This window comes from Providencia burhodogranariea DSM 19968, assembly GCF_000314855.2.
Lineage (GTDB): Bacteria > Pseudomonadota > Gammaproteobacteria > Enterobacterales > Enterobacteriaceae > Providencia > Providencia burhodogranariea.
In genome coordinates, this window is the sequence record NZ_KB233226.1 from 132438 (window position 1) to 176233 (window position 43796).

A 43796-nucleotide genomic window follows, 5' to 3' on the forward strand; every position below is an offset into this window, starting at 1 on the left:
AGTGCTGATGATGAAACGGTAAATTATGAAAGTGACGTTAATATCATGGCTAAATTTTGTTTAAGTTTCCGTGGTAAAAAATTATGAGTGATAAAATAAAACCCAATATAGATAATTTCCAAAAGATATTGACCGAGCTCATTGGTTTCGAGTTACACAATATCAGAAAAGAAAAAGGTCTTAGCGGTAGTAAGCTAGCAAAAAAATTAAAATTATCTCAACAACAAATATCTCGCTATGAAAGAGGAGAATGCAGCATTAGTTGTGGAACATTATTTTTAATATTATTTCACTTAGAAACGAATCCAGTGGTATTTCTTAGGAAGATTACCTTGGCACTAAATGAATCTCATCCAAAGGCTATTTCATATCTTTATGATGCCGATATGTCACTGGAAAAAAAGGATGATTTTAATTATTTATTTCATAAAGAAACAGAAATACTCCTAAATTCGTCTTTAAAAAATAATAAGTCGACACTGAATTTTGATAGGTAGTTTATTTAAAAAAACATCCAGAAAAACTGGATAATCATGTAGTCATATACTTAGACGAGGTCCAAATGAAAAAAGTATTTTTAGCAGCATTAATTTCTGCCGCTATTGCATCTCCAGCACTCGCTGATCAAGGGCATGGTAAAGTAACATTTAAAGGTGAAATTATTGACGCGCCATGCTCAATAAGCTCAGATTCAATCGACCAAACAGTATGGCTAGGCCAAATTGCAAACTCCGTTTTAGCTAATGGTGGAACATCGACTGCTAAACAATTTAATATTGAATTAGAAGATTGTGTATTCCCTAAAGATGCAGACGACAAAGTATATAACGATAAAGTTAGTATTACTTTCAGTGGTTCAAGCGCAGGTTTTAACCCTAAACTATTAGGTGTTACTGGCTTAGATGCAACCGACCCTACTATCGCAGGTAACGTCGGTATTCAATTAACTGATACCAATGGTAAAGCTCTAGATATGGGTGTTGCTACATCCCAAGAACACCAATTACAAGCAGGTGATAACACACTACGCTATAGCGCATATGTTCAAGGTGCTAGCGTCGATGTAGATAAAATTCCTTTAGGTAAATTTGAAGGCGTAACTAACTTTACCCTAGCTTATAACTAATTGATTAGTGTAAGAGGAATACATGCTATTCCTCTATTCATTGTCTAATTAAATAAGAGGTTAAAGTGAAAGGATTGACCTATTTGCAACAAAATGCATATTTCCTATTTCTTATCGCATTATTTTTCCCAACTAAGATATTCGCATCAAATCATGGATGGGGAAAAGTCACCATGAATGGGGAAATAGTTGATACTGCTTGTGCAATAGATATTGGCTCAAGGGATCAGACCATTAACCTAGGGGTACTTCCTACTAGTTATATTCGCGAAGTAGGGAAAGGCCCCATAAAAGAATTTGATATTAAACTTATCGATTGTCGCTGGGAAAGATTTTCAAAAGATAATAATGAATGGAATTCACTGGAAGTCACATTTGATGGCCCATCTGAAGGTAATTATTTTTCCCTTTCCGGTGAAGCAAAAGGCGTCCAATTAGCTTTGCATGATAAAGCCGGATATTCCATTATTCCAGGAAAAGCATTAACCGCAGTTGGTATTACACCTGGAACAATGATACTGAGATACCAAATGCAGTTAGTCACCAATTATCACCCTGTTAAACCTGGTAATTACCAAACCTTATTACGTTTCAAGGTTGATTATTATTAGTTCCAAAAACTAGATTGGTATTTTAGGGATGTTTTTTATGTTTTTTAAACAACACAGAGTTAATATAATAACTGCTACCTTAATGATTGTATTTGGTTCATTGCCATCTCAGTTACATGCTGCGGATGTTATGCAATTCAATACAGAATTATTCGATCTAGAAGACAAAAAAAACATCGATATAAAGCAATTTTCTCGTGCAGGTTACATTATGCCGGGAGTTTATCCGCTTAAAGTACAATTAAATAATGATACTCTACCTGAACAACGATTTTCATTTTATGCACCTGATGAAGATCCTGAGGGTAGCCTTGTTTGTATTTCCCCAGAACAAGTTCAACAATTAGGCTTAACCGCTGGCGCACTAAAAGAAATCTCTTGGTGGCATAATGGTGAATGTTTAAATTTATCCAGTTTACCGGGGCTTCAAGCCAGGGGAGATTTATCGGATACCACATTGCATCTAAGTATTCCTCAAGCTTATTTAGAATATCGAACAGAAAATTGGGATCCCCCTTCTCTTTGGGATGAAGGTATTTCCGGTATTATTTTTGATTACAATATTAATGCCAGATCAAACCGCCCTCATGATAATAAAAATAATTACAATGTGACCGCAAATGGTGTCGCTGGGGTAAACCTGGGTGCTTGGCGTATGAGGGGGGACTGGCAAGGTCGGCTACAACATGAAACAGGTTCAGGAAAAGAAACTGAACGCGATTTTCAATGGAGCAGATTATATATTTATAAAGCATTAACCAGCTTGAGTGCAAAGCTAACATTAGGGGAAGATTATTTAAATACAGATTTGTTTGATAGCTTCAGGTTCACTGGGATCAGTTTACGTTCTGATATATTAATGCTTCCCCCAAATTTACGCGGCTATGCGCCAGAAATAACAGGTGTCGCAAGCACAAATGCCACTGTTATTATCAGCCAACAAGGTCGTATTATTTATCAAGAGCAAGTTGCTGCTGGGCCATTTCGTATTCAAAACTTAAGCGATGCAACAAGCGGAAAGCTAGATGTTAAAATTGAAGAGCAGGATGGCTCTGTACAGGAATATCAAGTTGAAACAGCTAGTATCCCTTATTTAACACGCCCAGGGTCGGTACGCTACAAATTAGCAATGGGTCGACCTTCTGATATGGATCATCATGTGCAAGGAGGTACTTTTGCGAGTGGTGAAATGTCTTGGGGAGTTACTAATGGTTGGTCGTTGTTAGGTGGGTCATTAAACAGCCAAGATTATAATGCCTTTAACATCGGTGTTGGCCGTGACCTATTGGTATTTGGTGCACTATCTTTTGATATAACACACTCTATTGCAAATATTGATAATGATAATGATAATGATAAAAGGCTATCAGGTAGCTCATATAGAATAAACTATTCAAAGCGTTTTGATGATTATGATAGCCAAGTGCAATTTGCAGGATATCGATTTTCTGAGCGTAACTTTATGACAGTTACTGATTTTCTTTCTGCAAAAGAATCAGGTGAGCGTCATGGCAGTAATAAAGAAATGTATGTTATTTCTTTAAATAAAAACTTTAAAGATGCAAGGCTAAGTGCTTATTTAAACTATTCTCACCAAACATATTGGGATAAGCCTGAAAGTAACCGATATAACTTAATGCTAACTAAAACGACTGACTTTAGTAACTTTAAAAATATCAATATTTCTTTATCTGCCTATCGTAATGAATATAACGATATCAATGATAATGGCTTTTATATTTCGGCATCAATGCCATGGGGTAACGGTGCAAATATAGGTTATTCATTACAGTCAACTCGTGATGATACAGTTAACCGTGCCACTTATTACGACAAATTTGACGATAGAACTAGTTACCAAGTCAGTGCAGGCTCAACGAATAAAGGTGGCACTGCTAGTACTTATATCACGCACTATGGTGATAATGCCAAATTAACAGCAAATGCGAGTTATATTCATAATAATTACACATCATTTGGTTTAGGCGCGCAAGGCGGTATTACGATGACTTTTAATGGTGCTGATATACATCGTATTTCAACGATTGGTGGAACTCGTTTACTTATTGATACTGATGGTGTTGCAAATATTCCGGTTAAAGATCGTGGAATACCTATTACTTCAAATCAATTTGGTAAGGTTGTCGTTCCTGATATTAATAGCTATTACCGCAGTAAAGTAAAAGTTGATTTGAATAGTTTACCAAATAATGCAGAAGTTACAGATTCAATTGTTCAAGCTACTCTAACCGAGGGTGCTATCGGATATCGTAAATTTAATGTGTTATCAGGTGAAAAGATGATGCTTTCAATAAGAATGTCTGATGGATCATCTCCGCCATTTGGTTCTCAAATTATTAATTCAAAAGGACAAGAAACCGGAATAGTGACAGATGCTGGATATGCTTATATCAGTGGTATCAAACCAGATGAAATCATGGGAATAAAATGGGGTGGAGAATCCCAATGTGAAATTCACTTCCCTGATAACTTAAATGAAATTAATCAAGGCCTCTTTATTCCTTGTAAGCCATTAACAAACACACGTATTGAAACGAATAATAATTCTGTCAAAGAGTAATAGTGATGAGAAAATCAATCAATTTATATATCAGTACAATTTTATTAAGTAGCTTTGTTAGTGGTAGCGCTTTCTCTGCCATTGCCTTGGATAGAACTCGCATCGTATTTAATGGCGATCAAAAATCAGTATCATTAACAATTACCAATAAAAATAATCAGCTTCCTTATCTTGCTCAAGGTTGGGTTGAAAACAGTCAAGGGCAGAAGATCACCTCTCCATTTGCGGTGTTGCCGCCAGTACAACGAGTGGAGCCAGAAAAATCAACCCAAGTACGAATTGAAGCTCTACCTGAAATAGCAACTCTTCCACAAGATAGAGAGAGTATTTATTACTTTAACTTAAGGGAAATTCCACCTAAAAGTGATAAACCTAATGTATTGCAGCTCGCATTACAAAGTAAAATAAAACTATTCTATCGCCCTACAGGCATACTATTAAATGAAACTGAGATGCTTAATAATCCTTGGCAAGAAAAAATGCAATTAATGCGTAAAGGTGATCAGTTTATCGTTAAAAACCCAACACCTTTTTTTATTACTGTTATCGGTGCGGCAGCAACTAAAAACTCTCCTGTTAATAGACAATTTCAAGCAATCATGATCGCACCCTTTGGTGAAGAAAATCTTGGTGTTACAAGTTCAACATTAGGCCAGAGCCCTGTTCTTACCTATATTAATGACTATGGTGGCCGACCAAAATTACAATTTAAATGTCTAGCAGATATTTGCCAAACAATTCCTGATACTAAATAGTGAGGTGAGATATGATTGAAAAAAAAGGTCTTACTTTATTACTAGCTTTAATCCTCTTGCCATCTGCTCATGCTATATCAAGTAGTAACCTATTATACAATGCTGATGGTAATTGGGATGTCGAAGGAGCTAATGGCCGAATTTTCGTTTATGGCTCATTAACAGAAAGCGCTTGCCGTTTATCAATGAATTCAGCTTTCCAAACTGTTGATATTGGAAATATTGAAAGCGCAACATTAAAAAAAGTAGGCGATCATGGACACAAAACTCCAATAAACATAGAGTTGACTGATTGTATTGAAACACCAACGTTGATACGAAATGATAAAACAGGTAATGCCATATGGAGCACTTCACAACCAGGTTTTAAAATACATTTTTTATCGCCAACTGTTCCTTTTAAACCTAATTTAGCTCAAGTTGAAGGTGTAACAGGAATTGGTTTACTAATTACCAATCAACAAGGAAAAGAAATTGAATTTGGCGAAAATAGTGTTCCTGAATTAATTTTTCCTGGAAATAATCTTTTAACATATTACGTTTCTCCAGTCAGAACAGCTGAAGCATTTCAAGCTGGTACGTATCGAAGCATCATTTCTTTTCAAATAACTTATGAGTAAATTTATTAGTGAAGCTGAGATAGTATTGAAAGGAAAATAGACTATGAAAAAATCAAATATTAATAATTACTTTAAAAAAACAATACTAACGATGCTATTTTTTTTATTATTTCCATCTTTTTTAAGTTTTTCAAAAAATGGCCAAATTGGTGAAATAAAAATCCGGGGATTATTAGTTGCTGAAGCATGCACAGTTAGACCCGGAGATGAAAATATTATTGTCGAGTTTGGTAATATTGTAGATAAATACATCTATATTAATCAAAAAACACCATTAGAACAATTCAATATTCATTTAGATGATTGTGATAATAGCATATTCAATACTGTCACTGTTAAATTTGAAGGGACAGAAAACCCTAATTTACCCGGTTTGCTAGCCCTAGATAACGCTAGCATGGCTTCAGGAATTGGAATTGAACTATTTGAAAATAGCGGAAAAAACATTCCTATCAATAGTCTTACATCTACATATAGACTAGAAAATGGGACAAATATATTAAGTTTTAACGCTAATGTTCAAGGAGAACCAAATGCAATTAAAAATAAAAGTATTGGTTTAGGATATTTTACTGCAACAGCGGTATTTAATTTAATTTACGATTAAGGCATAGAAAAAACAATGAGAATATTTACTCTATTTCTAATGATTATGTTATTTTCATCTCCTCTTTATGCCTTTGTATGCAAAACAAATGAAGGACAAGAAGTTGGGGGCGGCACGCAAAGTATTAATGATGTCCCTATAGATAACGATATTTTCGCAGTGCCAAATCGTATTAACGAATTCGCTGATGTTAGTGATTTTATGAGTTGTCGAAATGAGGCACCTAGTTCTTATGTAGACTATTTAAATGTAACAGGTGCAGATTTAGGTCCTACATTTAAAAATAATCCCGAGCTAAAAGCAGGTGTTGTCATTAGAGGAAATTATTATTTAGCCCCTTTTAGTGGTCGGGAAATTTCTGTTTTTAGGCTAACCTCTGCGACTGAGCGCCTACAAATAAAATTATATTTACAAGTTAATACTAAACCAACCCCATCTGTTTTAGTCAGAAAAGGGGATCTATTAATGACATTAAATCTGCATAAATACGCTACCTTTGTCGGAAGTAATAATCAAATTGACCATGCCTATTTCACATGGAATTTTTATGCAGGTAATGATGTTATTGTCGGAACAGGTACATGTGATATAAATAATAATCAAATTATTATAGTCGATTTTGAAACAGTGAATGCATCCGGTATTTCTACGGTCGGTAGTGCTAGCCGCTTTCAGCGTAATGTAGAAATAAGTTATCGCTGTGAAGATAACAACCTAACAACGCCGATAAAAATGACATTAAGTGGTGATACATCAACATTTTCATCAGATGCTTTATTGGTCCGTACAGGAGATATTGGCAGTTCAGGGGCGATCATGCCCGGCTTGGGGGTTGAAATATATCGTCAAGGAGGACGTATATCACCAATGAATGGGAGCTTTAATTCACAAATTACAAATGGACAAGGTAAAGACACATTGATGTTTGCATTAGTCAAAAAACAAAACTTAGCTAAAACTGATCTGATTGAAGGTCAATTTAATTCCGCCGCAACTATTATTATGTCTACACCATAGTACTTAATATCTCTTTAGTTCTGACAATATCTTTTAAGCAATAATCGACGGACTTCAAATATCACTAGCCGGAGAATACCGGCTAGTGATAATAAAACTGACAAACTTAGTCGCTACCAAAAAGATCTCGGGTATAAACTTTATCAGCAACATCCTCAAGCTCTGGCAGCATGCGGTTCGCCAAAATAATATCACTGTCGGCTTTAAACGCATCGAGGTCACGGTAAACTTTCGAGCGAAAGAATTCATCTTCTTTGAGCACAGGCTCATACACAATGACTTCAATCCCTTTCGCTTTAATGCGCTTCATGATCCCTTGAACGGATGACGCTCGGAAATTATCCGACCCCGCTTTCATGACCAAGCGATACACGCCAACTTTGCGCGGCGCTTTAGCAATAATCGAGTCTGAAATAAAGTCTTTACGGGTGCGGTTAGATTCAACAATTGCATTAATCAAGTTATTTGGCACATCGTCATAGTTAGCCAGCAATTGCTTGGTGTCTTTTGGTAGACAGTAGCCGCCATAACCGAATGATGGGTTGTTGTAGTGACTGCCAATACGCGGGTCTAACGAAACCCCCTCAATGATTTGGCGTGCATTCAAGCCACGGCTTTCTGCGTAGGTGTCTAGCTCATTGAAGTACGCGACACGCATGGCTAAATAGGTGTTTGCAAATAATTTAATCGCCTCGGATTCTGTCCCATCGGTAAACAGAACAGGCACATCTTTTTTGATGGCCCCTTCAAGCAATAAGTCCGCAAATATTTGTGCACGTTCAGAACGTTCGCCAACCACAATTCGCGACGGATATAGGTTGTCATACAGAGCACGACCTTCACGTAAAAATTCTGGCGAGAAAATCACATTAGTATAGCCAAATTCTTCACGCAAGCGCTCAGTAAAGCCAACCGGAATCGTCGACTTCACAATGATAGTGGCGCTTGGATTGATTTTTTGTACATCATGAATAACGGATTCAACAGACTGAGTATTGAAGTAGTTGGTTTTCGGGTCATAGTCAGTTGGCGTTGCAACAATGACATAATCGGCGTGGGTATAAGCCTCAACTTTGTCTTCTGTCGCCCGGAAATTGAGTTTTTTTTCAGTTAAAAACTGTTCAATCTCCGTATCAATAATCGGTGATTGTTTGTTATTCAACATCGCTACTTTTTCAGCGATGATATCAACCGCCACAACTTCATGGTGTTGTGACAGTAACATGGCGTTAGATAGGCCAACGTAGCCTGTACCAGCAATTGCTATTTTCAAAACTAACCTCTCAAATCCATTTTCGGATATTACAGGTGGTACTGCATCAATAATAAGTTACAGGTACGAATGTGTTACTGGTGATAGTAAGATTGATACCAGTCAACGAACGCCTGTACCCCCTGTTCAATAGATACCTGTGGGCGATACCCTGTTACGGTAAATAGATCTTCTGTATCTGCCCAAGTGGTATACACATCACCGGCCTGCATAGGTAAAAAGTTTTGAATCGCTTTTTTACCTAACGATTTTTCAAGTGCGACAATAAAGTCAGTCAGCTTCACGGGTTGCCCATTACCTATGTTGTAGATACGGTAAGGTGCGCTGCTTTGTGCGGCTGATAAAGAACGATTTTCGGGATCTGCTTGTGGGATTATATCGGAAATACGGATAATTCCTTCCACAATATCATCAATAAACGTGAAATCGCGGCTGAGATTGCCGTTATTATAAACATCTATCGGCTCCTCAGCTAAAATCGCTTTGGTAAACTTAAACAATGCCATGTCTGGGCGGCCCCACGGACCATAGACAGTAAAGAAGCGCAAGCCCGTGGTCGGCAGCTGATAGAGGTGTGAGTAAGAGTGTGCCATCAGCTCATTAGCTTTTTTGGTTGCTGCATATAATGAGACAGGATGGTCAGTCGACATATCGGTACTAAATGGTGTTTGATCTGTCATGCCATAAACTGAACTCGAAGATGCATAAACTAAATGTTTGATTTTGGCTTGACGACAACCTTCAAGAATAGCTAAGTGCCCATTAAGATTGCTATCTGCATAAGCAAAAGGATTTTGGAGTGAATAACGTACACCGGCTTGAGCGGCAAGATGTATCACACGATCAAAACCTTCTTGAGTACAAAGTACCACGACTTTCTCACGCTCAGTGATATCAAGTGGAATGAAGCGGAAATGGGAATATTGTTCGAGAATATGTAAACGAGACTGTTTTAAGCCTTGATCGTAATAAGCATTCATATTGTCGATCCCAACAACTTCATGCCCATTATCTAATAAACGCTGACATAATCTAAAACCAATAAAACCTGCACTGCCTGTAACTAAGTATTTCATATTAATTGTCTTCTAGGGCTGTTGAACTTTGAAGGTCAATTTTTATTCGAATTAAAAGCGCTTACTTGAGGTAAAAAGAGCAAGGTGAGAGGTTCACCGGCCAGTTAGCTCCGCAAGGGGCGCTCAATATCACGAAAAATCGCTTTTAATCGAACCCAAAGGGCGCTTTTCATTTCCAGCTTGAGTTGGTGTTCATGTTTTTTAACCACTTTAATTAGTGGGCATGATGGATTTGCTGTTATTTTGATCGGTTTCATGCAGTGAAAATAAGTAGCAAAGAACAACATCCCTTGTGTTAATCCATTCTAAAAGCTCAGTATGAGCCGCTCAATATGATTCATTTAGTTTACACTCCAACTACTTAATTTTGCATCTATATTAGCGATCATCCGGTAGCTAAGATTTTCTACTGAAAGTTACTCGCGTTTAGAATACATTCAAACTAAATTACTTAGGTATATGACCCATAAATGAAGTAATGGTTTTACTTTCGAGAAAATAAAAATGGGATTGAAGGAAAAGTGTAAGAGATGTGAGTTGTTTCGTAGCAATGTGGATCAATTAAATCGATTTATACTTAATGCCGTAACACACGGAGTATCTTGGGTTGCTATGGGGATTTATATTATTAGATACATTGATCAGTACAACGATCAATACAACTCATTTCTGAAGAGAAAATTGAATATCCTACAGGCTTTCCGAAATCGCTCCGGCCATAGCACCGATGGTGTCCGTATCTCCCCCTTGGTTGGCACAATACATCGCACACGTGATAGGAGCACCTTTCGTTATGTAATATGGCCAGAGCGCACGGAATGAACTCTATCGTATCCATACTGGCTCCAATAAAATCATAGAACACGCTTAATGTTGTCAGATAAAGGCATTTGGTTACCGCTCTTCAGCTACAAGTATAGAAAGTTTTTTAAATTTAGGGCCATTATGTTTGTTCAATTGCTCAATTTATTGCTAAAAAGAATCGCAGTAGCAATTACAACATCTGACTTATGAATTGAGACTTCAGCTATTTGATTGATTTTTATCAATTTATTATGGCCTGCTGCCTAGGTGATACAACCAATACGCGCTATTCATCTTGCTGGTTCAAGTAAAACGGCCAATACTATCCTTAACAACTTTAATAATATTAGCAGCAATTAGTTCCAATGCCAGTCTAGCGATTGAAATAGGTTATCGTAGAGATCTTTATATGCTAGGGTTTAATTCATCGTCTTGATACTCTCAGAAGCAATAACTTGACGATGATGCTCAGATAATAGATTGATTGATATCCCAACGATACAGTGACTGTATTCCTACCTAAAAAGATGATTTTTAATCATCGTGACATGTCACGTTTTATTATTCAAGATTGGTTAAAAGTAACATAATGTTATTCAGTATCAATCTATTACAAAAAAAATATATCGCTAATATAGAACATGATTAGATAATCAATAATATATGCATGAAATAATTTAAGTTGTTAATAATGCAACAGTTGCAACTCAATTACCCCTCTGACACGGCGATAAAAGTGCCTTTATGTAACATCCATAAGCAGTGTCAATAACCTCATAGCACTATTCCATTATTATGTTAATTAGCGTGATCTTATCCACGAAGCTAACTCATATCATGGATTGACCTAGGATTTGCGTTTATTCTATTTATAGTGGGTTTTATTATTAATCTGAAATGAGGTAAATCATGCAAGTTTCTGCTCGTAACCAATTAACTGGTACTGTTAGCATCGTTAAAGAAGGCGCTGTTAATAATGAAGTCGTTTTATCTTTAGGTAATGGCGAAGAACTGACAACCGTGATTACCCGTGAAAGCTGCAAAGCATTAGGGCTAGTTGTTGGAAAAGAAGCTGTCGCAATCATTAAAGCGCCTTGGGTCGTTTTAGCAAAACCCGACTGTGGCTTACAGTTTTCAGCTCGTAACCAATTTAGTGGCAAAATCAGCAATATCATTGAAGGCGCAGTCAACAGTACAGTACATTTAGTCACTGACAAAGGTGTTGAACTAACAGCGATCATTACCAATGAAAGCCTTGAAGATATGGCGCTAACCAAAGGTGTCGAAATCACTGCACTGATTAAAGCGTCAAGTGTGATCCTTGCAACACGCAAATAATCCACTTTAATTTATAAAAAACAAAAGGCGGGAATACTCCCGCCTTCTTTATCATTTAACACTCAATCATCATTCTTTATTACTACTCAACAATAGCTTTAGTCGCGGCATTGAGTTCTTGATAAATATAGTGTCGATAACTGTCTAATAATTGTTTATCTTCACAATCATCTAATTTCCCATCACATAAATGCCGCATCTTGATATTTGCCTCATAGAAAGGCGAAACTTTTAGATTCGCACGCTCTAATAGAATACCACCAAGAAATGCAATATCAGTCAAATTACCTGTTTTGATACTAGTGCCTAGTTTAAGGTTATCACGCAGTGTAAATTGAGTAATAAACGCAGGAGATGAAAACTCAGATTGGTATTTATTCAAGCTGATCCCCGGCTGATGGTCACCAAAATATAAAAACATCAATGGGCGTTGTCGTTTAGAAATAAACTCAGCAAAATCACGTATCGCATTATCAGATGCAACAATTTTTTCCATATAGTGGCTAAATTTACCAGCTGAATCCGCGTTTTCTAATTTGCCTTTCAAGCCATAATCATCACTGTGTGTTTCTTTATAAGGGCCATGTTCATACATCGTTAGTGAGAAGATAAAGACTGGTTTATCTGTCTCTTTAGCTAAAATCTCTTTAGCATATTTCAGCATGTCATCAGTGCTGATAGTCCATAAGTTATCTTGTAATTTCCCCGGATAACCCAGCTCTTGCGGTTGAATAATTCGATCGACACCCAACATTTCATAGGCATGCCCAGAGTGATAGGCTCCACGATTAAATGGTGTCAAAACAACGGTATAATAACCGTTAGCTTTCATCTCTTTAAACAAGCTGTTATTGAGATGATCGACAATGAAATAGAATACGCCACTTTTCTGTGCACCAAAATCATCGCTATTTAGCCCTGTGAGTGCGGCAAACTCAGATAACCATGTCCCACCACCAAAGGTTTGTACTCGCATTCGACTATGAGCAGTTAAGTCATTATCTTGTTGGAACATAAACAGATTAGGCAGCTTTGTTCCTTCAGGTAATTTGTAGACATCCGGATTAACAGTCGATTCTTGCAATAGCAATAAAATATCAGGTTTCTCTAAAGCTTCTGCTGCGGGTAATGATACCGAAGCCGCTTTATGTACAAAGTAATCTGATGAGCCTTTGAATTGTGGCGACTGATAGGTTGAATTTTGCGCCGACATGACTAAGTTAGTCACAGTACCTCGGCCTTTTGGTAAGGTATTGGTCCACTCGCTGTAGTAATGTGACGCGGCAAAACTCGCGCCAAAATAGCCACCAAGACCTAATATCACACCAATCAACCGCAAAGCAAATGATTTTCTTGGGCGAAGTAAACGCCAACTTAATACACCATTTATCACTAATAAGATCAGTAACCCAATTAATGCAACACCCGCCAGCCAATAATGACTCAAAGTGCCCATGTTTGAGGTATCAGTCATTATATTGATATCTGAATAAAATAACTGCTCTTTGTAATAGTGGACTTTAAGTTGATTGATGAACTTAATAATGATGAACAACGTACTGGTAACAACCGCAGAAAAAAGCCATCTGGCAGTGATAATAGAGAGAAAACCAAAAATTACCGCGTAGACACCAATCGAAACTAAAGCGGGGTAAATCACACTACTTTTTTCAAAAACTAAAAAGAGGGAAGCGATTAAAATCACAACCAGATAAACAGCAGAAAACACACTTTTCTTCATCAGGTTTACCACAAAATAAATAAGTACCGATAGCCTTGATTATATAAAGACCACCACAAAACTTTCTTATCACTATTTATACTTGTCATACTTCTATTTGCATGGTGGTTAGCTATGTTCAGTTGATTGAGTCATTGTGTTTATCTATCCCCCTCACCGAACTGCTCTTATCTCTTACATGCAAATCGAATTATTAAAAGTTAAACTATTCGGCAAAAATGCCTTTATCACGTAAAAAGTGCCCATCACCTTTACGTCTTATAAAACCACTTTTATCGAAAAATTCGAGGATTTGGATAGCCAGTTTACGGCCAATACCCAGTTCATTACGAAAATCAGCTGCGTAAATAACCCCTTTATCTTCGCAATAATGCAAAATAAGTTCAGCAAATTGTTTCATCTGTTCACTGCTATAATAACGGTCACGTACGATGGCTGTGACAAGACCCATTTGAGCCGCTTTTTTCATCATGCGCCGTAATATATCCTCTTCGTAATCCGTTTCGGTTGCAAGGTCGCGAACCCACCAAGCATCTACTCTAGGAAATAGCGCCACGACTTTTTGCCAAATCTGCTGTTGTTCAGCATCAAAAACTAATCCATGTTGTGGCATATGTAGCCAGCCTCGGGTCTGCTTGATACTTCCATCATCAATGAGTTCACTAATCAGTTTAAAGACTAATGGTTCGCTCATTGTGGGTAATGCCATTCGCTTTAATCGAGCCTTACTGACACCAATTTGATCGCTGTGAATTTCATGAAAATTTTCTAATGTTTGTATCAGTCGCCCTTTAGCCATTTGTGCTTTAAAGGCAGATAACACCAAATCGCCCACACGGACTAACTCAACCCGAGTAAGCAATTGTTCAAGAGCCGGTGAGGTTAACTGACGAGACCAACCATAACTGTTTAAATCAAGCTCCCCACGCGGAAGTTGTAATTTCAAAGAGGTTAATTCGTCTGTCGCTTCACAAAGATGGCATAGCCAATCAATAAATTCAGGTAATCTTTTACCTCTACGCGGTGAAGTTAAGCGAATAACTCTTGCTGATGCCAATGTTTCTCGGGCACTGATATCACGAACGATTAGCCGGTCATTATCGACCAACCATAACGGCGTATCTAAGATCAATTCAGCTAACTGTGGAGTTTCACCCGGTTCCGTTAACAATGACACACGGCCTGTAATATGACTAGCACCATGATACAAATGGACAGGCTGCCAATGTTTGATAATCGAGTCACATTGTAACTCCACTATCACCCGAATTGCCGCAGCAAAAGGTTGATGAGATAACAGCCAGTCTCCACGAGAGACATTTTCTTTATCAATATCACCCACAAGATTTAGCGCAACACGATCGCCCGCCTGAGCCATCTCAGCTTGCTGATTCTGGCGATGAATACCCCTGACTCTAACCGATGAATCAGCTCCGGTTAACCATAATGATTCACCCATCGAAACTTGCCCTGCAAGCGCCGTTCCTGTAACAACTATCCCTGCGCCTTTAACATGAAATACGCGGTCAATCGCCAATCGAAAACGTTGCTGTTTATTTTGATGATCGGTGGATTGTTGATGACTTTGTTGCAGATACACACGTAATGGTTCAATACCTTTTCCATCGGTCGCTGAGGTAATAAAAAGTGCAGCATCAGGCCAACCTTGGCGATGAATTTCAGCATTAACTTGTTCAGTCACCTCAGAAATTCGTGCTTCATCAACCCTGTCTGCTTTAGTCAAAACCACAGTAATATTAGGACAGCCCGCAAGGCGTAAAATTGCTAAGTGTTCTAGCGTTTGCGCCATCACACCATCATCACATGCAACCACCAGCAGAGCATGATTAATTCCACCAACTCCTGCCAACATATTACCTAAGAATTTTTCATGTCCCGGAACATCAATAAATCCGATAGCACTACCATCTTGCTGGGGCCAATAGGCATAACCCAAATCGATGGTCATTCCACGTTTTTTTTCTTCAGGTAAATGTGCGGTATTTACCCCCGTAATGGCCTGAATTAAAGATGTTTTGCCATGATCAACATGGCCAGCAGTAGCGAAAATCATGAAAGTAGTACCTGCAATAGCGCATGTTCATCATCTAAACAACGAAGATCTAACCATAACTTGCCCTCTTTGACTCGGCCTATAACGGGTTGTGCGGATTGACGCCAACGAGCAGCCAGTAGAGCAAGTGAGTTTCCTCGTCCATCAAAAGGCATGAAGGTCACGGCATAACTCGGTAGTCGGTCAATAGGCAATGAGCCACTGCCTATTTGAGATAAGCAAGGTTCCATTTCAACCACAAACTTATCGCCGTAGAAGGCTTGCAAAGGCACAATAAGACGTTCTGCTTGCGTTTTTACTTCATCAGCACTGCGAGTTAACCAACGTAATGTTGGTAATTCAGTCACCAATTTTTCTGGTGTCAGATACAGTTTCAATGTGGCTTCAAGCGCTGCTAAGGTCATCTTATCCGCACGTAAGGCGCGTTTAAGTGGATGCTTTTGAATCGCCTCAATCCATTTTTTCTTGCCAAGAATAATCCCAGCCTGCGGTCCACCAAGTAACTTGTCACCCGAAATAGAGACCAAATCAATACCTTGTGATAAATAGGTTTGAGGCATTGGTTCGGCAGGTAATCCATAGACTGTCATATCAATCATTGAGCCGCTGCCTAAATCAATGGCTGTCGGCAACTGGTGCTGGCTGCCCAATTGCGCCAATTCAGTACTTTCAACTTCAGCAGTAAAGCCTTCAATACTATAGTTACTGGTATGTACCTTCATCAATAATGTGGTTTGATCATTGATAGCATTGGCATAATCACGTAAGTGAGTGCGGTTAGTGGTTCCGACCTCAACAAGTTGACAGCCTGCTTGCGCCATTACATCAGGTACCCGAAAAGCGCCGCCAATTTCCACCAGCTCACCACGTGAAACAATAACTTGCCCACCTTGAGCCACTGTAGCTAAAAGCAATAATACGGCAGCTGCATTGTTATTCACTATGCAAGCGTCTTCTGCTCCGGTCAGTTGGCATAATAAGTCTGCTAACGCGCGATCACGATGCCCTCGAGTTGCACCATCAAGTGAATATTCCAATGTAACAGGCGAACTCATTACTTTGTTAACCGCAAGAATGGCCGATTTAGCCATCACTGCACGACCAAGATTGGTATGCAATACTGTCCCCGAGAGATTAAACACGGGTTTTAATGCGCTTTCTTGCAAAGCAGCATGGCGACGAGTTAACTCAGCCAACCAATCATTATGCCAACTCGGTAATTGCTCATGTTGTTGAATAAATTCACGTGCTTGCTGCTGCATATCACGCAACTGTTCAGTCACCCAATGATGCCCTGATTCAACAACAAATATCTGAACTTCATCAAGCTGTAGCAATTTATCGATAGCAGGAAGCTGACGATATAGAGCCGCGTTAGAGTCTGCCATCGTGATTACTCTCTTTTATTAACTATTTTTCGCCGGGAAACAGAAACGGGTTGATGCTGCTGCGCGCAAAACCTTCATCTTCCATACGAGCATCAAGAATGATGGAGGCTAAATCATCAGCGACCGCTTCAACTTGCGCATCTTTTTCTTGATAAAGGATTTTCAGATAACTACCACAATCACCACAACTTTCTGCTTTCACCGCTGCATTTTCATCATCAAGTGACCAATAGTTAAGATCACGAGTCTGCTCACAGTTGCTGCATTTTACACGCACCATATGCCATTCAGTTTCACAGAGGTTACAGTGCAAATAACGTAAGCCTTGTGATGAACCGATCTGGACAACACTGGAAACAGGCATGCTGTTACAAACTGGACAGAAGTGACGATGATCACCGTGTTCTGCACGCGCTTTACCGGGGATTTGTGCCGCCATTTGCGCCCAATAAACAGATAATGCAGCCCAGACAAACATCGATTTATCCGCTGGAACTTTTTCAAATTGCTCGCTAAGTAACGCTGAAGCCATTTCTTCGAGTTCGTTATCAGACGCTTTGTCTAAATTCTCTAATGCTGGGCGTACTGACTCAGGTACTACAGGCAATAGTTCTGCGATAATAGAATGTAGAATTTTGTGCCAATGTGCGGTACGAGGGAACGTTTTCGCATCAAGAGGTGGGTTATTTGTCACCATTGCGCGTTCTAGAACTGCATTCATATCAATTTTTAGTGGGTTATCATGTTGTGCGTTATTCTGTGCAGTGGCGACTTCCGCTGCAAAATTAAGATAATCTGCAAAAGGATGCTCGCCTGCCCCCAGTTTTTTTAATCTTTCAGCACGTCGTTGATACAAGCTTTTCAGATTAGGGAATAAAACTGGAGGAATAAAACCGATACCTTTTTCTTTTAATCTTTCTTGCCCTAGATCTTCTTTAGGGACGATACGAATACCCATCGCATTGCTCTCTTTTATATTTTTTAAACGACTGTTTTTCAGGAAGTGATCATTGCACTTTTCCTAGCATATTTGAGTTCATATTATGCTAATCAGCGAAAATTGCTGTTATCTATCACTCAGGATAAAACAAAAGTGACTGAGTAGCTACCTTGTTCCCCTTGACTCATCATGGGTGCTTAATCACGTACAGCTTTATCAAACGAACATTAGATTTGAGCTTAGTATAAATTGATAAATCAGTCGTCATGATGGACATTATCTAGCCAAATATTACACCAATCGCCGTTAATGTTGTCGCTGATCTATATCAGTACTTCGTTAGGATTCATATCCTTCAGCGTTAAAAAAACAACAGCAATAAGTATTAACACCTAGCACTAACCAAGCATCTGATTGTCTAATAACTAAAAAACAAGCCGAGTAAATATAACTTCAAATAAAATAAATTAAATTTTTTATAAAAATTTTTTATGTCATCGTTACTCCTATTATGACTGTAATGATTTAATTAATATATTTTTTATTTGTTAATGAAAAATATTTATTAGTTACAAACATTTACTCGCATAATGGATAAATTATATTTTATAATGACATGTTTTCCTTATGGAAATAACTATCTTATTGATGTCAATAAAGTCTTGAGCGTTACAAATTTAATTCAAACCGTGAATTAACATGAGTTTAAATTAATAGAAAAATTTTTTAAACAGTAATTAGTCATTAAAAGAACATCATAATAAAACTGACAAGATTAAATAAATTACCCTCTATTTACTTTTCCAAATAAACACATATATACTGAATGAAACCAATATGGAATTTTATATATTCCAATACAAAGATTCTATATATCCTTATTATTTAATCAGGAAGGTATCATGCCAAATAATGAATCGAATACGTACAATCTAAATAAGAACCTTGCTATTGGTATTAATGAAACCGGTTTTCGTGAAGAATTTGATAGCATGGGAAAAATTAATGTTGCTGCCGACCGTTATTGGGGAGCGCAAACTCAACGCTCGTTACAGCACTTTAATATTGGTAATGATTTAATGCCAAAAGAAGTTTACCATGCTTATGGCTATGTTAAAAAAGCCTGTGCTCTGGTTAACTTTGCGGCAAATCGATTACCTGAGTGGAAAAAAGATGCCATTCTAGCTGCTGCTGATGAAACGATCAGTGGTCAATTAGATGACCATTATCCACTTTATGTTTGGCAGACAGGTTCTGGCACACAATCTAATATGAATGTGAATGAGGTTATTTCTAACCGTGCGATTCAATTATTAGGTGGCACGCTAGGAACTCAGACACCGATTGGGCCAAATGATGATGTCAATATGGGGCAATCCTCTAACGATACATTTCCAACAGCCATGCATATTTCAGCTATTTTCGCACTGGATGAACAGCTGATACCGAGCATTGAAGCACTAATTCAAGTTATTGAAAAGAAAGCTGATGCATGGATGTCTGTCGTCAAAATTGGTCGTACTCACTTAGAAGATGCTGTTCCGTTAACAGTGGGACAAGAATGGCACGGGTGGGCTGGGCAACTACGTGATGCGTTAGAGGATATCAAGCGTAGTAAACAAGATCTTTATAAATTAGCCGTCGGTGGGACAGCTGTTGGTACAGGTTTGAATGCACCAAAAGGCTTTTCAAAAGAAGTCGCTGATAAGATAGCCGAGCTTACACAAAAACCATTTATTACTGCACCAAATAAATTTACCGCTCAAGGCTCTCTTGATGCATTAGTGCGTACACATGCCGCTATTCGTGGACTTGCAGTGGCTCTGATCAAAATTGCCAATGATATGCGCTGGTTAGCTTCTGGCCCTCGCTGTGGCTTCAGTGAATTAATACTGCCTTCTAACGAACCAGGCTCATCAATCATGCCGGGTAAGGTAAACCCAACACAATGCGAAGCCATCGTGATGATTGGTATTCAAGTTATGGGTAATGATGCTGCAATTGCGATATCAGGTAGCCAAGGTAATTTTGAATTAAATGCTATGCGCCCTGTTATTATTAATAATTTATTACACTCTATTCGAATTATTGCTGACGGTTGCCATAAATTTAGAGAATACTCAGTTGAAGGCACTGAATTAAATAATACGAAAATAACTGAATATGTTGATAATAGTGTCATGTTAGTTACGGCATTATCACCCATTATTGGTTATCAAAACTCGGCTCATATTGCAGAAAATGCAATAGCTAAAAATATTACGTTAAAAGAGTCTGCAATTGCTTCAGGTAAAATAAGCGAAGAAGACTTTAATAAATATGTCAATCCTATTGATATGACTGGAAATGGTTTATCTGGTGCCTAATTTATATTTATATTTATATTTATATTTATAAATTTCATTATCTTTAATTAAACAGGTGTTAATTATGTATAATCGACAAGCTGAAGTTGTTATCGAAAATAATATTCGTAAAATAAAAACGACTGCTAGAGGATATGAAGTATTACGTGATCCTTCCTTAAATAAAGGGACTGCCTTTACTGAAGAAGAACGAAAAGCACTCGACCTAAATGGTATTCTTCCTCCTGTCGTTACTGAAGATATGGAAACACAATTAAATCGCGCTTATCGTGCTTATCGTGCATGCCGTACCGATCTGGATAAACATATTTATATGTGGCGCTTACATGATAATAACGTGACATTATTTTATGCGCTGTTACAGCGCCATATGTTAGAAATGCTGCCTGTAGTTTATGACCCTGTTGTGGGCGAAGCTATCGAAAACTACAGTGAAATCATTACTCGACCTCGTGGTATTTTCCTCAGCATTAATGAACCTGAGCTAATCGAAGAAAAACTACGTGCTTTTGGTGCTCAAGGCGGTGACATTAGGCTTATCGTTACAACCGATGCGGAAGAAATTTTAGGGATTGGTGACTGGGGTTCTAACGGTATTGATATCTCTGTGGGTAAACTTGCTGTATATACCGCAGCGGCGGGTGTTGACCCACACAGTGTAATCCCTGTAGTACTTGATGTTGGGACTAACAATGAAAAACTCCTGAATGACCCATCTTATGTTGGTAATCGCCATGAGCGTATTCAAGGTAAAGTCTATGATGACTTTGTTGATGCCTATGTGAAAGCAGCCAGAAAACTATTCCCTAATGCTGTTCTACACTGGGAAGATTTCGGGTCTACCAATGCACGTCGTATTCTTGATAAATATCGTGCTAACTTTGCGACATTCAATGATGACGTTCAAGGAACAGGCGCAATCGTACTAGCAGGCTTGCTGAATGCAGTGAAATTGAGTAAAACACCTTGGACTGAGCAACGTGTTGTTGTCTTTGGTTCAGGTACTGCAGGATGCGGTATTGCAGACCAAATCCGTGACCAAATGATCCGTAGTGGCCTCTCTCGTGAAGAAGCTATCTCCCGAATTTGGTTGGTAGACTTACCGGGCTTACTCACTTCAGATATGACTGATAGCCTGCTGTATTTCCAAAAAGATTATGCGAAAAACAGTAAAGATGTTGCCGATTACCCAAGAACTGTTGTTGATGTTTCTGTTGAGGCGCAAACTCGCTGGCCTGATATGGCGAATATCTTAGCTAAAAGCAATAAAGATAAAGGCATTATTGATTTAGCTACCGTTGTTGCTAATGTTAAACCAACCATCTTAATTGGTACATCCACAACTCCGGGTGCTTTCACCGAAGAAATTGTTCGCAACATGGCAAGTCACGTTGAACGTCCAATTATTTTCCCATTATCTAACCCAACGTTATTGCATGAAGCGACACCACAACATCTGATTGAATGGACCGATGGTAAAGTGTTCGTTGCAACAGGTGCACCTTTCGATGATGTTGTCTATAAAGGTGTTTGCTACAAAATTGGTCAAGCGAATAACGCCGCACTATATCCGGGACTCGGTTTTGGTGCGATTGTCTCTAAAGCAGAAAAAATTACCGATGAAATGATTTTTGCTGCCGTACAAGCCGTGGCAAGCCAAGCCATTTTAGGTGCTGAAGGTGCATCTTTATTACCATCGAATGAAGACTTGCGTATTACTTCAAGCATCGTGGCATTAGAAGTACTAAGAATGGCAAAATCTCAAGGTGTTGCTGGCGTTGATCCAAGTGCCTCTGAAGTCGAAACAGTCAGAACTGCCGCTTGGTGGCCTGTGTACGTCCCTGTAGAAGCTATCTAGTTGCCAAATAATAAGAGTATAGATTTGATCCTTCTATACTTACATTAACTCAACCTGACACGACAATATCGTGTCAGGTTTTTTGCTTTAAGATAAAGTAATTCATTTAATACTATCCATAAAAATGCCATGCTGTAATGACTGACAAGCCGCATGTATAAAATATAGGTTATTCATAATGAACGCATTTTCTAATGTCGAACCCAACACTCATCTTCCCTTTTTCCTGTTGCTTGCATTTATAGGCGGATTTGTTGATGCGAGTTCTTTTGTTATTTTTGAAGTGTTTACAGGTCACCTCACGGGGAACAGTGTCTTGAGTATGATTTATCTTGCTCAAATGAATTGGGCCATGTTATTACTTTCTGCCATTTCTATTTTAGGCTTTTTTCTCGGAACACTGACTGGTTCATGGTTCAGAATGAAAAAAACATCACCTTCACAACATTCGTATGTAATAAGCTTGGTATTTATCTTATTTGCCATCGTATTCTCCCTTCATTTCTTTGCGCCATCGGCTTATTCAATCAATTTAGCTATTTTTATGATCAGTTTATCGATGGGTATTCAAAACGGTTACTTTAATAAAGCTGGCTCTATCGGAATTCATACAACCTATGTCACAGGCATGACAACATCGTGCATTGGCGCATTTTTAAAGAATGTGGAAGGCGATAAAAGTAAAAAAGTATTACTTTGCGCCGTGCTATCTTTTATTTTTGGTGCGTTAGCCGGTGGCTATTTGTCCGTCAATTATCACTTAGCGGGGTTTTCTTGCGTATTAATCCTTCTGTTTAGTGCAATTATTTATAGCGTTCAATTCAAACAATAAAAAAAACCCACAAACAATTTTCATTGCTTGTGGGCTCATTAATCAACCTTCAACGGTGAAAAAATTAATTCTTCTTTTCTTGCTGCTGTTGCTGCTGTTTCTCTCTTGCAACAATTTCACGATACCAACGTGGATGGTGCTTCTTAGCCCAACCACGTGTTACCCAACCTTCAACCATCGCGCGTACTGAACCCTTGACCCAAATCGCCGCATAAGCATGCACGACAATCATGATGATCAGTGCAATAGCTGATAGGGAGTGCACAAGGATTGCAGCCCGGTAAATTGGAATTGAGAAAAAGTCTGCAAAGTAAGGACGCCACATAATCACGCCACTCACTGCCAGTAGCAGTAAGCAGACAGTGACGACCCAATATACCCCTTTCTGACCGAGGTTATATTGGCCGACATCTCCAGCTTCTTGGTTTTTCAGTACTTTATCGATATTTTTCGCCCATATAATATCTTCTTTATTGATAAAGTTATGGTGAAAATAACGAACAAACATAAAGATAAACAAAAGGAACATCGCTGAGCCAACAAACGGATGCAAAATCCTAGCAAGCTGTGGTGTGCCTAAAATGTTCATGAACCAGTTCAGTGATGGGAAAAAGAACCCCAATCCACTCACGGCCGTGAACAAAAAGCAGATCACAACAACCCAGTGATTTATCCTTTCAATCGGCTTATGACGAATAATTTTTTCATTATCTTCAGGCATCATTTTTGATCCTCCCCTTCAACTGACTTATCAGTATGAGAAGATGTTGAGTCATGGAGATCTTCCAATGCCTCTTCTTCTTCTTTTTTGGAGACGCGGTTCGGACCAATACCCACATAGTGGAATAAGGCCGCCGCAAAAGTCGCAGCAAAACCAACCGCTGCTAACGGCTTCCAGATACCTTTCCAGAAAGTGACTGTTGGGCTGATTGTTGGGTTTTCCGGCAATCCATGATACAACTGAGGTTTATCAGCATGGTGCAGTACATACATAACGTGTGTTCCACCAACACCTTCAGGGTCATACAGACCTGCGTTATTGTAACCACGCGTTTTCAGTTCGCTAACGCGATCTGTCGCCAGTCCAATCATGTCCTCTTTGCTACCGAAATGGATAGCACCAGTTGGACATGTTTTCACACAGGCAGGTTCTTGACCCACTTCAACCCGGTCGACACAAAGCGTACATTTGTATGCGCGATTATCTTCTTGGTTGATGCGAGGTACGTTGAATGGACAGCCCGCGATACAGTAACCACAACCAATACAGTGCTCAGATTGGAAATCAACAATTCCGTTTTTGTACTGAACAATTGCGCCTTCTGACGGGCAAGCCTTAAGGCAGCCCGGATCATAGCAGTGCATGCAGCCATCTTTACGAATAAGCCACTCAAACTTGCCATTCTCTTCAACCTCAGAGAAACGCATAACGGTCCATGACTTTGCGGTCAAATCCAATGGGTTATCATAAACCCCAATGTTAGTCCCGATTTTGTCACGAATATCGTTCCACTCAGAACACGCTACCTGACAGGCTTTACAGCCTATACAGGTGGTGACATCAATCAGCTTCGCCACTTCTTCCTTAAAGTCCCGCACCTGAGGTGGGGGCGTCAGGGAATTGGTGGCTGAACGACGAATAATGTCCTGTGATTGCATTGACATAATTTATCTCCTTACACCTTTTCCACATTGACAAGGAATGCTTTAAATTCCGGCGTTTGCGTGTTGGCATCACCCACATACGGTGTCAGTGTGTTTGCAATAAAGCCTTTCACAGCCAAACCTTCAAAGCCCCAGTGGATAGGAATACCGATGGTATCAATATCTTTGCCGTCAACTTTCAACGTATGAATACGTTTAGTCACGACTGCTTTTGCTTTGATGTAGCCACGCTTAGAACTGACTTTTACCGTATCGCCTTGCTTAATACCTTTTTCTTTCGCCAAGCGATCACCAATTTCGATAAATTGCTGTGGCTGAATAATGGCATTCAACAATGCGTGTTTTGTCCAATAGTGGAAATGTTCGGTTAAACGATAGGTTGTCCCAACATATGGGAATTCTGTCGCTTTACCCATCTGAGCCCAATCATCTTTAAAGACACGAGCCGCAGGGTTCGAGACCACATTTGGATGCAATGGGTTAGTATCAAGCGGAGTTTCAATCGGCTCATAATGTTCTGGGAAAGGACCTTCGGCCATTTTATCCAATGCAAACAGGCGACCCATACCTTCAGGTTGCATGATAAACGGATGAACTCCACTGCCTGGAGGCGCATTACTGTAGTCTGGTACATCCATACCCGTCCACTTGTTGCCATCCCATTCAAGGATTTGGCGATGCGGATCCCATGGTTTACCCATTGGGTCAGCAGAAGCGCGGTTATAAATAACCCGACGGTTTAACGGCCATGCCCATGCCCAACCTAACGTGTTACCTAGACCTGTTGGGTCAGAGTTGTCACGGCGAGCCATCTGGTTACCTTGTGGCGTCCAGCTACCAGCAAAGATCCAGCATCCGCTTGCAGTTGTCCCATCATCACGTAATTGGGCAAACGAGCTTAGTAGCTCACCTTTCTTCGCAATAATTTTTCCGTCCGCATCTTTCAAATCGACAAGCGCGTAACCATTGTTTTCTTGTGCTACTTCTTCCGGCGTTGGATTATCACGGTCAAAGTAGTTCCAGGTCATATTCAATACTGGCTCTGGTGATGCTCCACCCTCTGTTTCATAGAGTTTACGCATACGGTGATAAATACCGGATAGAATTTCACCATCACTGATGGCTTCACCTGGGGCATCCGCACCTTTCCAGTGCCACTGCAACCAACGCGCAGAGTTAACAATCGAACCATTTTCTTCAGCAAAACAGCAAGATGGTAGACGGAATACGGTAGTTTGAATTGCAGCCGGATCCACATCATTCATTTCGCCGTGATTTTGCCAGAAGTTTGAAGTTTCTGTATTCAGCGGGTCAATTGTCACTAAGAATTTCAGCTTAGAAAGTGACTTAATAACTTTGTTTTTATTCGGGAATGACGCTAATGGATTAAAGCCTTGGCAGATATAGCCATTAACTTCACCTTTGCCCATCATATCGAAATAACGTAACACGTCGTAAATCTGATCCCATTTAGGCAACCAATCGAAGCCCCAGCTATTCTCTTTCTGCGCTTTATCGCCATAGAAAGTTTTCATCATACTGACGAAGAATTTCGGATAATTACTCCAATAGTTCACCTGACCAGGTTGAGTCATTTTTGGTGTATTCGCTTCTAAGTAACTTTCGAGAGTCGTTTGTTTCTCAGAAGGTAACATCATGTAACCTGGCAAGTTTTGAGATAACAGACCTAAGTCAGTCAGCCCTTGAATATTTGAGTGGCCACGTAATGCGTTAACACCACCACCTAACATTCCCATGTTACCGAGCAACAATTGGATCATTGCCATGGTACGAATATTTTGCGCACCAACAGTGTGTTGAGTCCAACCCAGTGCATACAAGAATGATGCTGTTTTATCTTTTGCACTCGTTTCTGCAATGTACTCACAGACTTGAAGGAAGTCTTCGATTGGTGTACCGCAGATGTTGGTTACCACTTCAGGCGTATAGCGGCTAACGTGTTCTTTCAGTAAATTTAAGACACAACGAGGGTGAGTCAGAGTTGGGTCGCGTAATGCGAAGCCATTCTCATCCATCTCATAGTTCCACGTCGTTTTGTCATACTGACGTTTTTCAGCGTCGTAGCCAGTGAATAGGCCATCATCAAATCCGTAATCTTCGCGGATGATCAGACTAGCATTGGTATAAGCTTCGACATATTCCTGCTGAATTTTTTTATTATCCAGTAGGTATTTAATCACACCTGACAAGAAAGCAATGTCAGTACCAGAACGGATAGGCGTGTAAAAGTCCGCCACAGCCGCAGTACGGGTGAAACGTGGATCAATAACAATAAGTTTGGCTTTATTATGGATTTTGGCTTCCATCGCCCAGCGGAAACCGACTGGATGCGCTTCTGCCGCATTACCCCCCATAACAACAAGCAGGTTTGCGTTTTTTATGTCAACCCAGTGGTTGGTCATCGCACCGCGACCAAATGTTGGAGCAAGACTTGCTACCGTTGGTCCGTGTCAGACACGCGCTTGGTTATCTAGGGCAAGCATACCCAGAGAGCGACTAAATTTTTGGGAGACAAAACCTGTTTCGTTACTCGCCGCTGATGCACAGAGCATACCTGTTGTCAGCCAACGGTTTACCGTTACACCATCTTTATTTTCTTTAATAAAGTTGGCATCACGGTCTTCTTTCATCAACTTGGCGATGCGGTCAAAGGCTTCATTCCAAGTGATACGTTTCCATTCATTCGTGCCTGGTTCACGTACTTCAGGGTATTTAAGTCGACTTTCACTGTGAATGAAATCGATAAGTCCTGCACCTTTAGGGCAGAGTGCACCACGGTTTACCGGATGATCCGGGTCTCCTTCAATATGAAAAATGCTCTCTTTCGCATTTTTCGCTCCATCACCTAGGCTGTACATTAACAGACCACAGCCGACAGAGCAGTATGTGCAGGTATTTCGGGTTTCTTTCGCACGCAGTAATTTATACTGGCGTGTCGAAGCTAACGCAGTGGCGGGTGCAAAACCCAGCGCTGCTGCCGTCGTACCCGCCATACCGCCAGCGCAGATCTTAAAGAACTGTCTTCTGCTGACTTGCATGGGGGATCTCCTCATTTACATTGCTCTTGTTTACCAATCTAATAATTAAATGGTGATATATTCACCAAATCTCAAGTTATAATTAGCTACACATACAAAAAAACTGCCACTCGATTCACATCATTTCGTGTATCGAGCTTCCTCTAATGGGGAAATTTAACTAGTAGCCTAAATGCAATTCGAGTTATTTGGGATATATTCAGGTAAACTGTTTTTATTCAACGTCTTCCATATCGTGATCAGGTTCATTGCCTGAAAATGGTGTAAACTCATTTTACCCATATTAATATTATGGATCATTAGCGCTTGGAATTCATCTAATGCATGAAATAAATAACACAAAAGAAACAAATTTAACCCAAATTGTTGGCGCAAACCCTACAAGCGTTCAACAAAAAGGTAACCTAGAATGTGACATCAATGACTGGGTTGCAGAAGAAATACCCGTAGCGCTTGTCTATAACGGAATATCGCATGTTGTAATGATGGCAACGCCAAAAGATTTAGAAGATTTTGCCATTGGGTTCTCACTATCTGAAGGGATCATACAATCAAGCCAAGAAATTCGCGGAATTGATATTATCGAAGGCTGCCATCGAGGTATCGAAGTTCATATTGAGTTATCTAGTCGCCGCTTTATGGGTTTAAAAGAGCGTAGGCGTAATCTTGCAGGCCGAACAGGTTGTGGTATCTGCGGAACAGAGCAGCTCGATGAAATATTTAAACCTATCGCCCCGCTTCCTTTTACTCAAACCTTCTCGCTTTCCAATCTTGACCATGCTTTAACTGAACTCAAAAAAGTTCAAGAAATTGGTGCGTTAACAGGTTGTACTCATGCGGCGGCATGGATCTCCCCTGAAGGCCAATTAGTCGGTGGCTGTGAAGATGTGGGTCGTCATGTGGCTCTTGATAAATTGCTGGGTATGAAGCATCGCAACGATTGGCAACAAGGTGCGGTACTGGTTTCGAGCAGGGCAAGTTATGAGATGGTACAAAAAGCGGCTAGCTGTGGTGCAGAAATTTTATTTGCCGTCTCTGCGGCAACCTCATTAGCAATTGAAGTAGCACAAAAAGCTAACCTGACCTTGGTCGGTTTTTGTCGCCAAGGAAAAGCAACGGTATTTACTCACCCAAGCAGAATTATAGACTGACGAGATTACCCATACTAAAAATATACAATCATAATTTGATATTTATAAAATGATGAAGCGTAATAATTATTACACTTCATCATTGAATATTTAAATTATATTTATAACCGTATTCGACCAACTCGCTTGCAGGTATTACTTACCAATACAAAAACTTGAGAAAATGCGGCCGAGTAAATCATCAGAGCTAAATTCACCCGTAATCTCGCTTAACTCCAGTTGTGCGAGGCGTAGCTCTTCTGCAAGTAGCTCACCTGAACGTGCAACCACTAATTGCTCATGACCTTGAGCTAAGTGAGTCGCAGCGGCGTCTAACGCTTGCAAGTGACGACGACGGGCTAAGAAACCACCTTCCGTATTACCTTTAAAACCCATTGCTTCTTTAAGATGATCGCGTAGCAAATCTATCCCTTTCTCTTCACGCGCAGAAAGGCGAATTAATGGGTAGCGTACATCCTCAACAAATTCGATTTCTTCACCTGTTTTATCCGCTTTATTACGGATGACCGTCACAGGCAATGTATCTGGCAAGCGCGCCATAAATTCAGGCCAAATTGCTTGTGGCTCAGTTGCATTCGTCGTTGTGCTATCAAGCATAAATAACACACGATCTGCTTGTTCTATCTCTTTCCATGCTCGCTCAATACCAATACGCTCGACTTCGTCACTCGCTTCACGCAAACCAGCAGTATCAATAATATGCAGTGGCATACCATCAATGTGAATATGTTCACGTAGCACATCACGCGTTGTTCCCGCAATATCAGTCACAATAGCGGCTTCTCGTCCTGCTAATGCATTAAGTAGACTCGACTTGCCAGCATTTGGACGACCCGCAATCACCACTTTCATCCCTTCACGCAACAAACTCCCTTGGCGCGCTTCCGAGCGAACACGGCCTAAATCAGCAATGACTTCATCAAGTTTAGCTTCGATTTTGCCATCAGAAAGAAAATCAATTTCCTCATCGGGGAAGTCTATCGCAGCTTCAACATAAATACGCAATGTGGTCAGCGTTTCCACCATATGGTGAATTTGTGCAGAAAATGCACCTTGTAATGAGTTCATTGCCGAGCGAGCTGCTTGTTCTGAACTTGCATCAATCAAATCAGCAATCGCTTCTGCTTGCGCTAAATCTAACTTATCGTTCAAAAAAGCACGTTCTGAAAACTCACCAGGATTAGCGATACGAATGCCATCGATAGTAAGAATGCGTCTAAGTAGTAAATCAAGAATGACAGGACCACCATGCCCTTGTAGCTCAAGAACATCTTCACCCGTAAATGAATTCGGACCGGGAAAGAAAAGAGCAATGCCTTGGTCAAGCACAGTATCATTAACGTCGCGAAAGGGTAGGTAATCTGCATAACGAGGTTTTGGCAGCTTACCTAGTATTGTTTGAGCCACTAAAGCCGCTTTTGGGCCTGAAACCCGCAGAATACCGACACCACCACGACCGGGAGGCGTTGCCTGTGCAACAATCGTATCGTTGGTTTGCATGATGTTTCTCTATCATTCCTATAAAAAATTAAGGCGGTCCACATTGGCCGCCTTAATACTATACTGTAGATGAGCACTCAGCCTCACCTACGGTTTTCATTATTTTTTCTCTTTCTTAGTACGACTATGCAGACCACGTTTTTCCAGCCCACGATAAATAATCTGCTGCTGGAGGATAGTCACTAAGTTACTCACGATGTAGTACAGTACCAGACCTGATGGGAACCACAGGAAGAAGATAGTAAATACGACCGGCATGTAGGTCATGATCTTCTGCTGCATTGGATCAGTCACGGCAGTTGGTGACATCTTCTGAATAACAAACATGGTGATACCCATCAGAACTGGCAGGATATAGTACGGATCTTGTGCTGATAAATCCTGTATCCAACCAAAGAATGGTGCATGACGCAACTCAACAGAGCCCATCAACATGTAGTAAAGTGCAAGGAAGATTGGCATTTGGATAACAAGAGGTAAACAGCCACCCAGAGGGTTCACTTTTTCCGCCTTGTACATTGCCATCATTTCTTGGCTCATACGTTGTTTGTCGTCACCAATACGCTCACGCATTGCAGCCAGTTTAGGTTGCAGTAAACGCATTTTCGCCATCGAAGTGTACTGTGCTTTAGTAAGCGGGTACATAATACCACGGACGATAAACGTGATAACAATGATAGCAATACCCCAGTTACCGACAAAACCGTGAATGAATTTCAGCAGTTTGAACAACGGTTGAGAGATAAACCATAACCAACCGTAATCAACGGTTAAATCTAAGTGCGGAGCAACCGCAGCCATTTCTGACTGAATTTCAGGTCCAATCCACAATGTTGATGAGTACGTTCCTGTCCCATTAGCAGCGATAGTCATTGGTTCACTCTTATAACCAATGATAGCGGACGACTTATCAAGATCGATCGTATAGAAAGTACTCTTTTCGGTGCTTGCAGGAACCCATGCTGTTGCAAAGTACTGCTGCAACATCGCAATCCAACCACCTTTAGTCTCAATGCTCAGGCTCTTATCTTCAATATCACTAAAACTATATTTTTTATAGTTAGTTTCATCTGAAGAATATGCCGCACCACGATAAGTGTGTAATGCAAAGTTGCTGCTACCAGTATCACGTTCTTTTGGTAATTGGATAGTTTGTTTTAACTGACCAAAGAAGGCGAGGTTTAAAGATTGTGCTGTTGGGTTTTGAATATTGTATTCAACATCAACAGTATAATGACCGCGTTTCAAGACATAAGTTTTTTGATAAACCACACCGTCTTTATCGGTGAATGTCATTGGAACTCGCAGTTCATTTTGGCCGTCCGCCAGCACGAAGCTTGTTGCATCTGCTGAGTAAATAGGACGTTGTCCATTATTATTCGCTGGATTGTCTGGGCCATGTTGACCAATCAAACCACTTTGGGCCTGATAGATAAAGCCTTGTGTAGTTTCCAGTAAACGGAATGGATCTTCCGAATTAAGGGTCGCAGGATAGGCTAACAAGTCAGCCTCATCGATATCACCACCACGTGTATTAATGCGCAAATCAAGCACATCAGTTTTTACTGTGATTAGGTTACCTTGCCCACTGCTCGTTACGGCTTGGGAATGACTGCTTGGCATATCCGTTTGTTGTGTAGTTTGGACAGTTTTAAAGTCCTGAGCAGCTTTATCGCTTTCCCAGGCTTGCCATACTAAGAACGAAACGAACAGCAAAGCGATGAGTAGAAGATTGCGTTGCGAATCCATCGTTATAATTCTCTATTATCATCGTTTTTTTTAGGCGGAACAGGATCGTCTCCACCAGCGTGTAAAGGGTGGCATTTTAATACGCGTTTCGCCGTTAACCAACTACCTTTTAACATTCCGAACCTGCGCAATGCCTCAATTCCATAATTCGAACAAGTTGGATTGAAACGGCAACGAGGTCCCAATAGCGGACTAATCGCTAATTGGTAACCTCTAATCAGCCCGATCAGGAGTTTTGAGCCAAGCGACTGTGTCGACGCCATAATTTACCCAATGCTTCCATGATTTGTTGATTATCGAGATTTGCTACCCCCTTCCTTACCAATAACACAAAATCCATTGGAGGCAATTCATGTTGATGTAAACGAAAGTATTCACGCGCTAATCGCTTGATACGATTTCGCTCATGGGCTCGTTTAACATTTTTTTTAGCGATGGTAAGACCGATGCGGGGATGCCCCAGCTCGTTTAGGCGACCAAGGATTGTTATCTCTGGGGAACTCGCTCTTTGCGGCTGCTTAAAGACATTATCGAAGTGCCTGGGAGTTAACAAACGTAACTCCCGGGTAAAAGCGAGCGTAACCACGTGAATAGAGGGCTAGCTTTATTACTTAGATGAAACGGTCAGACGAGCGCGGCCTTTAGCACGACGGCGAGCCAGAACCTGACGACCATTTTTATTGGCCATACGAGCACGGAAACCGTGTGAACGGTTGCGCTTCAGTACGGACGGTTGAAAAGTGCGTTTCATAACGATTTCTACCTAACTTTAAAATTTATTACTGATTCAGTAAACGCGTTGGCAACCAGTGGAAACTGATTTACACCAGTGCCTCTATCGCAACAATATAGAAAGAGGCAGGATTGTAATAAAACATAGGGGGTCACGTCAATGAAATGACGCAATCAAACCACTTTTATTTATAGCCTGGCTGACAGGTTTGCTGACATATGCAGTGACGACGACTAATTGCGCGCTTTCTAGGTGGGCCCAAGATGGCTGATTAAAGCTTAATCTTGTTGTGGCTCGCCATGAAAAGTTACATTAGCGTAGTACACAGGGTGGAAGATTATACGGACTCCACCTCAAAGCGCAAGGATCATTGGCCGATCTAAAAATATTTTTTGATCTTAGGGAATATTTTCTATAAATCGTATAAAGTTATCCCCAGCTCTGTGGAAAAAAAGCACGTAATCCTGATCAAACAGTGTGCCTCTCCTCTAACCGCGATGTATTACCACAATTACCTGTGGATAAAAAGCATAAAAACTGTGTAAAAGAATGGAGATCTCTTGCCAATTTTACGGTATGATCTCCGGTCACATTTCTGATCTGAGGATCGGAAAAATACGATAAGTAAAAATGAACCTATACAAAAAATAATTCAAGCTACATATAGGCAACAAGCTAAGCTATTCCGATGAAAAATAGATAGCACTATGATTCACTCGCTTAGCGAAGCCGACTGTAACTTAAAGTATAATGAGTATAATTTACTTCTCAGGCCTCTTTTTTTAATATAGAGGCCCCCAGTAAAAATTCTTTGCTTAATCCGTACTTCTTTGTTTCATTGATCTTGTTTAGGGAGTCCACCGTGTCACTTTCGCTTTGGCAGCAATGTCTTGCCCGATTGCAGGATGAACTACCTGCCACAGAATTTAGTATGTGGATACGCCCTCTTCAAGCTGAATTAAACGATAACACCCTGGCGCTTTATGCCCCGAATCGTTTTGTCCTTGATTGGGTAAGAGATAAATACATCAATAATATAAATGAATTATTGAATGATTTTTGTGGCACCGATGCGCCAGCATTACATTTTGAAGTAGGAAGCAAACCTATTACCGCTTCCCCTACCAGCCAACGATCTCGCTATACTCCAGAAGCACCAGCGATCGCCATCCCATCTGCACCGATGAGACCAAGCTGGGATAACTCAAACAAAGTACAACCTAATGTCGCTTATCGGTCTAATGTTAACCCTAAGCATACATTTGATAACTTTGTTGAAGGTAAATCGAACCAACTCGCTCGCGCAGCTGCGAGACAAGTTGCCGAAAATCCAGGTGGGGCATATAACCCTTTATTCCTTTATGGTGGCACAGGGTTAGGTAAAACGCATTTATTACACGCCGTTGGCAATAGTATTATTCAGCACAAAGCTGATGCTCGTGTGGTATATATGCATTCTGAACGTTTTGTTCAAGATATGGTCAAAGCTTTGCAAAACAATGCGATTGAAGAGTTCAAACGCTATTATCGTTCGGTCGATGCATTGCTTATCGATGACATTCAATTTTTTGCCAACAAAGAGCGTTCTCAGGAAGAATTTTTTCATACCTTCAATGCGTTATTAGAAGGCAATCAACAAATTATTCTAACCTCGGATCGCTATCCCAAAGAGATTAATGGGGTTGAAGATCGTTTAAAATCGCGTTTTGGCTGGGGATTAACCGTGGCGATAGAGCCACCAGAACTTGAAACCCGTGTCGCAATTTTAATGAAAAAAGCAGATGAAAACGAGATACAGCTTCCAGGCGAAGTTGCTTTCTTCATCGCTAAGCGCTTACGCTCCAATGTTCGTGAATTGGAAGGCGCATTAAACCGTGTTATTGCGAATGCAAACTTTACAGGTCGCGCAATTACTATCGACTTTGTTCGGGAAGCGTTGCGAGATTTACTAGCACTACAAGAAAAACTGGTAACTATTGATAATATTCAGAAGACTGTCGCTGAGTACTATAAAATCAAAATTGCAGATTTACTTTCTAAGCGCCGCTCTCGTTCTGTCGCTCGTCCGCGTCAGATGGCAATGGCACTCGCTAAGGAACTGACGAATCATAGTTTACCTGAAATCGGGGATGCCTTTGGTGGTCGTGATCATACGACAGTATTGCATGCTTGCCGTAAAATAGAACAATTACGGGAAGAGAGCCATGACATCAAAGAGGATTTTTCTAACTTAATCAGAACATTATCATCTTAATTGCTATGAAATTTACTATTGAGCGCGAGCAGTTATTAAAACCGTTACAACAGGTTAGTGGCCCATTAGGCGGGCGTCCAACGCTGCCGATTTTGGGTAACCTTCTTTTACAAGTGAAAGAAGGCGCTTTGCTATTGACGGGAACCGACTTAGAAATGGAGATGATGGCCAATGTTCCTTTAACTCAGGAACATGAGGTTGGAGCAACGACGGTTCCAGCACGCAAATTTTTTGATATTTGGCGTGGGCTTCCTGAAGGTTCTGAAATCCGTGTAGAACTCGATGATGATAGATTACTCGTCCGCTCAGGCCGAAGTCGTTTTTCACTATCGACATTACCCGCAACAGATTTTCCTAATTTAGATGATTGGCAGAGCGAAGTAGAGTTTTCTCTTCCTCAGTCTATCCTCAAAAAACTGATTGAAGCCACTCAGTTTTCAATGGCGCACCAAGATGTTCGTTATTACCTCAACGGTATGCTGTTTGAAACCGAAGGTCAGTTATTAAGAACGGTATCAACCGATGGTCACCGTCTGGCGGTTTGTTCGATGGATATCGGGCAAGAGCTACCATCACATTCAGTAATTGTGCCACGCAAAGGTGTGATTGAATTAATGCGCCTATTAGATGGTGGTGATACACCATTGCAGCTACAAATTGGTAGCAATAATATCCGTGCACACGTTGGTGATTTTATTTTCACCTCTAAATTGGTTGATGGGCGGTTCCCTGATTATCGTCGTGTGTTGCCGAAAAACCCAAACAAAACGTTAGAAGCTCGCTGTGATTTATTAAAACAGGCCTTCTCACGTGCGGCAATTTTATCAAATGAAAAATTCCGTGGTGTTCGTTTGTACTTTAGTGAGAACCAGTTGCGCATCACAGCTAATAACCCTGAGCAGGAAGAAGCTGAAGAGATTGTTGATGTTGACTATAAGGGTACCGAAATGGAAATCGGCTTTAACGTCAGCTACATCTTAGATGTGCTTAATGCGTTAAAGAGCGAGAATGTGACACTATTTTTAACTGATGCTGTGTCGAGTGTACAAATTGAAGACTCCGCGAGCAGCGCTGCTGTTTATGTTGTCATGCCAATGCGTTTGTAATCGTTTTTTATGATTCTTTCGCGTTTATTGATCCGCGATTTTCGTAACATTGAAGATGCCGATCTCCCTTTAGCTAATGGTTTCAATTTTTTAATTGGTCCAAATGGGAGCGGCAAAACCAGTGTACTTGAAGCGATATATACCTTAGGCCATGGCCGGGCTTTTCGCAGTATTCAGGCGAATCGGGTGATCCGTCACGAGCAAGACCAATTTATCCTACACGGGAAATTGGGGCACCTTGATGAATCACGTAAACAGCTGTCATTAGGTTTAAGCAAAAATCGTGAAGGTGATAGTAAGGTCAGAATCGACGGCACGGATGGCCATAAAATTGCAGAACTTGCAAAATTATTACCAATGCAATTGATTACCCCTGAGGGGTTCACATTGCTGAATGGTGGCCCTAAGTACCGCCGTGCATTTATCGACTGGGGGTGTTTTCATAGTGAACCCTTGTTTTTTTCCGTTTGGTCTGATTTAAAACGGCTATTAAAACAACGTAATGCTGCGTTACGCCAAGTCAGTCGCTATGACCAAATACGTCATTGGGATAAAGAATTGGCTCCGCTCTCAGAGCAAATAAGCCAATGGCGCAATGAGTATATTTCGGGTATTGCTCAAAATATTGAGCAGACCTGCCAGCAGTTTTTGCCTGAATTTGTTTTATCGGTCTCTTTTCAACGCGGTTGGGATAAAGAAATCGATTATTCAGAGCTATTAGAGCGCCAATTTGAGCGCGATAAAGCGTTAACCTATACCGCCTCCGGGCCACATAAGGCTGATTTGCGTATCAGGGCAAATGGAACCCCTGTTGAAGATATGCTTTCACGCGGTCAGTTAAAACTTTTAATGTGTGCATTAAGGTTAGCGCAGGGTGAATTTTTCACTCAACAGAGCGGGCAACGATGCCTGTATCTACTGGATGATTTTGCCTCGGAACTTGATTCGGGTCGTCGTCAATTATTGGCAGCTCGACTCAAGGCTACGCAAGCTCAAGTGTTTGTTAGTGCGATAACACCTGAGCAAGTTAAAGACATGATTGATGTAAACAGCAAGATGTTTAGCGTAGAACATGGCAAAATAGAAGTTAAACCACAGGAATAAATATAGCGGGAAACGTTGATGTCGAATACATATGACTCCTCAAGTATCAAGGTATTAAAAGGGCTAGATGCCGTGCGTAAACGCCCAGGCATGTATATCGGTGATACCGACGATGGTACAGGTCTTCATCACATGGTCTTCGAGGTTGTCGACAACGCTATCGATGAAGCCCTCGCCGGTCATTGCGACGACATCGTGATTACAATCCATGCTGATAACTCAGTCTCTGTTCAAGATGATGGCCGTGGTATTCCAACGGGTATCCATGAAGAAGAAGGCATATCAGCAGCGGAAGTTATCATGACGGTTCTGCATGCTGGTGGGAAATTTGACGATAACTCCTATAAAGTCTCCGGCGGTCTGCACGGAGTTGGGGTTTCTGTTGTTAACGCCTTATCCGAAAAGTTAGAACTGGTTATCCGTCGTGATGGCAAGGTTCATGAACAAGTATACAGCCACGGTGTGCCTCAAGGGGCATTAACTGTTGTCGGAGAAACTGACCAAACGGGTACATTTGTCCGTTTCTGGCCAAGCTACGATACATTTAAAACGGTCACTGAATTTGAGTATGACATTTTAGCTAAACGTCTTCGTGAGCTGTCATTCTTGAACTCTGGCGTTTCAATCAGATTGATTGATAAGCGTGATGGTAAAGAAGACCACTTCCATTACGAAGGCGGTATTAAAGCTTTTGTTGAATATTTAAGCCGTAATAAAACCCCTATCCACCCATCCGTATTTTATTTCTCAACGGAGAAAGACGGCATTGGTGTCGAAGTTTCGATGCAATGGAATGATGGCTTCCAAGAGAACGTCTATTGCTTCACTAACAACATTCCACAACGTGATGGCGGTACTCACTTAGCGGGTTTTCGTGCTGCAATGACCCGTACACTGAACAACTACATGGATAAAGAAGGCTACCACAAAAAATCCAAAGTCAGTGCGACTGGTGATGATGCCCGTGAAGGGTTAATTGCGGTTATCTCTGTGAAAGTGCCTGATCCTAAGTTCTCATCACAAACCAAAGAAAAATTGGTCTCTTCGGAAGTAAAAACTGCCGTTGAAACGATCATGAATGAAAAATTGGTTGAGTATCTGTTAGAAAACCCAACAGATGCTAAAATTGTTGTTGGTAAAATCATTGACGCGGCTCGTGCCCGTGAAGCTGCACGTAAAGCGCGTGAAATGACTCGCCGTAAAGGTGCATTAGATCTCGCTGGTTTACCGGGTAAACTAGCTGATTGCCAAGAACGTGACCCTGCCCTTTCTGAACTATACCTTGTGGAAGGAGACTCTGCGGGCGGCTCAGCAAAACAAGGCCGTAACCGTAAGAACCAAGCAATTTTACCGTTGAAAGGTAAAATTCTTAACGTTGAAAAAGCGCGTTTCGACAAAATGCTCTCTTCACAAGAAGTTGCAACCCTGATTACGGCATTAGGTTGTGGTATTGGCCGTGATGAGTACAACCCAGATAAATTGCGCTATCACAGCATTATCATCATGACGGATGCTGACGTCGATGGTTCACACATTCGTACGCTGCTACTGACCTTCTTCTATCGCCAAATGCCTGAAATTGTTGAACGTGGGCATGTCTATATTGCTCAGCCACCACTGTATAAAGTGAAAAAAGGCAAACAAGAGCAGTACATTAAAGATGACGATGCAATGGATGAATATCTCATTTCTATTGCGCTTGATGGCGCTGCACTTCACTTAAATGCGAATGCACCTGCAATGAAAGGCGAAGAGTTAGAAAAACTGGTTGTTGAGTATAATGCGGCCCACAAGATCATTCGTCGTCTTGAGCGTTTATATCCACAAGCGCTGCTTCATAGCTTGGTTTACCATTCAACATTGACAGAAGATGCACTGAAAGATAGTACTCAAGTTGAAGAATGGGCGAAAACCTTAGTAGAACGCTTAGCGAATAATGAACAATTTGGCAGTTCATATAGCTATATCATCACTGAAAACCGTGAGCGCCAGCTGTTTGAGCCAACTATTCGTATCCGTACTCATGGTGTTGATACTGACTACAATCTGGACTTTGACTTTGTTCACGGCAGTGAATACCGTCGAATCACACATTTAGGTGACATCATTGCAGATCTTATCGAAGAAGGTGCTTACATCGAACGTGGTGAACGCCGTCAAAATATCGATAACTTCGAAGAAGCACTCGCATGGCTGACTCGTGAATCGCGTAGAGGGCTTAGTGTACAGCGCTATAAAGGTCTTGGTGAGATGAACCCAGAGCAATTGTGGGAAACAACCATGAACCCAGATACGCGTCGTATGTTACGTGTGACGGTGAAAGATGCGATTGCGACAGATTTACTCTTTACGACATTAATGGGTGATGCTGTTGAACCACGTCGTGCTTTTATCGAAGAGAATGCTCTCAAAGCGGCGAATATTGATATCTAATCATTGTTAATCAAATAATGTGATTAAACCTAAAACCTCGTGTGAAAACATGGGGTTTTCTTTTTTTTGATGACTAATCCTCACGCCATTTTACAGTTTTTTACTTTATCCAATTGATTATATTGTCTTTTTTTGTGATATAACCACTACTTAAATATTTCATTAATTAATATCTATCCACTTTCTAAATAATTCGAAATGTTCACACTCGATAAATAAGATGATTCCTCTAAAAAAAACGAATTAGCATAGATAAGCTAAGGCGTTAAATCAGTAAAGCAATACATTTCATTGATAATACACACCATGCAACTTGAAACATAACAGATATTTATCATTACATAAGGCATTTTCATACATCTAAAAAAGCTAATCATCATTATGCGCCTATTCATTATCTTAATTTATTTTTTGCTGATCTCCGTAATACCCGCTTTACTCAGTGGTGACATCAGCTTGTTGTCTAAGTTGGTCATAACACTAACGGGTGTATTGATCATGCTGCTCTGTGCGAGTGGATATAAAAGCCTGACCGGTAAAATTATCACCGTCCTTATCACTATAGTGTGGGCGCTCAATCTTTCAGTTTCTTTTTTCTTCTATCAAAAACACGACATTCGTTTCTCTTCTTCCATTGCTGAAACCTTTATTAATACTAACAGCAACGAAACAGTCGGAATGCTTTCATACAACAAATACTATGTTCTTTTTTATCTTGTTGTTTTTGCAGTTTATTTATTAAGTATTCATCTGTGTGCTAAATACCTAAATAAAAAAGTGACATTAGTTAGTTTTATCTTATTTTGTTGCTACTTAGTGGCTATTCCCGTTTACTATTCTGCTCTGCTTTCAAAGCAAGATAGCGATCTACTTTTAGGGGAAAAATATCTCACACACACGCCGCTTTACAATGCATCTGCATTGGTAAGAAATTTATATGAGAACCGAGGGATCAGAAAAATTTCGAGTCACAAGGTTGAGTATCAGTATGATAAGCAAGAAGCTGATGCCGACATTTATGTTCTGATCATTGGCGAATCCGTCCGTCGAGATCACCTTAGTCTGTATGGCTATGAGCATGACACCACGCCAAATTTGAATCGTCGTAAACAACAAATGCTGGTATTTAATCAAGCTTACTCACCCGCGCCTGTCACCATTTTGTCTGTGCCTGTATCGCTAGCCAATATTAATTTTGCGCAAATGCAGGATAAGGCCCACTATGCCGATAACATTATTGCCTTAGCTAACCATGCCGGGTTTGAAACTTACTGGCTAAGCAACCAAGGCAAAACAAATAAAAGTACCAGTGTTATTTCAACTATTGCCAGCATGGCAAAGCATAAAAAATGGAATGAGTTTGTTGGCTACGACGAAGAGTTGTTAGATTATTTCGATGATGCGATAAACACGAAGACGAAAAAGAAAAAGCTGATTGTACTGCACACTTACGGCAGCCATGAGCCTTCTTGTAATCGTTTTCCTGAAGACCAATACCAGACATTCAGTGAGCAAGAAGATGATGATTGTTATGACAGCTCTATCGCCTATACCGACCAATTTATCGACAATATCCTGCAAAAGTTAGACGGAAAATCCGCCAGCGTCATGTATTTTGCAGATCATGCATTGCAAAGACTAGACAGTGATAACGCTATTCATTACCACCATGGCGTCAATAGCCCAAGAAAAGAAGCTTACGAAATCCCGCTGTTTGTTTGGTATAGCCAAAATACTGCGAAGCCATCACTGAGTGAGCAGGCTCTCAATAGCCCCTATTCAACAGCTAACAATTACTGGTTAATGAGTGATTGGTTGGGGATACAACAACGCGCGACAAAATCGTGTTTGTCGCCATTAAGAAGCTGTTACAAACCACAAAAGGATATCAACATGATTGATGGCAATCGCACATTATTACATTTAAACGAACTACCATCTGAGCAAGCATCGCCGCAATAACCCTTATTTCTGAGGCTACTCACTGAGAGGCTAGGTTTACGGCACATCAACTAAAAGGGTAAAGCTATCCCATCACAGGATACGTTGATGGGATATTCACAATTTCATTCAGCGTTTGCTAAGAGTGGTTTTATGATGGGACGTTCGGCTTGAGAGGCTATCCATAACTCATATTGAGTTTGCACTCCGAACCACATTTCAGCGCTAGTACCGAGTGCTGACTCTAAACGGAGAGCCATATCCGCAGAGATCCCACTATTACCATTAAGAATACGCGATAACGTGGTACGCGTGACACCTAATGCTTTTGCTGCATCAGTAACAGAAATACCGTCTAGATATTCACGAAGAACCAATCCAGGATGTGCTGGGTTATGAATTCTATTCATAATAATTACCTCAGTGATAATCTTGATAATCAACGAGGATGGCGTCTTCATCCTCAAATTTAAATGTTAATCGCCAGTCAAAAAGCAACTTATATTAATGCGCTTTCTATCAAGCTACAGAGATGAGGCAGGTGCAGTTAGAATATAAAAAAAGGAGAAATACTGCACCTTAACTTTTAATATCAATGAATTAAGATGCAGTTACTCTTATTAATTTGGTAGGTTTATAGCAGGATATTCAGCATACGACGCAATGGCTCTGCCGCGCCCCACAGCAATTGGTCACCAACAGTAAATGCAGACAGGTATTCAGGACCCATATTCAGTTTACGCAGACGACCTACTGGCGTACTTAATGTGCCCGTTACCGCTGCTGGAGTTAGTTCGCGCATGGTGATTTCACGGTCATTTGGTACGACTTTCACCCACTCATTATGAGACGCTAGCAGTTGTTCAATCTCATTAAGTGGAATATCTTTTTTCAGCTTTAAGGTGAATGCTTGGCTGTGGCAACGCAATGCGCCAACACGGACACACAAGCCATCAACTGGGATAATATTGTTGCCTGTGGCAAGAATTTTATTAGTCTCTGCTTGCCCTTTCCACTCTTCACGACTTTGGCCGTTTTCTAAGGCTTTATCAATCCATGGGATCAAACTACCCGCTAAAGGAACGCCAAATGCGTCCGTTGGCATTGTGCCGCTGCGGGTAAAGTCAGTGACTTTTTTCTCGATATCCAAAATAGCAGAAGCAGGGTTTTGCAGCTCTTTTACTACTTGCGTATGTAATGCGCCCATCTGTACTAACAGTTCACGCATATTGCGAGCACCCGCGCCAGAGGCTGCTTGGTAAGTTGCGACAGATGCCCACTCAATTAAATTATTGGCAAACAAGCCACCGAGGGACATCAACATCAAACTCACCGTACAGTTACCGCCAACAAAGGTCTTAATGCCTTTATTTAATCCATCTTGGATATGTTGTTGGTTAACTGGGTCAAGAATAATGATCGCATCATCTTTCATGCGCAGTGAAGAAGCGGCATCAATCCAATAACCGTTCCAGCCAGACGCTCGCAGCTTAGGATAAATATCGTTGGTGTAATCACCGCCTTGGCAACTAATGATAATATCCAATGCTTTCAGCGCATCGATATCATTTGCATCTTGCAGTGTACCGCGATGACCACCATAAGTAGGGGCTTCAGCACCATGCTGAGAGGTGGTAAAAAATACAGGATGAATTGCATTAAAGTCGCCTTCTTCTACCATTCTCTGCATCAATACTGAGCCGACCATGCCCCGCCAGCCGATAAAACCTACATTTTTCATTATATTTACCCTGTCCGTTTAAAGTTTTAACTCCAATAAATTTCTAGATTCAGCTATCAGCTTGCCTTTTCATTAACAGAAACTGGAAATTTATCGGGTACCTTAAAGCTGACAAAATATGAACCAGTGTGCAAGTGAATTTCATAACTAATTGTACGCAAATTAGTAATAACGCTAATATTCCCGTCATACTTTGAGCCGCATCGTTGTTGACTGCGCTTAGCTACTCGAGTCACATACTTATGTATGCTCCTCGTGATAGCTTCACTTGCCGCCTAGATGCAACTCAAATTATTTAGGGAAATGCACCGTCATACTTCGAGCTGCATCGTTGTTGACTGCACCCAGCTACC

Annotated in this window: 34 protein-coding genes; 18 read left to right on the forward strand and 16 right to left on the reverse strand. The window is 40.5% G+C overall.

Annotated features, from left to right (window positions below):
• The first annotated feature begins 83 nt into the window (after positions 1 to 83).
• The 8 genes from OOA_RS19845 (at position 84) to OOA_RS18205 (ending at position 7317) form a co-directional block, all read left to right on the forward strand.
• The gene (locus OOA_RS19845; protein ID WP_008913633.1) at positions 84 to 497 is read left to right on the forward strand and encodes a helix-turn-helix domain-containing protein; all 414 of its coding nucleotides are present in this window, start codon (positions 84 to 86) and stop codon (positions 495 to 497) included.
• A gap of 65 nt (positions 498 to 562) precedes the next feature.
• On the forward strand, positions 563 to 1126 hold the full coding sequence (locus OOA_RS18175; RefSeq protein ID WP_008913634.1) for a fimbrial protein: 564 nt from the start codon (positions 563 to 565) through the stop codon (positions 1124 to 1126).
• Between the two features lie 65 nt (positions 1127 to 1191).
• The gene (locus OOA_RS18180) at positions 1192 to 1737 is read left to right on the forward strand and encodes a fimbrial protein (RefSeq protein WP_236611274.1); all 546 of its coding nucleotides are present in this window, start codon (positions 1192 to 1194) and stop codon (positions 1735 to 1737) included.
• A gap of 28 nt (positions 1738 to 1765) precedes the next feature.
• Positions 1766 to 4318: an outer membrane usher protein gene (locus tag OOA_RS18185; RefSeq protein WP_040691917.1), complete on the forward strand. Its 2553-nt coding sequence runs from the start codon at positions 1766 to 1768 to the stop codon at positions 4316 to 4318.
• 5 nt (positions 4319 to 4323) lie between these two features.
• Positions 4324 to 5073: a fimbria/pilus periplasmic chaperone gene (locus OOA_RS18190; protein ID WP_008913637.1), complete on the forward strand. Its 750-nt coding sequence runs from the start codon at positions 4324 to 4326 to the stop codon at positions 5071 to 5073.
• 11 nt (positions 5074 to 5084) lie between these two features.
• On the forward strand, positions 5085 to 5693 hold the full coding sequence (locus tag OOA_RS18195) for a fimbrial protein (RefSeq protein ID WP_008913638.1): 609 nt from the start codon (positions 5085 to 5087) through the stop codon (positions 5691 to 5693).
• 43 nt (positions 5694 to 5736) lie between these two features.
• A complete protein-coding gene (locus OOA_RS18200) occupies positions 5737 to 6300 on the forward strand; it encodes a fimbrial protein (protein WP_008913639.1) in 564 nt (187 codons plus the stop codon).
• Positions 6301 to 6315: 15 nt separating this feature from the next.
• Entirely contained in the window at positions 6316 to 7317 is a 1002-nt protein-coding gene (locus OOA_RS18205) for a fimbrial protein (protein ID WP_040691919.1), read from the forward strand.
• A 106-nt stretch (positions 7318 to 7423) separates the two neighbouring features.
• On the opposite strand, the gene OOA_RS18210 is transcribed toward OOA_RS18205, so the two are convergent.
• Both OOA_RS18210 and OOA_RS18215 read right to left on the reverse strand, forming a co-directional pair.
• On the reverse strand, positions 7424 to 8590 hold the full coding sequence (locus tag OOA_RS18210) for a nucleotide sugar dehydrogenase (protein WP_008913641.1): 1167 nt from the start codon (positions 8588 to 8590) through the stop codon (positions 7424 to 7426).
• A gap of 74 nt (positions 8591 to 8664) precedes the next feature.
• A complete protein-coding gene (locus OOA_RS18215) occupies positions 8665 to 9666 on the reverse strand; it encodes an NAD-dependent epimerase (RefSeq protein WP_008913642.1) in 1002 nt (333 codons plus the stop codon).
• Positions 9667 to 11379: 1713 nt separating this feature from the next.
• Between OOA_RS18215 and OOA_RS18220 the strand changes: the two genes are divergently transcribed.
• The gene (locus tag OOA_RS18220) at positions 11380 to 11808 is read left to right on the forward strand and encodes a TOBE domain-containing protein (RefSeq protein ID WP_008913644.1); all 429 of its coding nucleotides are present in this window, start codon (positions 11380 to 11382) and stop codon (positions 11806 to 11808) included.
• Positions 11809 to 11890: 82 nt separating this feature from the next.
• Here the strand turns inward: OOA_RS18220 and OOA_RS18225 are convergent, their stop codons facing one another.
• From OOA_RS18225 to fdhE, 4 genes are all read right to left on the reverse strand, one after another.
• Positions 11891 to 13549 carry an LTA synthase family protein gene (locus OOA_RS18225; RefSeq protein WP_008913645.1) on the reverse strand — a complete coding sequence of 553 codons (1659 nt, stop codon included), beginning with the start codon at positions 13547 to 13549 and terminating at the stop codon, positions 11891 to 11893.
• A gap of 205 nt (positions 13550 to 13754) precedes the next feature.
• Positions 13755 to 15623 (reverse strand): selenocysteine-specific translation elongation factor, encoded by a 1869-nt coding sequence (selB, locus tag OOA_RS18230; RefSeq protein ID WP_008913646.1) that lies wholly within the window; start codon positions 15621 to 15623, stop codon positions 13755 to 13757.
• Positions 15620 to 17011, reverse strand: coding sequence for an L-seryl-tRNA(Sec) selenium transferase (gene selA / locus OOA_RS18235; protein WP_008913647.1), 1392 nt, complete (start codon positions 17009 to 17011; stop codon positions 15620 to 15622). The genes selB and selA overlap by 4 nt, the downstream gene beginning before the upstream one ends.
• A 22-nt stretch (positions 17012 to 17033) precedes the next feature.
• Entirely contained in the window at positions 17034 to 17969 is a 936-nt protein-coding gene (gene fdhE, locus OOA_RS18240) for a formate dehydrogenase accessory protein FdhE (RefSeq protein WP_008913648.1), read from the reverse strand.
• Between the two features lie 884 nt (positions 17970 to 18853).
• On the opposite strand from fdhE, the gene fumC reads away from it, so the two are divergent.
• The 3 genes from fumC (at position 18854) to OOA_RS18255 (ending at position 23007) form a co-directional block, all read left to right on the forward strand.
• Entirely contained in the window at positions 18854 to 20317 is a 1464-nt protein-coding gene (gene fumC / locus OOA_RS18245; protein ID WP_008913649.1) for a class II fumarate hydratase, read from the forward strand.
• Positions 20318 to 20381: 64 nt separating this feature from the next.
• Complete coding sequence (locus tag OOA_RS18250; RefSeq protein ID WP_008913650.1) at positions 20382 to 22175, forward strand: NAD-dependent malic enzyme; 1794 nt, start codon at positions 20382 to 20384, stop codon at positions 22173 to 22175.
• A 178-nt stretch (positions 22176 to 22353) separates the two neighbouring features.
• Positions 22354 to 23007 (forward strand): YoaK family protein, encoded by a 654-nt coding sequence (locus OOA_RS18255; RefSeq protein WP_008913651.1) that lies wholly within the window; start codon positions 22354 to 22356, stop codon positions 23005 to 23007.
• A 64-nt stretch (positions 23008 to 23071) separates the two neighbouring features.
• On the opposite strand, the gene fdoI is transcribed toward OOA_RS18255, so the two are convergent.
• Genes fdoI through fdnG form a run of 3 tightly spaced genes read right to left on the reverse strand, consistent with a single transcriptional unit; the run spans position 23072 to position 27731 of the window.
• Complete coding sequence (gene fdoI / locus OOA_RS18260; protein WP_008913652.1) at positions 23072 to 23731, reverse strand: formate dehydrogenase cytochrome b556 subunit; 660 nt, start codon at positions 23729 to 23731, stop codon at positions 23072 to 23074.
• A complete protein-coding gene (gene fdxH, locus OOA_RS18265) occupies positions 23728 to 24672 on the reverse strand; it encodes a formate dehydrogenase subunit beta (RefSeq protein WP_008913653.1) in 945 nt (314 codons plus the stop codon). Before fdxH ends, fdoI begins: the two co-directional genes overlap by 4 nt.
• An 11-nt stretch (positions 24673 to 24683) precedes the next feature.
• Complete coding sequence (fdnG, locus tag OOA_RS18270) at positions 24684 to 27731, reverse strand: formate dehydrogenase-N subunit alpha (protein WP_083880308.1); 3048 nt, start codon at positions 27729 to 27731, stop codon at positions 24684 to 24686.
• A gap of 329 nt (positions 27732 to 28060) precedes the next feature.
• Between fdnG and fdhD the strand changes: the two genes are divergently transcribed.
• Positions 28061 to 28882, forward strand: coding sequence for a formate dehydrogenase accessory sulfurtransferase FdhD (gene fdhD, locus OOA_RS18280; protein WP_040691936.1), 822 nt, complete (start codon positions 28061 to 28063; stop codon positions 28880 to 28882).
• 135 nt (positions 28883 to 29017) lie between these two features.
• Here the strand turns inward: fdhD and mnmE are convergent, their stop codons facing one another.
• The 5 genes from mnmE to rpmH form a co-directional block, all read right to left on the reverse strand.
• Positions 29018 to 30382, reverse strand: coding sequence for a tRNA uridine-5-carboxymethylaminomethyl(34) synthesis GTPase MnmE (gene mnmE, locus OOA_RS18285; protein ID WP_008913657.1), 1365 nt, complete (start codon positions 30380 to 30382; stop codon positions 29018 to 29020).
• 99 nt (positions 30383 to 30481) lie between these two features.
• Entirely contained in the window at positions 30482 to 32131 is a 1650-nt protein-coding gene (yidC, locus tag OOA_RS18290; protein ID WP_008913658.1) for a membrane protein insertase YidC, read from the reverse strand.
• 2 nt (positions 32132 to 32133) lie between these two features.
• The gene (yidD, locus tag OOA_RS18295; protein WP_008913659.1) at positions 32134 to 32394 is read right to left on the reverse strand and encodes a membrane protein insertion efficiency factor YidD; all 261 of its coding nucleotides are present in this window, start codon (positions 32392 to 32394) and stop codon (positions 32134 to 32136) included.
• Positions 32358 to 32717, reverse strand: coding sequence for a ribonuclease P protein component (rnpA, locus tag OOA_RS20205; RefSeq protein ID WP_008913660.1), 360 nt, complete (start codon positions 32715 to 32717; stop codon positions 32358 to 32360). The genes yidD and rnpA overlap by 37 nt, the downstream gene beginning before the upstream one ends.
• 21 nt (positions 32718 to 32738) lie before the next feature.
• Positions 32739 to 32882 (reverse strand): 50S ribosomal protein L34, encoded by a 144-nt coding sequence (gene rpmH / locus OOA_RS18300; RefSeq protein WP_008913661.1) that lies wholly within the window; start codon positions 32880 to 32882, stop codon positions 32739 to 32741.
• Between the two features lie 844 nt (positions 32883 to 33726).
• On the opposite strand from rpmH, the gene dnaA reads away from it, so the two are divergent.
• From dnaA to OOA_RS18325, 5 genes are all read left to right on the forward strand, one after another.
• Positions 33727 to 35118 (forward strand): chromosomal replication initiator protein DnaA, encoded by a 1392-nt coding sequence (gene dnaA, locus OOA_RS18305; protein WP_008913662.1) that lies wholly within the window; start codon positions 33727 to 33729, stop codon positions 35116 to 35118.
• 5 nt (positions 35119 to 35123) lie between these two features.
• The gene (gene dnaN, locus OOA_RS18310; protein WP_008913663.1) at positions 35124 to 36224 is read left to right on the forward strand and encodes a DNA polymerase III subunit beta; all 1101 of its coding nucleotides are present in this window, start codon (positions 35124 to 35126) and stop codon (positions 36222 to 36224) included.
• Positions 36225 to 36233: 9 nt separating this feature from the next.
• Complete coding sequence (recF, locus tag OOA_RS18315; RefSeq protein ID WP_008913664.1) at positions 36234 to 37328, forward strand: DNA replication/repair protein RecF; 1095 nt, start codon at positions 36234 to 36236, stop codon at positions 37326 to 37328.
• 18 nt (positions 37329 to 37346) lie between these two features.
• Positions 37347 to 39761: a DNA topoisomerase (ATP-hydrolyzing) subunit B gene (gene gyrB, locus OOA_RS18320; protein WP_008913665.1), complete on the forward strand. Its 2415-nt coding sequence runs from the start codon at positions 37347 to 37349 to the stop codon at positions 39759 to 39761.
• Positions 39762 to 40142: 381 nt separating this feature from the next.
• Positions 40143 to 41723, forward strand: a complete 1581-nt coding sequence (locus OOA_RS18325; protein WP_040691923.1) for a phosphoethanolamine transferase — start codon at positions 40143 to 40145, stop codon at positions 41721 to 41723.
• A gap of 104 nt (positions 41724 to 41827) precedes the next feature.
• On the opposite strand, the gene OOA_RS18330 is transcribed toward OOA_RS18325, so the two are convergent.
• Together OOA_RS18330 and asd are read right to left on the reverse strand one after the other, a co-directional pair.
• Entirely contained in the window at positions 41828 to 42112 is a 285-nt protein-coding gene (locus OOA_RS18330; RefSeq protein ID WP_008913667.1) for a HigA family addiction module antitoxin, read from the reverse strand.
• 224 nt (positions 42113 to 42336) lie between these two features.
• Positions 42337 to 43443: an aspartate-semialdehyde dehydrogenase gene (gene asd / locus OOA_RS18335; protein ID WP_008913668.1), complete on the reverse strand. Its 1107-nt coding sequence runs from the start codon at positions 43441 to 43443 to the stop codon at positions 42337 to 42339.
• Positions 43444 to 43796: the final 353 nt, after the last annotated feature.

What these genes read in the sequence shown, in the direction of transcription:
- OOA_RS19845 (WP_008913633.1), top strand. Translation starts at nt 84, where the DNA reads ATGAGTGATAAAATAAAACCCAATATAGATAATTTCCAAAAGATATTG.
- OOA_RS18175 (WP_008913634.1), top strand. Translation starts at nt 563, where the DNA reads ATGAAAAAAGTATTTTTAGCAGCATTAATTTCTGCCGCTATTGCATCT.
- OOA_RS18185 (WP_040691917.1), top strand. Translation starts at nt 1,766, where the DNA reads ATGTTTTTTATGTTTTTTAAACAACACAGAGTTAATATAATAACTGCT.
- OOA_RS18190 (WP_008913637.1), top strand. Translation starts at nt 4,324, where the DNA reads ATGAGAAAATCAATCAATTTATATATCAGTACAATTTTATTAAGTAGC.
- OOA_RS18195 (WP_008913638.1), top strand. Translation starts at nt 5,085, where the DNA reads ATGATTGAAAAAAAAGGTCTTACTTTATTACTAGCTTTAATCCTCTTG.
- OOA_RS18200 (WP_008913639.1), top strand. Translation starts at nt 5,737, where the DNA reads ATGAAAAAATCAAATATTAATAATTACTTTAAAAAAACAATACTAACG.
- OOA_RS18205 (WP_040691919.1), top strand. Translation starts at nt 6,316, where the DNA reads ATGAGAATATTTACTCTATTTCTAATGATTATGTTATTTTCATCTCCT.
- OOA_RS18215 (WP_008913642.1), bottom strand. Translation starts at nt 9,666, where the DNA reads ATGAAATACTTAGTTACAGGCAGTGCAGGTTTTATTGGTTTTAGATTA.
- OOA_RS18220 (WP_008913644.1), top strand. Translation starts at nt 11,380, where the DNA reads ATGCAAGTTTCTGCTCGTAACCAATTAACTGGTACTGTTAGCATCGTT.
- OOA_RS18225 (WP_008913645.1), bottom strand. Translation starts at nt 13,549, where the DNA reads ATGAAGAAAAGTGTGTTTTCTGCTGTTTATCTGGTTGTGATTTTAATC.
- selB (WP_008913646.1), bottom strand. Translation starts at nt 15,623, where the DNA reads ATGATTTTCGCTACTGCTGGCCATGTTGATCATGGCAAAACATCTTTA.
- selA (WP_008913647.1), bottom strand. Translation starts at nt 17,011, where the DNA reads ATGGCAGACTCTAACGCGGCTCTATATCGTCAGCTTCCTGCTATCGAT.
- fdhE (WP_008913648.1), bottom strand. Translation starts at nt 17,969, where the DNA reads ATGGGTATTCGTATCGTCCCTAAAGAAGATCTAGGGCAAGAAAGATTA.
- fumC (WP_008913649.1), top strand. Translation starts at nt 18,854, where the DNA reads ATGCCAAATAATGAATCGAATACGTACAATCTAAATAAGAACCTTGCT.
- OOA_RS18250 (WP_008913650.1), top strand. Translation starts at nt 20,382, where the DNA reads ATGTATAATCGACAAGCTGAAGTTGTTATCGAAAATAATATTCGTAAA.
- OOA_RS18255 (WP_008913651.1), top strand. Translation starts at nt 22,354, where the DNA reads ATGAACGCATTTTCTAATGTCGAACCCAACACTCATCTTCCCTTTTTC.
- fdoI (WP_008913652.1), bottom strand. Translation starts at nt 23,731, where the DNA reads ATGATGCCTGAAGATAATGAAAAAATTATTCGTCATAAGCCGATTGAA.
- fdxH (WP_008913653.1), bottom strand. Translation starts at nt 24,672, where the DNA reads ATGTCAATGCAATCACAGGACATTATTCGTCGTTCAGCCACCAATTCC.
- mnmE (WP_008913657.1), bottom strand. Translation starts at nt 30,382, where the DNA reads ATGCAAACCAACGATACGATTGTTGCACAGGCAACGCCTCCCGGTCGT.
- yidC (WP_008913658.1), bottom strand. Translation starts at nt 32,131, where the DNA reads ATGGATTCGCAACGCAATCTTCTACTCATCGCTTTGCTGTTCGTTTCG.
- yidD (WP_008913659.1), bottom strand. Translation starts at nt 32,394, where the DNA reads ATGGCGTCGACACAGTCGCTTGGCTCAAAACTCCTGATCGGGCTGATT.
- rpmH (WP_008913661.1), bottom strand. Translation starts at nt 32,882, where the DNA reads ATGAAACGCACTTTTCAACCGTCCGTACTGAAGCGCAACCGTTCACAC.
- dnaN (WP_008913663.1), top strand. Translation starts at nt 35,124, where the DNA reads ATGAAATTTACTATTGAGCGCGAGCAGTTATTAAAACCGTTACAACAG.
- recF (WP_008913664.1), top strand. Translation starts at nt 36,234, where the DNA reads ATGATTCTTTCGCGTTTATTGATCCGCGATTTTCGTAACATTGAAGAT.
- gyrB (WP_008913665.1), top strand. Translation starts at nt 37,347, where the DNA reads ATGTCGAATACATATGACTCCTCAAGTATCAAGGTATTAAAAGGGCTA.
- OOA_RS18325 (WP_040691923.1), top strand. Translation starts at nt 40,143, where the DNA reads ATGCGCCTATTCATTATCTTAATTTATTTTTTGCTGATCTCCGTAATA.
- OOA_RS18330 (WP_008913667.1), bottom strand. Translation starts at nt 42,112, where the DNA reads ATGAATAGAATTCATAACCCAGCACATCCTGGATTGGTTCTTCGTGAA.
- asd (WP_008913668.1), bottom strand. Translation starts at nt 43,443, where the DNA reads ATGAAAAATGTAGGTTTTATCGGCTGGCGGGGCATGGTCGGCTCAGTA.